This is a genomic window from Haloferax prahovense DSM 18310, assembly GCF_000336815.1.
In the GTDB taxonomy this organism is placed as follows: domain Archaea; phylum Halobacteriota; class Halobacteria; order Halobacteriales; family Haloferacaceae; genus Haloferax; species Haloferax prahovense.
In genome coordinates, this window is record NZ_AOLG01000056.1 from 173,014 (window position 1) to 220,916 (window position 47,903).

The 47,903-nt window shown below is 64.5% G+C and carries 42 protein-coding genes (1 of these 42 running past the window's edge); 22 read left to right on the top strand and 20 right to left on the bottom strand.

Annotated elements, in window-relative coordinates; genetic code table 11:
- Window positions 1-452: the 3' portion of a creatininase family protein gene (locus tag C457_RS18075; protein ID WP_008096931.1), read on the top strand. Its footprint begins 253 nt before the window's first position; the window shows 452 of its 705 coding nt (coding positions 254-705); its start codon lies beyond the left edge, outside the window; it ends in the stop codon at window positions 450-452.
- An 84-nt stretch (window positions 453-536) separates the two neighbouring features.
- Here the strand turns inward: C457_RS18075 and C457_RS18080 are convergent, their stop codons facing one another.
- A complete protein-coding gene (locus C457_RS18080; protein WP_008096932.1) occupies window positions 537-1,949 on the bottom strand; it encodes an amidohydrolase in 1,413 nt (470 codons plus the stop codon).
- Between the two features lie 362 nt (window positions 1,950-2,311).
- Here C457_RS18080 and C457_RS18085 point away from each other — a divergent pair, with 362 nt between their 5' ends.
- Window positions 2,312-3,076, top strand: a complete 765-nt coding sequence (locus C457_RS18085; protein WP_008096933.1) for an IclR family transcriptional regulator — start codon at window positions 2,312-2,314, stop codon at window positions 3,074-3,076.
- A 130-nt stretch (window positions 3,077-3,206) separates the two neighbouring features.
- Here C457_RS18085 and C457_RS18090 read toward each other — a convergent pair whose 3' ends face one another.
- The 9 genes from C457_RS18090 to rhcC all read right to left on the bottom strand — a co-directional run bounded on the left by C457_RS18090 (window position 3,207) and on the right by rhcC (window position 13,936).
- Window positions 3,207-5,156 carry an archaea-specific SMC-related protein gene (locus C457_RS18090; RefSeq protein WP_008096934.1) on the bottom strand — a complete coding sequence of 650 codons (1,950 nt, stop codon included), beginning with the start codon at window positions 5,154-5,156 and terminating at the stop codon, window positions 3,207-3,209.
- Between the two features lie 79 nt (window positions 5,157-5,235).
- The gene (gene rdfA / locus C457_RS18095; RefSeq protein ID WP_008096935.1) at window positions 5,236-5,859 is read right to left on the bottom strand and encodes a rod-determining factor RdfA; all 624 of its coding nucleotides are present in this window, start codon (window positions 5,857-5,859) and stop codon (window positions 5,236-5,238) included.
- 865 nt (window positions 5,860-6,724) lie between these two features.
- Window positions 6,725-7,522, bottom strand: coding sequence for an L-rhamnose 1-dehydrogenase (gene rhcB / locus C457_RS18100; protein ID WP_008096936.1), 798 nt, complete (start codon window positions 7,520-7,522; stop codon window positions 6,725-6,727).
- A gap of 51 nt (window positions 7,523-7,573) precedes the next feature.
- Entirely contained in the window at window positions 7,574-8,425 is an 852-nt protein-coding gene (gene rhcF, locus C457_RS18105) for a 2,4-diketo-3-deoxy-L-rhamnonate hydrolase (protein WP_008096937.1), read from the bottom strand.
- A 40-nt stretch (window positions 8,426-8,465) separates the two neighbouring features.
- Window positions 8,466-9,209, bottom strand: a complete 744-nt coding sequence (locus tag C457_RS18110) for an IclR family transcriptional regulator (protein ID WP_008096938.1) — start codon at window positions 9,207-9,209, stop codon at window positions 8,466-8,468.
- Window positions 9,210-9,424: 215 nt separating this feature from the next.
- On the bottom strand, window positions 9,425-10,453 hold the full coding sequence (locus tag C457_RS18115) for a TIGR03560 family F420-dependent LLM class oxidoreductase (RefSeq protein ID WP_008096939.1): 1,029 nt from the start codon (window positions 10,451-10,453) through the stop codon (window positions 9,425-9,427).
- Window positions 10,454-10,455: 2 nt separating this feature from the next.
- Window positions 10,456-11,661, bottom strand: coding sequence for an L-rhamnonate dehydratase (gene rhcD, locus C457_RS18120; protein ID WP_004972028.1), 1,206 nt, complete (start codon window positions 11,659-11,661; stop codon window positions 10,456-10,458).
- A 187-nt stretch (window positions 11,662-11,848) separates the two neighbouring features.
- Window positions 11,849-12,883 (bottom strand): 2-keto-3-deoxy-L-rhamnonate dehydrogenase, encoded by a 1,035-nt coding sequence (gene rhcE / locus C457_RS18125; RefSeq protein WP_008096940.1) that lies wholly within the window; start codon window positions 12,881-12,883, stop codon window positions 11,849-11,851.
- Window positions 12,884-13,066: 183 nt separating this feature from the next.
- Window positions 13,067-13,936, bottom strand: coding sequence for an L-rhamnono-1,4-lactonase (gene rhcC, locus C457_RS18130; RefSeq protein ID WP_008096941.1), 870 nt, complete (start codon window positions 13,934-13,936; stop codon window positions 13,067-13,069).
- Between the two features lie 79 nt (window positions 13,937-14,015).
- On the opposite strand from rhcC, the gene C457_RS18135 reads away from it, so the two are divergent.
- Window positions 14,016-14,318, top strand: a complete 303-nt coding sequence (locus C457_RS18135) for an L-rhamnose mutarotase (protein ID WP_004041051.1) — start codon at window positions 14,016-14,018, stop codon at window positions 14,316-14,318.
- A 541-nt stretch (window positions 14,319-14,859) separates the two neighbouring features.
- Here C457_RS18135 and C457_RS18140 read toward each other — a convergent pair.
- Window positions 14,860-15,957, bottom strand: coding sequence for a Gfo/Idh/MocA family protein (locus C457_RS18140; protein WP_008096943.1), 1,098 nt, complete (start codon window positions 15,955-15,957; stop codon window positions 14,860-14,862).
- 109 nt (window positions 15,958-16,066) lie between these two features.
- Window positions 16,067-17,134 (bottom strand): glycoside hydrolase family 88/105 protein, encoded by a 1,068-nt coding sequence (locus C457_RS18145; RefSeq protein ID WP_049913712.1) that lies wholly within the window; start codon window positions 17,132-17,134, stop codon window positions 16,067-16,069.
- A 188-nt stretch (window positions 17,135-17,322) separates the two neighbouring features.
- Here C457_RS18145 and C457_RS18150 point away from each other — a divergent pair, with 188 nt between their 5' ends.
- Window positions 17,323-18,096, top strand: coding sequence for an IclR family transcriptional regulator (locus C457_RS18150; protein ID WP_008096945.1), 774 nt, complete (start codon window positions 17,323-17,325; stop codon window positions 18,094-18,096).
- A 19-nt stretch (window positions 18,097-18,115) separates the two neighbouring features.
- On the opposite strand, the gene xacF is transcribed toward C457_RS18150, so the two are convergent.
- From xacF to C457_RS18170, 4 genes are all read right to left on the bottom strand, one after another.
- Entirely contained in the window at window positions 18,116-19,567 is a 1,452-nt protein-coding gene (gene xacF, locus C457_RS18155; RefSeq protein ID WP_008096947.1) for a 2,5-dioxovalerate dehydrogenase, read from the bottom strand.
- 136 nt (window positions 19,568-19,703) lie between these two features.
- Entirely contained in the window at window positions 19,704-20,612 is a 909-nt protein-coding gene (locus C457_RS18160; protein ID WP_004972049.1) for an AEC family transporter, read from the bottom strand.
- A gap of 98 nt (window positions 20,613-20,710) precedes the next feature.
- Window positions 20,711-21,745, bottom strand: a complete 1,035-nt coding sequence (locus C457_RS18165; protein ID WP_008096949.1) for an SGNH/GDSL hydrolase family protein — start codon at window positions 21,743-21,745, stop codon at window positions 20,711-20,713.
- 643 nt (window positions 21,746-22,388) lie between these two features.
- Window positions 22,389-23,327: a dihydrodipicolinate synthase family protein gene (locus C457_RS18170; RefSeq protein ID WP_081909243.1), complete on the bottom strand. Its 939-nt coding sequence runs from the start codon at window positions 23,325-23,327 to the stop codon at window positions 22,389-22,391.
- A gap of 225 nt (window positions 23,328-23,552) precedes the next feature.
- On the opposite strand from C457_RS18170, the gene C457_RS18175 reads away from it, so the two are divergent.
- Both C457_RS18175 and C457_RS18180 read left to right on the top strand, forming a co-directional pair.
- A complete protein-coding gene (locus C457_RS18175) occupies window positions 23,553-24,392 on the top strand; it encodes an NAD-dependent epimerase/dehydratase family protein (RefSeq protein WP_004972056.1) in 840 nt (279 codons plus the stop codon).
- 141 nt (window positions 24,393-24,533) lie between these two features.
- Window positions 24,534-26,186: a right-handed parallel beta-helix repeat-containing protein gene (locus C457_RS18180; protein WP_049913722.1), complete on the top strand. Its 1,653-nt coding sequence runs from the start codon at window positions 24,534-24,536 to the stop codon at window positions 26,184-26,186.
- Between the two features lie 123 nt (window positions 26,187-26,309).
- Here C457_RS18180 and C457_RS18185 read toward each other — a convergent pair whose 3' ends face one another.
- Entirely contained in the window at window positions 26,310-26,771 is a 462-nt protein-coding gene (locus tag C457_RS18185) for a universal stress protein (protein ID WP_008096952.1), read from the bottom strand.
- 171 nt (window positions 26,772-26,942) lie between these two features.
- On the opposite strand from C457_RS18185, the gene C457_RS18190 reads away from it, so the two are divergent.
- The 7 genes from C457_RS18190 (at window position 26,943) to C457_RS18220 (ending at window position 33,770) form a co-directional block, all read left to right on the top strand.
- The gene (locus C457_RS18190; protein WP_004041061.1) at window positions 26,943-27,164 is read left to right on the top strand and encodes a hypothetical protein; all 222 of its coding nucleotides are present in this window, start codon (window positions 26,943-26,945) and stop codon (window positions 27,162-27,164) included.
- 123 nt (window positions 27,165-27,287) lie between these two features.
- Window positions 27,288-29,144: an ABC transporter substrate-binding protein gene (locus tag C457_RS18195; RefSeq protein ID WP_008096953.1), complete on the top strand. Its 1,857-nt coding sequence runs from the start codon at window positions 27,288-27,290 to the stop codon at window positions 29,142-29,144.
- 68 nt (window positions 29,145-29,212) lie between these two features.
- Window positions 29,213-30,217: an ABC transporter permease gene (locus C457_RS18200; protein ID WP_222114939.1), complete on the top strand. Its 1,005-nt coding sequence runs from the start codon at window positions 29,213-29,215 to the stop codon at window positions 30,215-30,217.
- Window positions 30,218-30,219: 2 nt separating this feature from the next.
- A complete protein-coding gene (locus C457_RS18205) occupies window positions 30,220-31,245 on the top strand; it encodes an ABC transporter permease (protein ID WP_008096955.1) in 1,026 nt (341 codons plus the stop codon).
- 45 nt (window positions 31,246-31,290) lie between these two features.
- Window positions 31,291-32,361: an ABC transporter ATP-binding protein gene (locus C457_RS18210; RefSeq protein WP_008096956.1), complete on the top strand. Its 1,071-nt coding sequence runs from the start codon at window positions 31,291-31,293 to the stop codon at window positions 32,359-32,361.
- On the top strand, window positions 32,358-33,419 hold the full coding sequence (locus C457_RS18215) for an ABC transporter ATP-binding protein (RefSeq protein ID WP_008096957.1): 1,062 nt from the start codon (window positions 32,358-32,360) through the stop codon (window positions 33,417-33,419). The genes C457_RS18210 and C457_RS18215 overlap by 4 nt, the downstream gene beginning before the upstream one ends.
- Before the next feature lie 132 nt (window positions 33,420-33,551).
- On the top strand, window positions 33,552-33,770 hold the full coding sequence (locus C457_RS18220; RefSeq protein ID WP_008096958.1) for a hypothetical protein: 219 nt from the start codon (window positions 33,552-33,554) through the stop codon (window positions 33,768-33,770).
- A 148-nt stretch (window positions 33,771-33,918) separates the two neighbouring features.
- Here C457_RS18220 and C457_RS18225 read toward each other — a convergent pair whose 3' ends face one another.
- Complete coding sequence (locus tag C457_RS18225) at window positions 33,919-35,049, bottom strand: enolase C-terminal domain-like protein (RefSeq protein WP_008096959.1); 1,131 nt, start codon at window positions 35,047-35,049, stop codon at window positions 33,919-33,921.
- A 108-nt stretch (window positions 35,050-35,157) separates the two neighbouring features.
- Window positions 35,158-36,585, bottom strand: a complete 1,428-nt coding sequence (locus C457_RS18230; protein WP_083864321.1) for a sulfatase family protein — start codon at window positions 36,583-36,585, stop codon at window positions 35,158-35,160.
- Between the two features lie 56 nt (window positions 36,586-36,641).
- Between C457_RS18230 and C457_RS18235 the strand changes: the two genes are divergently transcribed.
- The gene (locus C457_RS18235; protein WP_338036224.1) at window positions 36,642-38,258 is read left to right on the top strand and encodes a glycosyl hydrolase family 28 protein; all 1,617 of its coding nucleotides are present in this window, start codon (window positions 36,642-36,644) and stop codon (window positions 38,256-38,258) included.
- A gap of 169 nt (window positions 38,259-38,427) precedes the next feature.
- Entirely contained in the window at window positions 38,428-38,844 is a 417-nt protein-coding gene (locus C457_RS18240) for a GlcG/HbpS family heme-binding protein (protein ID WP_004972082.1), read from the top strand.
- A gap of 84 nt (window positions 38,845-38,928) precedes the next feature.
- Here C457_RS18240 and C457_RS18245 read toward each other — a convergent pair whose 3' ends face one another.
- A complete protein-coding gene (locus C457_RS18245) occupies window positions 38,929-39,792 on the bottom strand; it encodes an SMP-30/gluconolactonase/LRE family protein (RefSeq protein WP_049913723.1) in 864 nt (287 codons plus the stop codon).
- 747 nt (window positions 39,793-40,539) lie between these two features.
- Between C457_RS18245 and C457_RS18250 the strand changes: the two genes are divergently transcribed.
- The 7 genes from C457_RS18250 to C457_RS18280 form a co-directional block, all read left to right on the top strand.
- Complete coding sequence (locus C457_RS18250; protein ID WP_008096973.1) at window positions 40,540-42,285, top strand: ABC transporter substrate-binding protein; 1,746 nt, start codon at window positions 40,540-40,542, stop codon at window positions 42,283-42,285.
- Window positions 42,282-43,313, top strand: coding sequence for an ABC transporter permease (locus C457_RS18255; RefSeq protein ID WP_008096974.1), 1,032 nt, complete (start codon window positions 42,282-42,284; stop codon window positions 43,311-43,313). The genes C457_RS18250 and C457_RS18255 overlap by 4 nt, the downstream gene beginning before the upstream one ends.
- The gene (locus tag C457_RS18260; protein WP_008096975.1) at window positions 43,310-44,209 is read left to right on the top strand and encodes an ABC transporter permease; all 900 of its coding nucleotides are present in this window, start codon (window positions 43,310-43,312) and stop codon (window positions 44,207-44,209) included. The genes C457_RS18255 and C457_RS18260 overlap by 4 nt, the downstream gene beginning before the upstream one ends.
- Entirely contained in the window at window positions 44,206-45,318 is a 1,113-nt protein-coding gene (locus tag C457_RS18265; RefSeq protein ID WP_008096976.1) for an ABC transporter ATP-binding protein, read from the top strand. The genes C457_RS18260 and C457_RS18265 overlap by 4 nt, the downstream gene beginning before the upstream one ends.
- On the top strand, window positions 45,311-46,384 hold the full coding sequence (locus C457_RS18270) for an ABC transporter ATP-binding protein (RefSeq protein WP_008096977.1): 1,074 nt from the start codon (window positions 45,311-45,313) through the stop codon (window positions 46,382-46,384). Before C457_RS18265 ends, C457_RS18270 begins: the two co-directional genes overlap by 8 nt.
- Complete coding sequence (locus tag C457_RS18275) at window positions 46,381-47,472, top strand: DUF917 domain-containing protein (protein ID WP_008096978.1); 1,092 nt, start codon at window positions 46,381-46,383, stop codon at window positions 47,470-47,472. The genes C457_RS18270 and C457_RS18275 overlap by 4 nt, the downstream gene beginning before the upstream one ends.
- A partial coding sequence (locus C457_RS18280) for a hydantoinase/oxoprolinase N-terminal domain-containing protein (protein ID WP_008096984.1) occupies window positions 47,465-47,903 on the top strand: 439 nt, incomplete at its 3' end. The genes C457_RS18275 and C457_RS18280, both read left to right, overlap by 8 nt.

Consider the following 47,903-nt stretch of genomic DNA (forward strand, 5'->3'; position numbering starts at 1 on the left):
ACCAGGAGATAATCATCGACGTGGGCCGGTCGGTCCAGCGCCACGGCGCGACCCGGTTTCTCGTCGCCAACTTCCACGGTGGCAACATCGAGCCGCACAAGCTCGCGCTCGACCGACTCCAGCGCGACCACGGACTCGACTCGTACTACGCCCACTGGACCGACTTCGCCCGCGACCAGTTAGAAGAGCGGTTCGGCACCGAGTGGGGTCACGCCGGCGAGTACGAGACGAGCGTCATCGAACACTACCGCCCCGAACTCGTCCACGGCGACCGCAAGACGCCGCAGACGAAGAAGAACCGCTACGAGGTCCGCCAGTACGTCCACTTCGACGACCTGACCGTCGAGGGTGGCCTCGGCGACCCGACACAGTCCGACCCCGAGTTCCTCGAAGAGGTCATCGAGGCGACGACCGAGCGCATCCTGACGCATCTCCAGTCGGAATTGAAGTGACGCGAACCTCGGCGGCGAGGAGACGGACTGTAGCGAGCGAAAATGCGAACCGAAACGAGAGCTGATTTTCCCGGCGACTACCGCTTACAGCGTGAGGTGGAACGGCGGTTCCGTCCCCTCCGGAAGCGCCGACTCGTACTCACCGGGCACCGACGCCTCGAACTCCTCGCGGGCCGACGCCACCAACGCCTCGTCCGAAAAGAGGTCGAGCGTCGTCGCCGCGAGGACTTTCGCGGCGTACACGGCCGCCTTCGACCCGAAGCTCCCGTTTGCGGCGACCGCCTGCCACGTGTGCGACGGCGTCCCAACCGGCCACGACGCCGCCCAGAACTGCGCGGTCGGCGTAATCCAGCTCACGTCGCCGACGTCCGTGGAGCCGTTGAGCACTGTCCCCACGTCGTAGGAGGCTTGGGCGTCGGGATACAGCACCGACGAGCGCGCCGCCTCGCGTCGGTCCTCCGGAAGTTGCGCCGTCCGCGCCTCGATGGTCTCGGCCGAGAGCGTCTCCTGAAGCTCCGCCGCGAACTCGCGGTCCTCGTCGGTGTACGGGATGGGACCGGCAAGTCGCATATTCTCCAGCAGTGTATCCGACAGCGCGTGATTCGCCACGTAGTCGTAACAGCCGGTGTGGAACCGCCGCGACACCGTCGTCTGGGTCATGAGCGCCGCGCCCTCGGCCACGTCGTCGAGCCAGTCGGTGATGCGGTCCACCTCGCCGCGGGTCGGCGCGCGAACGTAGAACCACGCCGTCGCCTCCGCGGGGACGACGTTCGGCGCGCCGCCGCCGTCGGGGATGGTGTAGTGGATGCGGGCGTCGTCGGAGACGTGCTCGCGCATGAACTCTGACCCGGTGTTCAGCAGTTCGACCGCGTCGAGCGCGCTCCGACCCGACTGGGGGCTGTCGGCGGCGTGGGCCGACTCGCCGTGAAACGTGTACTCGACGGAGTTCATCGCGAGCGTCTGAGCCATGAACGGGGCGCTGAGGTGGCTCGGGTGCCACGTGAGCGCGGCGTCGAGGTCGTCGAACGCCCCGTCGCGGGCCATGAACACCTTGCCGACGAGTATCTCCTCGGCAGGACAGCCGAAGAACGTGACCGTCCCCTCGGCCCGGCCATCGTCGATGGCGCGCTTCGCGGCGAGGGCAGCACCGACGCCGGCGACTCCGAAGAGGTTGTGTCCGCAGCCGTGGCCCGGCGCGCCGGCCTCGACAGGTTCCCTGCTCGACGACACCGTCTGCGACAGTCCGGGGAGGGCGTCGTACTCGCCGAGGATGCCGACGTGCGGTTCGCCCTCGCCGTAGGTCGCGCTGAACGCCGTCGGCATCCCACCGAGACCCTCGGTGACGTCGAACCCGGCGTCGCGGAGAACCGACGAGAGCAACTCGGCTGACTCGGTCTCGTGAAGCCCGAGTTCGGGCGTCTCCCAGAGCGACTCGGTGAGCGAGACGAGTTCCGCCTCCAGCGACTCGACCGTCTCGAACGTCTCGTTGTGATTCATTGCGTCTCGTGTGCTTCGACTGGAGAAACCATAATAACACTTCCGGAGCGGTGGACGTTCAGGCGCCATATTCGGGTTTGAGATTGTGATTCACGAGGGACGAATGTAAACGGTGGGAGACGCCGAAACCGAGAAAGCGGCGTAGCACCGGATATCCGGAACGTTCGAGCCGCTGTCCCCCGGTTTCGATTGTCTCGCTCGCCGAACCAAGGACGGGGTGATATCCGCCGAATCGAGCACATCTCGTGCGTATCGTTCACAAACGACTCGTTCCGGCGTCGGTACGCCCCAGATTCGTCATCTAGAAAATATCATTCGGGAGAGCCGAAAATACTATGTGTCGTGGTGACGACCCGCAGGTAATGACCACAAACGCGAACGACCGCTCGCTCAAAACGACGGTTACAACCCTCAGAATCGTCGAATTACTCCGGGAACGCGACGGTGCCGGCGTGACCGAAATCGCCCGTGAACTCGACATCGCTCCGAGTACCGCACACACCCACGTGACGACCCTCGAAGCACAGGAATACGTGGTCAAAGAGGGCGATACCTACCATCTCGGGCTTCGCTTCCTCGGTCTCGGGAACTTCGTCCGGACGCGGAAACGCCGTTTCGGGAAAGCCGAACACTACACCAACGTGCTCGCCGAGGAGTCCGAGCGGCGCTCCATCTTCACCGTCGAAGAGCACGGCCGAGGAGTGTACGTCCACACCTCGCCCGGAAAACACGGCGTCTGGACGCAGTCGACCGTGGGAAAGCGCGTCTACCTCCACTCGACGGCGAGCGGGAAGGCTATCCTCGCCAACATGCCGACAGAGCGGGTCCGCGAAATCGTCGAGCGAGTCGGACTTCCGAAGGAAACCGACCAAACGATTCACGACGAGGAGGCGCTGTTCGACGAACTCGCCGAAATCAGAGAGCGTGGCTACGCGCTGAACGTCGAAGAACAGATTGACGGCGTCCGCGCGGTCGGAGCCCCGGTCATGGGGCCGGACGGCGACGTGTTCGGCGCGCTGAGCGTCGCCGGCCCGTCCAATCGGATGAAAGGCGAGCAGTTCGACCGTCTCACCGAAGTCCTCCTCGGCATCGCCGAGGAACTCGAACTGAGCATCGCGCTCTCTTGAGCGCGGTCCGCGGCCTTCGGATTCACCCGACTCGTGACACACCTAATAGTGTAAATCGAAACAGGGCGCTCCGCTCGGAGTGCGTCTCGACGCGGGTGCGAAAAAACGAGAGATAAACCCGGCGGCGACGTTACGCCGGTGAGTAGCGCGGGTAGTCGCTGTCGACGGCCTGCGCGTCCTCTTCGAGGAGGGCGACGGCGAGGTAGTCGGCGTAGTCCGCGAAGTAGTCGACGAGCCGCGAGATGCGGTTCGAGTCGATGGCCTCCAGCGAGTCGAGGACCATGAACGGAACCGTCTCGTAGACGTCGTGGATGAGGTAGCCCGCGAGCGCGAACACGAGGCCGGTCACCTCGCGCTCGGACTCGGAGAGGTGGGCGACGGAGTCCTCGTAGCTCACGCCGTCTTCGTTCGTCCGGATGACGTGGAGGTCGAACACCGACTTCTTGACCTTCTTTCGGCCCTCCCGAACCCGCTTTTCGGTGCGCTCGATCCAGATGCGGTCGAGGTTGTCGTACTCGAGCACGTCGAGCACGTCGTCCATGTGGGTGTTGAACTCCTCGACGGCCTCGGATTCGAGGCGCTTGATGCGCGTCCGAAGCTCCGCGAGTTCGTCTTCGATGTCCTCGCGGGCCGCTTCGAGTTCGTCGCGCTCGTCGAGTTTGCGCTCGATGTCAGCGATTTCGTCTTCGACGTCCTCGAGGTCGCTGCGGAGGCGACCGAGGTCGTATTCGAGCTGGTTCGCCTCGCGGTGGAGGTCGAGCAGGTCGCCGTGTTCCTCGCTTTCGAGTTCGTCGACGGTCTGTTCGAGCGAGTCGATTTCGTCTTCGAGGTCCGAGCGATCGGATTTGAGCTCCTCGATGCGCTCTTGGCGCGTCTCGCGCTCGCTTTCGATTTCGGACAGGCGGCGCTCGATGCGGTCGCGCTCGCGCTGGCGACGCTCGTAGGTGGACTTCTCGTCTTCGAGTTCGGAGAGCTGTTCCCGGTGTTCGCGGTTGTCCTCGAGTTTGTCCTCGCGGAGCGTTCGGAGGCGTTCGAGCGTGCCCTCGATTTCGGACTTATCGACCTCGGAACCGCACGTCCAGCAGACGACCTGGTCGTCGCCGAGCAGTTGGTCGGTGACGCTGCCGCCGGAGTCGTCGGCGTCGCGGAGCGCGTCCACGACGTCCGAGGAGGTGCCAGAGAGCATCTCCTCGTTGAACTGAATCACGGACTGGAGCTCGTTGACGGTCGACTGAATCTGCTGGCGACGCGTCCGGAGGCGGCTGATTTCGGACTCGATTTCGTCGATTCTGCCGCCCGCGACTTCGGGGAGGTCCTCGGCGTCGTCCTCGAGTTCGTCCTCTTCCGATTCGAGCGCGTCGAGACTCTGTTTTTCCGTCTCGATGCGGCGGTCCACGTCGTTGATGTCGCGGCGCTTGCTCCGGAGGTCGCCGAGCTTAGATTCGAGCTCGCTCTCGACTTCCTGCCGCTCGCTCACGCTGGCGTCGTACTCTTCGACTTCCTGTTCTTTCTCGGCGAGCTCGTCTTCCTTCTCCTCGATTTGGTCTTCGAGTTTCGTCCGCCGGCGTTCGAGCTGCGGCAGGCGGTCCGAGAGGTTGCTGAGCGTCGAGAGTTCGTCGGCGATGTCGCGTTTCTCCTGCTGGAGCGACTCGATCTGCTCGTTGATGGACTCGACGTCCACCGGACGCATGATGAGGTCGCGGAGGTCGTCACCGCGTGCGACCGCCTGTCGGGCGTCGTTCGTCTCGAGCAGGAACGCGAAGAGGTCCGCGAGGTCCGGGTCGTCGAGGACGGGGTTTCCGCCGGAGATGACCGTGTCGCCCTGTCGCTCGAACGTCCGGGTGTACGTCTCGTCGCCGATAGTGAGCTCGACCGAACCCTCGTCGGCGTCGCCCTTGAGCGCCACGTCGTCGCTCCCGTGGGCGGCCATGATGGACCGCAAAAGCGACGTTCGGTTCGTGGCGTTCCGTCCCGCCAAAACCGTCACACCCGGCTCGAACGACGTTGACAGGTTGTCGATGCCACCGATGTTCTCGACCGAAAGGTGGACTTTGGATTTCGACACTTGTTCTGAACTCATACCTTGACCCAATAGGTGCTCCAATATAAAATCATCCGTTGAATCGAACAGAATGTGACAGAACTAATTATGTAAGCCGCTAGTTCGACACGTCCTCGTCGCAGTCGCACCCGCCGCGACGGAGCAGTTCGATAACCTCGTACTGCGTCCCGCAGTCCCGGCAGTACACCTGCGTGTCCACGAGGACGTCAAAGTCGCCGAGCCGGAGCTTGCTCGTGTTACGGAGCGAACTCAGGCTCTGTTCGATGACCGCGACCAGTCGACCGCGGAGCCGCTGGATGGACTCGACGACGTTGTCGATTCTGTTCCCGGACGAGGACTCTTTCGAGACGCCGCGAATCTCCGTCAGATAGGTGTAGACCGCCTGGTGAGAGACGAAATCGGAGAGCAGTTGGTCGACGTCGACGCCGCGAGATTGGAGTGTGTTCTTCGCCTGAACGCGCATCCCTTCAGTAGTCTCGTCCCCGGTGAGGAGCGTGTAGAGGTTCTCTACCTCACCTTCGAGAACGTCCTCGCCCGCCTCGCGGAGCGCGGCGTCGAGCACCTTCTCGTTCATCAGGTCCGCGAGGTCACGGAGGCTGTCGCTGTCCTCGGGAGCCGTCCAGCGGTCGGCGAGGCGCTCGCCGAATCCGTCCAAGTCGTACGTCTCGATGACCCGTTCTACCTTGCTTAGGCGACGGTTCGTGCTTTGGTCGGTACCCATTACCCGTGATTCACACGGTAACGTAAAATATCTTCAGGTTTGGAGAGCGATTCGCCACACTCGGTGAGGCGCGTTCGTCAGAATTGAGCCGGACATGTCCGGTAATGTCGGATGAGATGGGATCGGATTGGGCGACTCACGCGAGACCGAGCAGTAGCGTGAAACGTGAGTCGAGAATGCAGATGCTACGTAACCGACGGGAAACAGCCGAAAAATGGAGCATCAATGGGACGTTGTGCTCGATGAGGTAGCCACCCCACGCGTTCATGAGTACCAGTTGGGCAGGCGTACTCGGTGGGGGCTACCGCGCGTACAGTATGACTGACGTACTGATGGCTATCGTGCTGGTTGCACGGGATGCTGATCACACATGGGTCAGATTGCTCCGACCATGTGCTACTATGAATCACACCTATATAATAATTATGTACTTGGCAACCGTTGTGAATCGGGTGTGAATCCCCGCCCGAATCCGCCGGTTCGACGCCGATGCTCGAAGGCGACCGGGAGACACCGCGGCGTCGGCGACGTTCCGCGGGCGGGTCGATACTGCTCGGCACGGATATTTCGAGCACCCCGGCTCCGCGCCGTCGCGTCAGTTCGCGTCGGGCCTCCGGAGCGACTGACTGCCGGGGGGTACTACGCAAAAGACGTCCGACGATGCCGGATGAGAATCGCCCGTAGTGACCGCCGATGTGAAACCGACGTGTTGAAAGCTAAAGCACCGATCTCGGCCGTACCAGTGTCCCGGACAGCAGTCGACGAAGGGGACGTATCGAAGCGGGTGAAACGGGACGCGGGCGGTGATGGTGGTGGTGGTGGTGGTGGTGGCGGTGAAACGCCTCGAAACCCGTCGAAATGCGCGCTATTGCTTGAGGTAGCCGCCGTCGATGGCGATTGACTCGCCGGTTATCCAGTCACCCTCCTCGGAGAGGAGCAAGACCGCGACGTGACCGACTTCTTCAGGCTGGCCGATTCGGTCGAGGATGTGCACGTCGAGCGTCTCCGCGAGGATTTCGTCCGGCGACTTGCCCGACTGCTCGGCGTGTTCGTCGAGCCACGCCTCGACCATCGGCGTCTCGACGGTGCCGGGCTTGAGCGCGTTGACGGTGATGCCGTGGTCGCTCAGTTCCTTCGCCAGCACGGTCGTGAAGGCGAGAACGGCCGCCTTGGACGCGCCGTACGCGCCCTGTCCGGCGAAGGGCCGCTCCGCGCCGACCGACGAGATGTTGACGATGCTCCCCTCGATTTCGCGGTCGACCATCCGGGCGGCGACGGCCTTGGAGACGAGGAACGTCCCCTTGGCGTTCACCTCGAAGTGGAGGTCCCAGTCGTCTTCGGTCGTTTCGAGAAGCGGGATGGCCTGCTGAACGCCCGCGTTGTTCACGAGGCCGTGGATGTCGCCGAGCGACTCGACCGCGGCGTCGACGGCGGTTTCGACGCCCTCGGCGTCGGTCACGTCGACCTCGTACACCTCGGCCTCACCGCCCGCCTCGCGGACGAGTTCGGCCGTCTCCGCGGCCACCTCGGGCTTCGTGTCGAAAATCGATACGTCGGCTCCCGCGCGGGCGCAGCGGACCGCGATACCGCGGCCGATGCCACGCGCGCCGCCGGTGACGACGATATGCCTATCTCTCAATCGGGTGTCTGTGTGCGTGCTCATAGTCGGTAGTACCGGGATATCGTATAAATAATTGCGCTGTACGGCGGCCGGTTACTCGTCGCGCTCGGCGACGACCGGGTTGGTAAGCGTGCCGATGCCCTCGATTTCCACGTCGACGCTGTCGCCCGGCGCGAGCAGTTCCGGCGGGTCGCGGAAGATGCCGACGCCGCCGGGCGTGCCGGTAGAGATCACGTCGCCGGGTCGGAGCGTGGTGATGTTACTGATGTACTCGACGACCTCGTCGACGCCGAAGATGAACTCGGAGGTGTTTGACTCCTGTTTCGTCTCGCCGTTGACGCGGCAGGCGACGTCGAGGTTGTGCGGGTCGAGGTCGGCCTCGGGAACGAACGTCGGCCCCATCGGGGCGAACGTGTCGTAGCTCTTGCCGCGGAAGAACTGTCCGTCGTCGAACTGGGCGTCGCGGCCGCTCACGTCGTTGATGGCGGTGTAGCCCGCGACGTAGTCGAAGGCGTTCTCGGCGTCCACGTTCTTGGCCGTCTGGCCGATGACGACGCCGAGTTCGACCTCGTAGTCGACCTCGTCGATGGCCGCCGGGTGGACGATGGGGTCGCCGGGGTTCGTGACGGACGTGCCGGCCTTACCGAACAGAAGCGGACGTTCGGGCACCTCTTCGTCCTGTTCTTCGGCGTGGTCGTGATAGTTGAGCCCGACGCAGACGATTTTTCCGGGGCGCGGGACGGGCGCGAGGAGCTTTACGTCCTCGACGGGGACCGACTGGTCCTCGGCGGCGTCCGCGGCGTCCTCGACGACGGTGAGGAAGCCGGGGCTGTTCAGGTTCTGGACGGTGACGTCTTCGCGGAGGCCGGAAAGCGGGACGACGTCGTCGTCGCGGTGGACGCCCCATTCGGGGGCACCGCCCGCGGTGTATCGAACAAGTTGCATCGTTACACTCTGCCACACCGTGATACGTAACTGTTGCGCTCTACGCAGCATTGCGACGGCGAGGATGGGTCCGCGGCCCGCCGACTACGAGTACGTCAGGTTCACCTCGATGACGTTCGCGCCTGTCTCTTATACACATCTCTGANNAGAGATGTGTATAAGAGACAGGTATCGGCGCGGCCACACAGCGCATGCCCTTGACGCGCTCTTCGTCGTCGTACGAGTAGCCGCGCTCGCGGACCTGCTCCAGCACGTCGAACAGCTCCTCGCGGTCCGTGATAGAGCGGTCCGTCACCGCCTCTAACCCGTGGCGGTCGAGGATTCGCTCGACTTCCTCCCGCGGCCGGTTCGCCATGATAGACTTTCCGAGGGCCGTCGTCTGCAGGGGGACACGCATCCCCGAATGGGTGTCTAGCCGGACGGCGTCGGGGCCCCGCGACCGGTACAGGAAGACGCCGACACCGTGTTCCTCTATCATCAGGTTCGCGTGCTCGCCGGTCACCTGCGCGAGTTCGTTTATTTCGGGACGGGCGATTTTGAACACCTTCTGGCGGGACCGCGCGTGAGCGCCCAACTGGAGGAACCGCGTGCTGACGTAGTACGTGTCGCCCTCCTTGACGAGGTACTCCTGTTGCTCCAGGGTCCGCAGGTGGTCGTGAATCGTGCTGGTCGGCTTATCGAGCCGCTTGGCTACCTCCGAGACGCCCGCCCCGTCGAGTTCCCGCAGGAGGTCGACGAGTTCGAGCGAGATTTTGACCGCGTTGACCGGAACGTCCTTCGCCATAGTTGGTTATGAATCCTCATCCCTGAAATGTCTTTCCGCTATGGCCGGAAATAGCGTAGCCGTTACGAGCGACGAGCCGATGTGAGGAATATCTGAATTATCTGAATCATTTAGATAATTCAGATATTGTGGGTAGTCAGGTAGACGTATGACGCGAGGGTGGCAAAAAGAAAACGAGTGCCCGAGGGAGACGCGAGCGCGACCCGCGGGGCGTCTCAGCTGAACTGCGGGATGACTTCGTCCGCGAACAGCTCCATCCCGTCGGTGTCGGGGAAGTCGATGAACCAGCCTTGGAACTTCGTCACGCCCGCGTCGATGCGGCGCTCGATGGCCTCCGCGCACTCCTCTGGCGTTCCCATGATGAAGTACTCCCGAGCGTCTTCCTCGGTCACGATGGGCGCTTGGTCCTGATACTCCGCTTCGAACTGGATGGGCGTCATCAGGTCGAGCAGGCGGTCGAACTTCTCCTCGTCGCGGGTGCAGATGACGTGGCCGTCCCACGAGTACTCGATTTCGTCGGGGTCGCGGCCGACGGTCTCGCAGTGGTCTTCGATGACGCCGATTTTGTGTTCGAGCGTCTCCACGTCGCCGTTGAACACGTCGGTGTTCCACACGTCGGCGTGCTTGGCGACGAGTTTGAGCGTGACCTCCTCACCCTGCCCGCCGACGAGGATGGGCGGGTGGGGGTCCTGTACGGGCCCGGGGACACAGTAGGCGTCCTCGATCTGGTAGTGCTTCCCGTCGAAGCTCGCGCCGTCGGTCCCGGCGGCCCACATGCGCTTCATGAGGCGGATGGACTCGTCGAGCCGCATCAGGCGCTCGAAGCCGTCGCGGTACTCCCAACCGTAGGCGTCGTACTCCGGCTCGTGCCAGCCCGCGCCGAGGCCAAGTTCCAGCCGCCCGTCGGAAATCACGTCGAGCGTGGCCGCCATCTTGGCGACGAGCGCCGGGTTGCGGTAGTCGTTACAGAGGACGAGCGAGCCGAGGTTGATGTCCTCGGTGAAACCGGCGATGGCCGACAGCAGCGTCCAGCACTCGTACTCGGCGTGGTCGCGGCCCAACAGCAGGTGGTCGGGTGCCCACACCGCGTCGAAGCCGAGTTCCTCCGCCTTCTGGACGCCCATCTTGGTCGTCTCCCAGTCGAGCGCCTCGTACTCCGGGGTGTCGCGGTGCGTCGGCTCGGTCCCCTCGTCGGGCGCGCCGGCGAAGACGGGGACGTTGTACTCGAAGCTGATGTCAGACATCGTTACTCGATGGCGAAGTGTTCGAGCGCTTCGCGGTTCAGTTGGGTGCTGACACCGGGTTCGTCAGGGAGCGGAATCGACCCGTTTTCGGGCGACGGCGGGTTCTGGAAGATGGCGTCGGCGTAGGTCGACTCGCGTTTCTCCTGACGCTCCTCGAACCACTCGGGGGTCGGGAAGTACTCCGCCATCGGCATGTTCGTGTGCCCGGCGATGGCGTGGAGCGTCGGGTTCGTACCGGCGTGCGGGATGACGGGCACGTCGTGGACTTCGGCCATGTCGGCGACTTTCTGCAGTTCCGTGATGCCGCCGACGCGACCCACGTCGGGCTGGAGGATGTCGACCGCGCCCTCCTCGAGGAGGTCCTCGTGGCCCCAGCGGGTGAACTCGTGCTCGCCGCCGGAAATCGGCATCGGCGCGGCCTCGCGGACCTCGGCGTAGCCGGAGATGTCGTCGGCGATGACCGGCTCCTCGACCCACGCCATATCGTACTTACCGAGACGCTGGGTCATCTCCTTAGCGTACTTGACCGACCAGCCCATGTAGGCGTCGCCCGCGATTTCGATTTCGTCGCCGACGGCGTCGCGGACGGTCGCGACGATTTCCTCGTTCTTCTTCATGCCCGCGCGGCCGTCCTCGGGGCCGTGGAGGAAGCGGAGCTTCATCGCGTCGAATCCTTCCTCGACGTACTGGATTGCCTCGCGCTCGAGTTTCTCCATGTCGACGGGGTGGAGGTTCGACGCGTAGGCGGGAATCTCGTCTTTGGTGGGGCCGCCGAGCAGTTCGTACACCGGCTTGCCGGCGTCCTTCCCGGCGATGTCCCACAGCGCCTGGTCGACCGCGCTGATGGCCATGACCGCGACCCCCTTCCGGCCGAACGGGAGCGTGGCGCGGTACATCTGTTCCCAGAGCAGTTCGCGCTGCATCGGGTCCTCGCCGACGACGATTTTCGAGAGCGTCTCCTCGACGACGGTGGCGATGGCACCGGTTCCCCAGTTGCCGACGCCGACGCCGGTGATGCCCGCGTCCGTCTCGACCTCGACGACCACGTCACCCACGGGGCCCATCCACTTGCGGCGGGCCTGCGGGTTCTCGCCGTCGACGTTGCGGTACTCGTCGTACTTGGACATGATGGTGACGAGCGGGAATTCGATGAACTCGCCCCACGACTCGTTACTGATTTTCGTCGCTGAGATGTCTGTAATCTCCATGATTTGTTTGGTACGACTTCACATCCAATCGGCACGGGTAAAATAGTTTCTGTCGTTGGGCGACCTGTGGCCCGGAGAGGCCGCTGGTTCGTCGGTCGGTCGGCCCGCCGTCAGTCGGTCGGTGAGACTCGAATCGGTCGGTGACGCGGCGGCGCCGCCTCGGTGGGGTGCCTGCTGTCGTGTCGCTTCAGCCGTCGAACTGGAAGACCGGCTTGCAGGTCTCCGAGTCGAGGAACGCCTCGAACGCCTCGGCCGGGTCGTCGACGCTGTAGGAGGTGTCGATAATCTTGTCGACCGCGATTTCACCGCGCTCCATCAGGCGAAGCGCCTGCTCGAAGTTGGTCCACGTCGAGCCGTAGGAGGTGTTGATGTCGACTTCGCCGCGGACGGTCGACGTGAGGCTGAGTTCGCTCGGGGAGTTCGGGATGCCGACGACGACGATTTGGCCGCCCTTACGGACCACGTCGTTCCCGGAGACGACGCCGCTGTGGTGGCCCGTCGCGTCGAAGACCACGTCGAAGCCGATGCCGTCGGTCTGGCTCTCGACCCGCTCGTCGAGGCCGCCTTCCTCCTGGAGGTTCACCGTGTCGATGCCGAGGTCTTCGAGCAGCGGGAGGCGATACGCCGCGTCCTGTCCGAGCCCGGAGACGACGACGTTCGCGCCGAGGGAGTCGGCGACGGCGGCGACGAGCATGCCGATGGGGCCCGGCCCCTCGACGAGGACGTTGTCGCCGGGCGTCGTCACCGACTGGTCGAGGACCGCGCGCGTGGCGATGCTCGTCGGCTCGGTGATGGCGGCGTGCCGGAGGGGAACGCCCTCGGGCACCGCGTGGACGTGCTCGGGCGTGACGGTGACGTACTCCGTGTACGCGCCGTCGCGGTGCATGCCCGTAATAGAGAAATTCTGGCAGACGTTGGGCTGGCCGTTCTGACACTGGAAACAGTGGCCGCAGTCGTGAATCGGCTCCTCGACGACCTTGTCGCCGACCTCGAACGTCTCGACGTTCTCACCGACTTCCGTGACCGTCCCGGAGTACTCGTGGCCCATGATACGCGGGATGGGAATCCACTCGTAGCCGCCGTCGTACTTGTAGGCGTGGGCGTCACTGCCGCAGAGGCCCGCCGTGTGGACCTTGATGAGCAGTTCGTCTGCACTGGGGGTGGGGACCTCTCGCTCCTGTGTCTCTACCGAGCGCGGCCCGGTCTGAATAATGGCTTTCATAGTTGCGAATAACCGTGTGGGTTCGTCTCGTTTACACCATGTGAACACACCGATTAATATGTTTGGGTGCGGGCGGAGAATTTCGGTGATAGCGCGGCTGAAGCCGCGGCTACACGGGGCGAGCTGTCGGCTATATCCGGCGACACGCCCCGTGTCCGCCAGCACGAACCATAAGACGGCGGCTCACCCGAGGTCGACGTGCCGCCGGAACGACTTCCCGGTCAGCCACGACCGGTCGGCCTCCGACAGCGAGTCGACCTGCTTGAGCCAGTTACACGCCTCGGCGTAGCTGGCAACGTCGCTGACGTTGGGGTAGTCCGAGCCCCAGACGACCCGCTCGCGCCCGAAGGTGTCGAGGAGCCATCGGACGTGGTCATGCATGTCGGCGTAGGGGAACGCCGAGTCCGACATGTGGACGATTTCCGAGACCTTCACCGCGACCGAGTCGTGTTCCGCGAGGTCGGCGAACCGGCTGAACGTGCCCTCGTCGGTGGGCGTCTCGGGACCGGCGTGAGCGAAGTGGTCGAACAGGTAAGTGAGTTCGGGATACGCCTCGACGAGTTCGAGCGCCTGGTCGAGTTGGCCGTGGTCGCAGAGAATCTGGACGGCGGCGTCGTGTTCGACCGCGGCCTCCCAAAAGGCGGTCTCCTCGATGCTCTCTCGGAGCCACGTTACGCTCGGGTCGAACGTCTCCCACATCCGGTCGTACGGGCAGGCCGCGCCGAGTCGGAAGCCGAGGACGCCGTCGGTCTCCATGCAGCGGTCGAGGCGCTCGACGGCGTCGTCGGCGAACGGGTCGAGCATCACGATGCCGTGGAGTCGCTCGTACTCGGCGGCGACCCGTCGGGTGTACCAGTTGTCCGTCCAGTCGCAGATAGGGTAGCCCACGACGACCGCCTCGTCCACGCCGTTTCGGTCCATGTCGGCGAGCAGGCGCTCGGCGGGGTAGACGGTGTGCACGTCGAAGCTGTCCACGAGGTCCAAGATGGGGCCGTTGGTCCACGGGTGCTCCGGGCTCGCGGCTCCCCACGCGTGGGTGTGGGTATCTATCATTACAGTCGATGACGGGCGACCCCGTACTAAATCTTACCCGCCGAAGAGCTAAGACGGGTGCCGTCGAATCGGGGGTCGTATGGCGCGAATCGCGTTCCACCTTGAGATAAAGGACGGCAAGCGAGAGGAGTACCGAACGAAACACGAGAACGTCCCCGAGGCGCTCGAATCCGCCTATCTGGACTCCGACGCCGGGCTACAGACCTACAGCGTCTTCGAGAAGGACGGCCACGTCTTCGGCTTCATGGAGGTCGACGACCCAGAGGCCATCCAAGAGGTAATGGACAACAGCGAGGCGCAAGCCGACTGGGCAGAGGTCATGAGCGGCATCACTGTCGAGACCGACGACAGTTGGATGGACGAAGTCTACCGGATGATCTGACGCTCGAAGAAGACAGTTGTCCGGCCATGGCGGAGCGCCCGCCATCCGCAACGAATTTCTCACCGAGAATAGTACTGGACGAATTACCCCAAAGTCGAATTTACCCCGGAGTAGCGGCGCACAAATGGCCGTCTCCCGGAATAACCGTTCGCTCCGGTCCTTCCGGATACGTATCCGCCACTGGCGGAAACCCGGTGAGGCTCGAATCGACCGTGGAGCGTCACCCGCTAACCGAGTGGTACGACGGCTCGATGTACGCGATTGCCGTCCAAACGGGTTGCACGCCCCTAATCATTACTACCATAGAATTGTAATTTGGAATTATTTCTATGCGGAGTGTCACGGATATATCCTGGAGTACAGATTCGACCGGCCAGACGAGAAGACCACTGCGGGAGAGAGCAATAGAAAACCCGATACTGCACTATTTGGGCCTCTATCCTCGATATACGTCCGATTCAGCTCGATCCCCGGCGCCAGAAACTCTTCCGGCCATGCCGGAAGACTGTCCGGCGTGAGCGACTGACCGACCGACCGCGGCTCACCACGACGTGATAGGGACCTCCCGGAGCGGCCCCGGAAGCGGGATATCGACCGTCGAATCGGTGTAGTGCGAGAGGTAGAACCCGACGATGATTTCGAGCGAGCGGGTCGCCGCGACGCCGGGCGAGTAGTTCTCCGCCGTCCCGTCGAGGAGGTCCTGCACGTGGGCCGCCGCGTTGGCGAACGACCCCTTGTAGTCCGATTCCCACGTCCACGCGCCCTCGATGCCGGGGAGCGGTCGCTCGACGTGTTCGCCGTCTTCGAGCGACCAGTAGCGCCACTCGCCGTCGTCGTTGTTCATGTAGAGTTTGCCCTCGGTGCCGATGAAACTCAGCGTCATCGAGGAGATGTCCCGCGGAATCGTGCAGTCCACGGTGACGAACGTGCCGTCGTCCATGACGACGTGTCCGCCGCCGCCGGCGTCGACGACCGACTCCGTGGCGTCCAGCGCGTCGAGTGCCTCGTTCTCGCCGGTGATGTGGCCGCTCACCCGCGACGCCCGCGCGTCGAGGAGGTAGACGAGCGTGTCGAGGACGTGCGTGGAGTTCCGCATGAGTTCCATGCGGTACTGCGCGCTCACGGACTTCACGTCGCCGAGGATACCCTCATCGCGGACGAGGTCGCGGAGTCGGCGAAGCTTGTCCGTGAACCGGAAGGAGTGGTTGATGACGAGTTCCGTGTCGGTCTCCTCGCAGACGGCGACCATCTCCTCGGCGTCGCTGACGGACGACGCGATGGGTTTCTCGCACCAGATGACCGAGGGGTCGGCCACGGAGCGCGCGGCGTCGACGACGTGGTCGCGGTGGAGGAACGACGGCGTGCAGACCGACACCGCGTCGAGGTCCTCGGCTTCGAGCATCGCCTCGTGGCCGACGTACCGGCGGTCCGCGGGGATGTCCCACGCCTCGCCGAAGGTGTCCAGCTTCGACTCGTCCACGTCGGCGACGGCGACGAGTTCGATGTCGTCGGTCGCGGCGTACCCGCCCGCGTGGCTCGCGTCGATTTTCTCTCTGCCGATGGCCTCCTCGTCGTGCATGCCGAGGATGCCCATCCCTGCGATGCCGCCCGTGCCGATGATGCCTGCGTGGTAGGTCATGTGTCTTCTGTCGCTCGCGTTCGTTCGTCAATGTTCGCCGGAGCGCATAACTGTGGTGCCGGCTCCGAAAGCGCCGAGAAGGATACCGGGGGTCGAGGTCAGCCCGAGGTCAGTCGAGCGCGGCCGCGGCCATCAGGAACCAGCCCTGCCCGTAAGGCGTGTCCGTCAGGGGTGCTTCGGGACCGCCCGGCGGCCCTGCGACGCGGTTGACCGCGCCCTCTTCGCCGACGACGCGGGAGACGGCCGCGAGCCCGTCTTCGGCGGGTTGGCGGTAGGTCTCCTCGTCGAGGATGCCGAGGTCGATGCCGCGGGCGAAGGCGTAGGCGAACATGAGCGTCCCCGACGACTCCAGCGGCGTGTGGGGGTCGTCGACGAGGTTGTGCCAGAAGCCGCTGCCGTCCTGCAACGGGAGGAGCGCCTCGCAGTGCGACCGGAACAGGTCGAGGAGGTCGTCGCGCTTCGGGTGGTCTTCGGGGAGCCGTTCGAGCACGTCAGCCGACGCGGCGGCGGCCCAGCCGTTGCCGCGGGCCCAGAACGCGCCCTGCGGGTAGTGGTTCGGCTGTTCGACCCAGATGTGTCGGAACAGGCCCGTGTGACTGTCGCGGAGGTGCGCCGCGTGAATCAGAATCTGCTCGACCGCCTCGTCGAAGGCGTCGTCGTCGCCCGCGGCCGCGCCGTAGCGCGCGAGGAACGGGCACATCATGTAGACGGAGTCGATCCACAGCGACTTGATGCCCGCGAGTTCGGGGTCGTGGTGAGGGATGCCGCCGTCTTCGGTCCGCTCGAAGGAGAGAAGCGATTCGTAGGCGCGCTCGGCCGCGTCGAGGTAGCGGTCCTCGCCCGTACGGTCGTAGAAGTCGAGGACGCCGTGACCGATGGCGGTGCTGTTGTTCGTGTTCATGCACTTCTTGACGGTCAGCTCCCAGCTCGCCTCGTACTCGCGGCCGTGGCTGAAAACCTCAATCGGGTAGCTCGGGCCGTAGCTCAACTGCCCGGCGTCGTTCTGGGTCGCCACCGCGGTGTCGACGAAGTGCTTCGCGCGCTCGACCGACTCGTCTCCGCCCTCGGCGAGCAGGCCGTTGATGGCGACGCCGGTAATCCACGATTGACCGTCGATGTCCAACGACCGGAGATACGACGCGGCGCGCTGGACTGGTGTAAGCTCGTCTGCTGGCATGGGTACAGTACCCACACGAATACGTGCGAGGATGAAAAATGTATCCCATGGCATCGCGCCACCACCGGACGGCGGCCGTGCGCGCCAGTCGGTCAGCCGGTCGGAAACCGAGGAGCGCTCGTTCGTCGCAGCAGACTCGTTCCCCAGGCGGGAACAAATATATACGGCTCGGGTTCGACTGTCACACCATGAGCCCCCAACCGAACAAACGCCCCGGCCGAACAATCCGCTCGGTCCAGATAGCGTTCAATATCATCGACCTCCTCCAGGAGGAGGCTGGCATCGGGGTGACGCGAATCGCCGACGAACTCGGCCACTCGAAGAGCACGGTCCACAGCCACCTCCGAACGCTCGAAGAGCGGCGCGTCATCGTCCGAGAGGGCGACGGTTACCGCCTCGGCCTGCGCTTCCTCGACGTCGCCTCACACGTCCGCGACCAGATAGGCAACTTCGACATCGTCCAAAAGGAGGTCGACTCGCTGGCCGAGGAGACGGGTGAAATCGTCCAGTTCGGCGTCGAGGAGTACGGGATGGTCTCGTACCTCCACAAGGCGCAGGGCGAACACGCCGTCGAGACGCTGTCGCGGGTGGGAACCCAACAGCCGATGTACTCCACGTCGCTCGGCAAGACGATTCTCGCGTACCTCCCACCCGAGCGCATCGAGGAAATCGCGGCGGCGATGGAGTACGAACCCAAGACGGCGAACACCATCACCGGGCCCGAGGAGCTGTTCGAGGAACTCGAAACCATCCGCGAGCAGGGGTACGGTATCGACGACGAGGAGAATATCAACGGCCTGCGCTGCGTCTCCGCGCCGGTCAAGAACGACGAGACAATCCTCGGCGCGATTAGCATCACCGGCCCGTCGAGCCGGTTCACCGAGGACCGCCTGCACGGCGAACTCGCGGACTACGTCCGAAGCGCCGCGAACGTCATCGAACTGAACACGAAGTTCTCCTGAGCGCGCGGGGGCCCGCGGCTCAGTAGTTCTCGTAGATGGTCTTCACCGACGAGAAGAAGTCGAGGCCGGCGTCGCCCTGCTCGCGGTACGTGTTAGTGGACGAGTCCTTGTAGCCGCCGAAGGGGACGTGGAGTTCGAGACCGGTCGTCTTCTCGTTGATTTTCGCGACGCCCGCTTCGACCTCGTTGACGAAGCGCTTGCCCTCGCTGAGGTCCTGCGTGACGATGCTGGCCGACAGCCCGTAGTCAACGTCGTTGGCGAGGTCGAGCGCGTCCTCGAAGGAGTCGGCCTTGACGACCGCGAGGACGGGACCGAAAATCTCCTCTTGAGCGATACGAGCGTCGTTTTCGACGCCGGAGAACACGGTCGGCTCGACGAAGTAGCCGTCGTCGTAGTCGTCGCCGGAGAGTCGGCTGCCACCGGCTTCGAGCGTCGCGCCCTCCGAGGAGCCGATGTCGATGTATTCGAGCGTCGAGGACAGTTCGTTCTCGGAGACGTGCGGGCCCATGTCGGGGTCGTCGAGTCCGTCGCCGACGACGAGCGACTCGGCGTAGTCGGAGACGGCCGCGACGAACTCGTCGTACACGTCCTCGTGGACGATGGCGCGCGAGGTGGCCGTACACGACTGGCCGGTCGTGCCGAACGCGCCGACGCCGACGGTCTCGGCGGCCGCCTCGATGTCCGCGCTGGGCATCACGACGGTCGGGTTCTTGCCGCCCATCTCACACTGGACGCGCTTGAGGTCGACCGCGGCCGTCTCGGCGACCATCGTCCCCACGGCGGTGCTGCCGGTAAACGAGACGCCGTCGATGCGCTCGCTCTCGATGAGCGGACCGCCGACCTCGCTGCCGGAGCCGGTGATGGTGTTCGCCACGCCGGCCGGGAGTCCCGCGTCGTCGAGACATTCGAGGACGATGGAGACGACGCCCGGAGCTTCGGACGCCGGCTTGAGGACGACGGTGTTACCGGCCGCGAGCGCCGGGGCGAGCTTCCAGACCGGGATGGCGATGGGGTAGTTCCACGGCGTGATGAGCGCGACCGTCCCGAGGGGTTCGTGCTTCGTGTAGAGGTCCTTGCCGGGGGCGCTCGCGGACTTGACGGTGCCGCCGAAGTCCCGCGCCTTCGCGCCGTAGTAGTGGAAGATGTCGATGGCGCGCTGTACCTCGCCGCCCGCCTCGGAGCGCGTCTTGCCCTCCTCGCGGACGAGCACCTCGGTCGCCTCTTCCTTGCGCGCTTCGAGGTTGTTGCCGGCCTCGCGGAGAATCGCGCCGCGGGACGGGCCGGGCGTCGACGCCCACTCGTCCTGTGCGGCGACGGCCGCGTCGAGCGCCGCCTCGACGTCCGCTTCGGAGGACGCCGGGTGGACGCTGACGACTTCGCCGGCCGCCGCGGGGTTCGTGACTTCGAACGTCTCTCCCGACTGGGAGTCTGTCCATTCGCCGTCGATGAAGTTACCGTAGGTTCTCGACATTCGACCTAGCCATGCACACCCATCACTAAGTAAGCTTCTCATGCCGGCGGCGGTGGCCGCCACGCGTTCGTGACCGTCACAAGGCGCGAGAGAATCGAATTCGGGCGTTCGGAAGAGCTACCGACGAGCCGCCACCTCAGAGAAGGAACTGGAGGACGACGAAGAGCGTCACGACCGAGACGGCGGTGGTGGCGAACACGTTTATCGACGCGAGGTCGGCGTCGCCGCCGAGTTCGTTCGCGTAGATGAACGACGAGACGGCGGTCGGCGTCGCGAGCATCGTCACGCCGGCTTGGACCGTCGTCCAACTCGACGCGAGCGTCGAGAACACCGCGAAGGCGACGAGCGGCATCAAGATGACCTTGCTACCGACGACAGCCCCGACGGTGCGGAGGTCGAGCGACTCGGCGGAGACGGTGAGCGACGCGCCGATGGAGAGCAGCGCCACGGGGAGCGCGAGCGAGGCGAGCGCGTCGAGGCCCGTCACGAGAACCCCGGGGACGCCGAGACCGAGCCCGGAAAAGGAGAGCCCCAACACGAGCGCCGGGATGACCGGCGTCTTGAGCACGCCGATAAACTCCTCTTTGAACGACACGTCAGCGCCGTTGACGAGGACGAGAACGGTGATGGTGAGCGGGACGTGGGTGAGCGCGCCGACGCCGAGGATGACGCTCGCCTTCGCCGTCGTCAGCGAGCCGAACGTCGAAGCGACGAGCGGGAGGCCGAGGAAGCCGAGGTTAGAGTAGTACGACTGGACGATGGCGACGCTCCGAACCGAGTCCGGCGACACCCGGCGGTGGACGACCCAGCCGACGGCGAGCATGGTGAAGAGGACGAGCCAGAAGCCCAGAAGGAGCGTCGGCTCGATGACCTCGCGAATCGGCTGGTCGTACGTCGAGGTGAACACGAGCGCGGGGAGCGCGAAGGCGAACGCGAAGAACGTGAGCTTGTCGCGGCGGCTACTGTCGAGGAGGCCGAGACGCTTCGCTAGCGCCCCGAGGCAGAGCACCCCGAGCATGTAGCCCAGATTTGCGGCGACGGTCATACCCTCCCATCGAACAGGGGGGTCCTTCCGTGTTACGCTCGCGGAGATTTCGTTCGGAAAATTCGACTACGAGAGCGTCTGAGTCGCGCATATCCCGGTCAATCGTCCATGAGAGATTCGAGCTCGCGCGCGAGGCGCTCACCGATGCGAACCATCGCGTCGTCGCCGGGGTGAACGAGGTCGGTCGTCATCCCGCTGGCGGTCGGCAGGAGGTCGGGACCCTCCACGAGGTGGACGTTGTCGTAGCCGCACTCGGCGACCACGTCGCGAAGGTGCTGGCGGAACGTCTCGGAGAGCGTCGCTTCCTCGTGGTTCCGTTTGTATTCGCGCACGTGCGGGAACAGCGTGATGCAGGCGACGGGTTTCGTCGGGTTCGCCGCGGCGACGGTCTCGACCATATCCGCGGCCCGGTCGCGGAACTCGTCGGGCGAGAACCGACCGACCATGTTCACCGAAAGCGAGAGCGTCGCCACGTCCCAGTCGTCGCGGGCGGCGATGTGCTCGGCCATCGCGGGGTCGCAGTAGGCGGTCCCGCAGGAGCCGAGGTTTATCGGGTCCGCGCCGAGTCGCCGCGCCGTCTGATTGACGTACGTGAGCATCTCCGCAGAGGGGGCTTCGCCCTCGGTAATCGACGTGCCGTACGCGAGGTATCGGAGGCTCGGCACCTCGTCGGCGGTCGGCGGCCGCCGCGTGCCCTCGACGTCGTGGTAGTAGATGTGGCCGCCGCGGTGGTCGCCGGGGAAGACGAGTCGACACACGTCGGGCGCGTAGCGCATCTCGCCGGTCGCTTCGGGGTCGAGGTCGGAAAGCGACTCCGGGGGAGACAGTTCGACCGTCTTCGGTTCCGGCCCGAGCGTGAACTCCTCGCCTGTCGCCTGAAAATCCCCCCAGAACGGACGAACGAGGCTGTTTCGCTCCTCGGAGGAGAGCGTGATACGGACCGTCTCCTCCGGGACGAACCGAATCTCGGTCCCCGCCGGATGAGACATCCGCGTCTGCGCGCCGGTGTTCAGGCCGCTCCTGACCGCCTCCGGAACGCGGAGCAATCGAAGTCCCTCCCGGGGTCGAACCCGTTGGAGCGCCCTGACGTTGTGGAACTGAATGTCGTCGTGCTGGATATCGTCGTGCTGCATACCGTGTGAGTCTCGCACACGCCGCACCTACTTATCGCTACCTCCAGCGACCGACACGCGGCGGCGATCGCGGCGAGATTCGGCGCGAGACGAGCCCTCGTCCGGCAGTCGGGTTCCCGAGGCGGGAAAATTACAAACGTATGTTTGTAATTCATAGGCGACTATAGCGCCGAATTCGCGCGTTCGTCGTTCGGAGCGGCGAGCCAAAAAGAACCGCAAACCAGCTAAACCACCGATTCAACGCATTTAGAGGCCCGAAACACCTCGTTCGTAAGCAGGGAACGAGAAACCCCTCAGAAGTGAATAATAAGGCACGATTCGGCGATTGTTCGTTCGCCAGTGGCGAACAAAATCGGGTGGGACGCGGACCGCGCGGCTCTCAGTCTCCGGAGGGCTGTCCGCTCGGCTGTCCGAAGTGAGGAGGTAACGCAGTTGTCACGGGTCGAGAGCCGGTGGTTACAAACGGACCGGTGAGCCGTGAAAACGGCTCGGCAGCGGAGTGATGACGGCGAGACGACGAAAAGTGGTGGTGGGGTGCGTCCGACCGATGCGGCCGGGTGCGTCAGACAGGTGTGGTGAGCGTGGTCAGTCGGTGTCGGTGCGGTCGGAGCCGTCGGTTCGCGCTCCGGTCGCAGTCGTCGGTTCAGTCGATGACGCGGGCGATACCGTCGTCGAGTTCCTCGTACAGTTCCTCGGCGCGGCGCTCGTCGGCGGCCGACAGCGACCGAATCGGCTCGCGGACGTTCCCGCCGTGCAGGCCGGCCAGTTCGAGGCCTTTCTTCACCGCGGAGACGCTGATCGCGCCGGGGAGGTCGTTGTCCTCGCCCGTCTCGCCGCGGAAGTCCTGGAACGGAAGCGTCAGGTCGCGAATCTCGCGGGCGTGCTCCCAGTTCTCCTCGGTGAGTGCCTCGAACAGCGCGAGGCCGATTTCCGGCCGGAAGTTACTGACGCCCGCGGAGAATCCCTCGATACCCTCGTTCCAGAACGAGACGGCGTACGGTTCCGCGAGGCCGTCCACCCAGACCACGTCGTCGTCCGCGGCGGCGACGGCGGAGCCGAGTTTGACCGGGTCCTCGATGGCGTACTTGACGCCGACGACGCCCTCGATGCGCGAGAGGTCGCGGAGGAAAGAGACCGAGGGGTCGAAGCCGCGGACGTAGGGAACGAGCGGCGTGTCGGTCGCGGCGTCGAGCTTCTCGTAGTAGCGGAGCAGTCCGCGCTCGTGGACGTAGGTGTGGTCCGGCGGCATGACCATCATCGCGTCCACGCCGATGCGGTCGTAGGCTTCCATCAGGTCGGTCGCGGCCTTCGTCGACCCGCCGACGCCGGCGAGGACGCAGGCGCTGTCGGGGAGCGCTTCGACGCTCGTCTCCGTCACGTCGACGCGCTCCTGTTGGGACAGCGAGTGGTATTCGCTGATGTTCGCGGCCGCGAGGAACGACGAGATACCGTCGCCGGAAAGCGACTTCGCGTTAGCTTCGAGTTTGTCGTGTTCGATCTCCAGGTCGTCGTCGAACGGCGTGAGCAAGCCGACGGCGACGCCACGGAGACGACTACGTACACGGTCGTCTGCGAGTGGCATGGTACAGTCAATCTGAGTCAACCGTGATAAAGGCATCGTCAACCCCTGAATCCGGTGTTCGCGCGCGAGAGCGCCCGCGAGTGGTCCATCCGCGAGTCAACAGTCAGGCGTTGTGAACTATCGAAACGGTCGGGGGTCGATTCCCGGTGGGCGAGAGACGCCGGCTCGAAGTCGGATTTCGCGGTCACCCATCAATTTATTACGATTTGGTCAGAGTGGATTCGTATGGACGTCTTGATGACCGGCGTCTATGGCCGGTGCGGCACCGCAGTCATAGACCACCTGCACGACGACGACGACTACGACTTCACGTACTTCAACCGCTCCGACCGTCCCGACGACCACCCCTACGGTGGCTACGACACCGTCGTCGGCGACGTGTCCGACTACGACGCCCTCAACGACGCCGCGGAGGGACAGGACGCCATGATCCACATGGCGGCGTACCCCTACACCGACGGCACGTGGGAAGACATCTTCGAGCCCAACATCATCGGGATGTACAACGCGCTCGAAGTCGCCCGCGAGAACGAAATCGAGTCGTTCGTCTTCCTCTCGACCAACCACGTCATGGGCGGCTACGAGGACGAGTTCTCCCCCGAGATTTACGAGCCGGGTCACGGCCTCGTCGTCGGCCACGACGACCCCGTCCGCCCCGACTCGTTCTACGGCGCGTCGAAGGCCTACGGCGAGGACATGGGCCGATACTACGTCGAGAACTACGAATACCCCAAGCAGTTCTACGCCCTCCGGGTGTGCAGCGTCCGGATGCCGGAGTACGACCACCCCTACGGCGACGCCGAGCAGGCCGTCGAGAACGGCGAGTTCGAGCGCGGGAGCGCCGAGTACGAAGAGACCGTCGGGCGCATGAAGGCGATGTGGCAATCCCGCCGCGACTTCGCCCACGAAATCGACTGCTGTCTGCAGGACGACAACGTCGAGTTCGGCATCTTCAGCGGCGTGAGCGACAACCAGCGCCGGTGGTACGACCTCGAACACGCCCGCTCGCAGATCGGGTACCACCCGCAGGACGACGGCGAGGAGTGGGATAGCCCGCCGGAGTAGTCCCGAACGTCCGAGCCACGCCCCGCTGTCTGTCCCGTCTGTCCCATTTTCGATTCTTCTGCCGACGCGTCGACGCTGACGCAAGCGAATCTGATTCTGCAATTAACTTTATGTGTATTTGTTAAAAACAGAGTCATGGGTATGAAAGACACACCCACAGCCAGCGATTCGAACCGAGCCTCGCTCACCAGACGAACCGCACTCGCGCTCCTCGGGGGCACGGGTGTCGCGGCGCTGTCCGGCACCGCGGCCGCCCAGTCCGACGACGAACGCGAGGGCGACGAGAGTCACGGGAACGGTCGCGGAAACGACGGAAAGCCGTGGAATCGAGACGTCGACGCGAACGGGAACGGCCTGTATAACCTCGCGTCGCTCGACGTGGACCACCTCTACACCTCGGCGCGCGACGCCGACGTCATCGTCTGGAAGGACGACGACGGGACGTTCCACGCGGACGGCGCGGACGGCGAAGTCGCGTCGGGAGACGGCGTCGTACCGGTCGCGCAGGCGGCCGTCGACAGCCTCACCGAGGGGCGGACGTGGAACGAGAAAGTGCTCATCGCCTCGCCCGGCGAGATTACTGGCGCGGACGGCAACCTCGAACTCCCGAGTTACACGACCCTCGACGCGCCGGCCACGCTCTCGATTCCGGACGGGGAGTCGGTGCCGCCGGTCGTCAGGGCCGTCGGCGCGGAACACGTCGAGGTAGAATCCCTCGTCGTCGACGGGCCCGCGGCGATGGGTATCCGACTCACCAGTTGTTCGAACGTCCGACTCGGCGACATCCGCATCACGGGCGTGACGAGCGACGGCATCCGTATCGACGGGCGGGGCGACGCGCCCCGGTCGACCGACATCCAGATGGGACAGATATACATCGAAGGGAACGGCCACCACGGCGTCGAGACCTACGGCGTCGACCGCATCCAAATCGAGCAGGTCGTCGGCAACGACCCCGCGAGCTGCGTCGTCCTCCTCAATGACACCGTCGACGCGACGGTGAACAGCGTCGTCGGCCTCGAACCCGGCGGGCCCGCGGGCTACGCGACGTTCCGCGTCGCCAACGGCGCGCACGACGTGACGGTCGGCGAGGTCGTCAGCCGCGGCGGAAATCGGGGCGTCTTCGGCGTCTCCGAGTGTTACGACATCACCATCGGCCACGTCAACATCGAGGGCGCGGAGGACCAGGGTATTCTCATCCAGAACTGCCGGGACTTCACCGTGCAGGGCGGCGTCGTCAAGAACACGAACGGCGACGGCGTCCGCATCGACTCGCGGAACGACGGCGAACAGCTTCCCGCGGAGGGTATCTCCATCAGCAATCTCCGGGTCTACGACGACCGCGACGAGCCGAAACAGACGTGGGGCATCCTCGAAACCGGCCCGGCGTGCAACCACAACCGCATCGTCAACAACGACGTTCGGGGCGGCGGGACGACCCGGAACATCGGGATTTTCTCGAACACGACGGTCGTTCGGGACAACGTCGGCGGCGGCTTCACCGACGGCGAGGTGACGCTCTCGGCGGGCGAGTCGCCCGCGGCCCGCGTCGAGGGAATCAGCGAGTTCCCCGACGTGACCATCCCGGGGAGCGTCGACGAACCGGAGGACTTCGAGGCGTCGGCGCTCTCGGTCCGCGCGAAGCCCGCGACGACGGGGTCGTCGGAGACGTACGCGTGGGAGAGCTACGTGGAGTGGAACGGTTCGGCCGGGAGTTGGGACCTCGTCTTCGAGTGGCGCACCGACCCCGGCGTCGACGTGACGCTCGACTACGTCGTGGACAAGACGCGCTGAAGCGGCCGTCGCACTCGGCGGCTGACGGCCGACGTAGACGACTGCCGACGGCTGATGACGAACGACTGCGCGGGTCGATGAATCCGAAAAAACAGGTGACGGGTCAGGCCGCCTCGACGACGCTCACTCGGTGTGAAGCGTCACGTAGCCGTCGAAGTTGAGAATCACGAACTGCGCGAGGTCGCCGAACAGCGCCTTCCCGGTCGGCGAGCGGTTCCGACCGAGGATGAACACGTGGTCTGCGCCCTCCTCTTCTGCGACTTCGATGACCGTCTCGGCGCGCTCTTTCTCACTAGCGATTCGCGGGACGATTTCGTAGGACACCTCGTCGTCGGCCCCGAAGACCTCTCGGGCGACTTCCTCGGCGTCGTTCATCGCGCCCTTGAACGCGTCCTGTTCCGTGTACGACGTGTGCTCGACGTCGCCGATGGTGTCGAGGACCTCCTGGGTCTCCTCGAACTCGTCTTCGGTGAGCGTGACGAGGAGGACGAGGTCGGCGTCCGCGCCGAGCGCGTGTTCTCTGGCCTCCCGGAGGAGGTCCGCGTGTAAGTCAGTGTTCTCGATGAGTACTAATCCTCTGTCCATGCACCTGCATTTCGTCTCGTCTTATCTAAGTCTACCGCAGGAACGGACGGCGCGGGCGGGGGTGGCGGGAGTGCGCGCCACCGGACCGCGCTCCTCTCCCCCGCGTGCGACGCGCGACTCGTCACCTGGCGGGGCAGTATACTGAAATACACCGCGGTACTCTACGTAGGCATGCCCGAAACGAGTCTCGCCGACGTGCTCCGCGACTACGAGACCCGGATGAAGTTCGTCCTCGTCATCTCGCTGGCCTCTATCGTCCTGCTACTCATCTCGCTCCCGTCTATCGAACCGGGAACGACGACCCACGCGCTCGTCTACCTCCAGCTGACGACGTTCGGCGGGTTGGCGGTCCTGATGCTCGGACTCCTCCTGTGGACGGCCAGAAGCGCGTGAGGGACGTTCATCGAACCCTGAAAGTCAGGAATCACAACTATGATAGTTATTTTCTCTGGCACGGCCAGTATGGACAAATCCAGTATCTATATTAACCGGGAGTATCATGATAGATGATACCGCATGGCTGGAAAGCGTTCAACCAACTGGAGTAGACGAGACCTTATCAAATACGGGGCAGTCGCTGGCACAGCGGGTCTGGCAGGCTGTTTCGATAGCTCAGGGCAGACGACGACCGAGGAGAGCACCGAAGGCGGCACGGACGGCGGAACGAGCACCGAGGGCGGGGCGACCCTCGCCGACGACACGCTCGACTACCCCGCGGGCCGACCCGCGACGGACGTGCAGTTCAACCGCTACAGCCTCGGCAACTACGCGCACACCCTGCAGGACCAACTGTTCGAGGAAGTCGCGCGCGGCTACGCCGACGGGACGGTCCGACCCGACCTGCTCGAAGACATGACCGTCGACGGGCGGACGCTCACGCTGACGTTCCCCGAGGGGTTCAAGTGGTGGAACGGCGACGACCTGACGGCCGAGGACTACTACATCGGCCTCGAAATCGACCGCCTGCAGTCGCCCGAGCAGTCGCCCATCGAGAGCAACACGCTGGTGGACGACTACACCATCGAGCGGACGTTCAAGACGGCCGTCTCGCCCAACCTCATGAAGGCGAACGTCGCCGAGACGTTCGTCAACACCCCGCGGTCGATCTACCGCGAATACCTCACGCGCTACGAGGAGGCATCGAGTGACAGCGAACGTGAGAGCGTGACGAGCGACCTCCTCGACATGAGCATCACGACCCAACAGCTCATCGACGAGGGACTCGGCAACGCGCTGTACCGCGTCACCGGCTTCAACTCCTCGGAGACCATCCTCGAGAAGTTCGAAGACCACCCGTACGCGAGCCGCACGGACATCCCGAACGTCCGCATCATCCCCGAGACGACCTCCGACGTGGAGTCGCTGTCGGTGAACGACCAACTCGACATGAACCCCGACGTGCTCATGTCGGAGTCCCAGCAGTCCCGGTACCCGGACAACATCGAGAACGTCTACCGGCTCAACTGGTTCCGCACCCAGAAGTTCACGTTCAACTTCAAGAACGAGCACATCGCGAGGCTTCCCGTCCGACGCGCCATCGTCAACGCGGTGGACTTCGAATCGATGGTCGCCGCGATGCGGCAGGCCGGAACCGTCGGCGCGCCCGCCGAGAACCAGACGGCGCTGCGCTCGACGATTCACGAGGAGTACCTCGGCTCGGACTTCGTCGACCAGCTCATCGACTACCCGGTCGGCAAGGACCTCGAAACCGCGACGCAGCTGCTCGAAGACGCCGGCTACACCAAGGAGAACGGGACGTGGGTCGACCCTGACGGCGAGTCCTTCACGTTCACCGTCCTCACGCAGAACAACAACACCCAGGTGCAGGCGACGAAGGTCTTCAACGACCAGCTCAACGCGTTCGGCATCCAGACGAAGATTAGCACGGTCAGCTCGACCGACTACTACCAGCGCCTCCAAACGTACGAGGCGGACATCTTCTGGATATGGCACGTCGCGAAGGCGCTGTGGCACCCGACGGCGTACTTCTCGAACAACTTCTACGGCATCGAGGTCGGCGACCCGTCCAGCGGGAACGAGACCGGCCCGACGGGCAAGCCGTTCACGACGACCATCCCGAGCGAGGTCGGCGCGACCGAGATTTCGGGCAGCGGCAAGGAGATCCAGCCCGCGAAGCTGATGAACGACCTGCCGAACTCCGAGTCGGCAGAACAGGTCAAAGAGCGGACCCGCGACCTCGTCCAGTGGTTCAACTACGCGCTTCCGGACTTCGTCTTCGTCGAGGAAGACTCCGGCTACTGGGGCGACACGCAGGACTTCTCCATGCCGACGGGCGACGACTACGAACTCAACACCAACCGGCCGGGCGAGTTCTCGTTCAAGAACGGATGGATTAGCTCGAACTCGGAGTAAGACGGCACCCCCAACGGGCTTAACCACCACAATTAAGCCCTCTCACGCTAGAAGCCAAACTATTAATAATGACACCAAAGTATTTGTTGAAACGTCTCGGGCAAGCGATACTGACGTTTCTCGTCACGATGACGGTCTCGTTTCTGCTGTACCAAGCCATGCCGGGTGGTCCGACGGAGGCGATGCGGAGCGTGATTCTCTCGCAGAGCGGCGGGAGCGTCGACATCGACCGACTGAACAGGATGATACAGCTCTACACGAACGTGAATCCGGACCAGCCGATGCACGTACAGTACTTCAACTACGCGTCTGACGTGATTCTCCGGCAGGACCTGGGCACTTCGTTCTTCAAGAACGAGAAGGTCACGACGCTCATCATGCAGCGCATCCCGTGGTCGATGTTCATCAGCGTCTACGCGCTCGCACTGGGCTACTCGCTGAGTATCTTCCTCGGCGTGATGACGGCCTACCGAGAGAAGTCGCGGTTCGACTCCACGGTGTCATCTCTCATCATCGGACTCAACTCGATTCCGTACTACATCGTCGGCGTCGTGCTCATCTACTTCCTCGCCATCCAGAACAACTACTTCCCGACGGGCGGCCGAATCGGCTCGGGAATCGCGGCGGGGTACAACCCCGAGTTCATGCTTAGCCTCGTGAAGCACGCGGCGCTCCCGGCGATTTCGATGGGCGCGCTCGCGACCTCCGGGGCGCTCGCCATGCGCGGCAACGCGATTCGCGTCCTCGGCGAGGACTACATCCGCGTGGCGCAGCTCCGCGGGCTCCGCGAGACCCGCATCGCCACGCAGTACCTCGGGCACAACTCCATCCTCCCGATGTACACGCAGTTTATGATCGGCATCGCCGGCGTCTTCAGCAGCGCCGTCATCGTCGAGGAGGTCTTCGCGTACCCGGGCATGGGTCTCCTGATGTTCGAGGCGGTCAAGACGCAAGACTACCCGCTGTTGATGGGCACGCTCCTCGTGTTCACGGCGATTTCGCTGACCGCCATCTTCATCGCCGACCTCACGTACACGCTCATCGACCCGCGCATCTCGGTGGGTGAGGAGTAACTATGAGCGAAACACATTCCGACTCGTTCGACCTGAAGGACCTCTACGACGAGGACATCGACCCGGACCCCGAATCGCGGGCCGACCGCGCAAAGCGGTTCCTCGAGATGAACGTCGTCGCCCCCGCGCGCATCGCAGTCGCCGACTGGCGCGCGCTCGTCGGCGGCGCGATTCTCGCGTTCTTCCTCCTCATGGGAAGCGTCGGCGTCTGGCTCGTCGAGCGGCCGACAAGCGGTGACGCTCCTGTTCTCGCCGCGCCGTTCGAATCGCTCGCGTACCCGCTCGGTACCGACGTGTTCGGCCAGCCGATTCACGCCCAGCTCATCCACGCGACGCCGGGCATGTTCAAGATGATCTTCGCGGGCGCGGTCGTGAGCGTCGGCTTCGCCGCCCTCGTGGGCGTCGTCGCCGGCTTCGAACACGGCACGCGCATCGACTCGTTCCTGATGACCGTCACCGACGTTGTCATCACGATTCCGGGCCTGCCGCTCATCATCGTCATCACGGCCATCTTCCAGCCCGAGAACCCCTACATCGTCGGGGTGTTCCTCGGCATCGACAACTGGCCGGGACTGGCGCGGACCGTCCGCTCGCAGGTGCTGAGCATCCGCGAAGAGTCCTACGTCGAGGCGTCCGAAATCATGGGCATCCCGCTGTCGTCGATTCTCCGGCGGGACATCCTCTCGCAGCTCATGCCGTACGTGATGATTAACGGGGCGCTCACCTCTCGACGCATCATCTTCGAGTCCGTGGGCCTGTACTTCCTCGGCATCCTGCCCTTCACCACGTTCAACTGGGGCGTGATGATGAACCTCGCGTACGAGGGCAACGCGCTCACCCGACCGGATATGCTCCCGTGGATGGTCGCGCCCATGGTCTGTATCTTCCTGCTGTCGTTCGGGCTCGTCCTGCTATCGCAAGGGCTCGACAGCCTGTTCAACGTCCGCCTCCGGGCACGCCACGCGAAAACCTCGAAGAAGAAAGGCACCTCGAAGAACAACCAATCGCAGGCGACCGGCGGGGACTGACCCCGTGCCAACACCTATTACCAGACGATGACTACCAATCAAACAATGCGAACGTCGAATCAGAACGACTCGGACCCGGACCAAGACGTCGTGTTCGAAGTCCGCGACCTGGAGGTCACCTTCGGGACCAACCGAGGCGAATCGAGAGTCGTCCGCAACGTCGACTTCGACATCTACCGCAACGAGACGCTCGGCATGGTCGGCGAAAGCGGCAGCGGGAAGTCGATGACGTCCTCCGCGTTGATGAACGCGGTCGTCAGCCCGGGCGAGACCTCCGGTGAGGTCACCTACTACCCGCCGGACGGCGGCGAGCCGATTTCCGTGCTCGACCTCGACGAAGAGGAGCTTCGGAAGTTCCGCTGGGGCGAAGTCGCCATGGTGTTCCAGGGCGCGATGAGTTCGTTCAACCCCGTCAAGAAGGTCCGCGGCCACTTCAAGGAGACCCTCGAAGACCACAACCGCGACGTTGAGGCTGGGCTCGAACGCGCTCGCCAGATTCTGGGCGACCTCTACTTAGACCCCGACCGCGTCCTCGACTCGTACCCCTACGAGCTGTCCGGCGGGATGAAACAGCGCGCGCTCGTCGCGCTCGCGCTCATCCTCGAACCGGAGGTGCTCGTGATGGACGAGCCGACCGCCGCGCTCGACCTCCTGATGCAGCGCTCTATCGTTTCGCTGCTCAAGGACCTCAAAGAGGAGTACGACCTGACCATCATCTTCATCACGCACGACCTGCCGCTTCTCACTAAGCTCGCGGACCGGCTCGTCGTGATGTACGCGTTCGACATCGTCGAGGTCGGCTCGACCGAAGAGATTCTCTACGACGCGGCGCACCCGTACACCCGGTCGCTCCTCAACGCGACGCCGGACTTGAACGCCCCCATCGAGGAGATGCAGTCGATTTCGGGCTCGAAGCCCGACCCGGTGACTAACATCCCGGGCTGTTCGTACCGGCCGCGGTGCCCGATGGCCGACGAGTCCTGCGCGGAGGCGGAACCGCCGATGGCGGACCGCGGCAACGGCCACCGAACCGCGTGTTTCTACCACGACGACGTGTCCGACGAAATTCCGATTCCCGCGATGGAAGCGGCCGAAGAGGGCGGTGAGGGCGAATGAGCGTCGATAACTCCATCCTCTCGGTGGACGACGTGTCGGTCCACTTCACCGATAGCGGCGGCTTCCTCGGCCTGTTCGGCGAGCGGCAGACGGTCCGCGCCGTCGACGGCATCTCGCTCGACATCGGCGAGAACGACGTGGTCACGCTCATCGGAGAGTCCGGCTGCGGCAAGTCGACGCTCGGAAAGGCCATCATCGGCGCGCAGGAGCCGACCCACGGCTCGATTACCTACCGCGGACAGGACATCTGGGAGGCCAAGAACAGCCGCAACCCGGACATCCCGTTCTCGGAGATTCGGCGGTCCCTCCAGATTATCCACCAGGACCCCGGCAGCGCGCTGAACCCGAACCAGCGCATCCTCACCTCGCTGATGCTCCCGCTGAAGAAGTGGAATCCGAACCTCGGCGAGGAAGAGCGCAGAAAGCGCGTCTACGCGCTCCTCGAACGCGTCGGGCTCACGCCCGCCGAGGACTTCGTCGAGCGGTTCCCCCACCAGCTCTCGGGCGGCGAGAAACAGCGCGTCGTACTCGTTCGGTCGCTGCTCTTGAACCCGGACGTTATCCTCGCCGACGAGGCCATCAGCGCCCTCGACGTGAGCCTCCGGGTGGAGATGATGGACCTGATGCTCGAACTGCAGGACCTGTTCAACACCTCCTACGTCTTCATCAGCCACGACCTCTCGAACGCCCGGTACATCGCCGAGAAGTCCGGCGGCCGCATCGCCGTCATGTACCTCGGCCGCATCGTCGAAGTCGGACCGATAGAGCAGGTCATCGGCAATCCCCAACACCCCTACACGCAGGCGCTGAAGTGGGCGACGCCGAACCTCTACGAGGGAGAAGGCGACGACGACCTCCCGATTCGGAAGATCGACATCCCCGATCCGACGAACCGACCGAGCGGCTGTCACTTCCATCCGCGCTGTCCGAAGGCGCGTGAGGTCTGTGAGACCAACGACCCGGGCGCGTTCGAAGACGAGGACGGCCACGCCGCGCGGTGCTTCCGCGCCGACGACACCCACGAGTACTGGGACAGTCCGAGCATCGTCGACGACTGAGCCATCCGCTCGGGACGCCGCGACCCAGTTTTCAACTATCCGTTTTCGACCCGCAGAGCCGTTCGAGCCGGGCGAACGACGCCCGCACGAACAGTATCTATTTGTGTGCGGAGAGCTACCGTGTGAGTACGTATGTCAGTCAACGCATCGCGCGTGCCTTCGCTCCGGAAGGCCGCGTCGTCGAACCGGAGTTTCATCATGACCGTGCTCGCTGGCGTCTTCATGATTGCCCTCGCGCGCTTCGTCCTCGACGGGACGCTCGCGGGGATGTTCGGCGTCTGGGGAATCTCGCTCATCGGCGTCGGTATCGGCGCCTTCCTACTGCTCCGACTCTGGGGTTCGTACAATTGACCGCGGAGGTCCGCCACCCGCACCGAGCGTCGAACTAACACACCGAAAAACAGCGCGCAACGCCGCGCCAGCGACCGCCGTCGATTCTGTTTCGTAGCGGCCCTCGTCAGTTGTTCCGTACTCCGTTTCGCCGCGCGTTCTCGCGCGGTTACTCGACGCGGTTGGCGTCGATGTAGTCCCAGTCGAACGCGTAGCCGAGCCCCGGCGTCTGCGGGAGTTCGACCACGCCGTTCTCGTCGATTTCGTCCGGCGGGTGTTCGAGGCCGGGGAAGTACGTCTCGTAGTCGTGTTTCGGGTGCAGGAGGCCGCGCTCGTAGTACCGACCGGGGAACGCCATCGTCCCGAGCAGTTGGAGATTGGGCGCGTCGCGGCCGTGAATCTCGCACTCGATGTTGAACGACTCGCAGAGGCCGACCGCCTTCAGCGCCGGCGTGATGCCGCCCACGTCGTAGACGCCGACGCGGATGATGTCGGCGATATCCCGCTTTATCCACTCGGCGCGGGTGTGCATCCGACCCTCGGCGGTCTCGGGGCCGACGACGGCGATATCGAGTTCGTTCGAGAGCCACTCGTAGGAGGACATCGAGTGTTCGTCCATCGGCTCCTCGATCCAGCGGAAGTCGAGGTCTTCGAGCGCCTTCCCGATCTTCTTGGCCTCGCTTCGGCTGTAGAAGTGGTGGGCGTCGAGCATGAGGTCGATATCGTCGCCGACGCGCTCGCGGACCGTCCGGCAGGCGGCGATGTCCTGTTCGGGGTCGTCGCCGAACGGCGGCATCCACGTGTGGAGCTTGACGGCCTGATAGCCCTCCTCGACGAGTTCCTCGGCGAAGTCGGCGTACGCCTCGGGCGAGCCGAGTCCGTCGGGGTCGTCGTCACCGACCATCGTACTGCCGTAGGCCGGGACCGAGTCCCGCGCCGCGCCGATGAGTTGATAGACCGGGAGACCGGCGTCCTTGCCGGCGATGTCCCAGAGCGCGCAGTCGATGGGCGCGACGCGCTTGTCGGTGAGCGTTCCCTTGTTCAGTCGCTCGGCCCGGCAGAGCAGTTGCCAGAGCTTCTCGCGGTACAGCGGGTTCTCGCCGACGAGATGCTTCTTGGCGAACTCGTTGGCCGCCTCGTGGCCGCCGCGGCAGTAGCCGTCGGGGCCGCCGTCGACGACGACGTGCGTGATGGTCCGCGTCGACTCCCTCGGCTCGCCGGGGTGGCCGTGGCCCTTCTCGTCGGGGTCGATGTGGGACTCACAGCTGAACCGGATGGTACGGATGTCGCTGATCTCCATTCGTGATAGTCGGTTACGCGGAACGCTCATAAAAGTACGGCGGGACCGGCGATTTCGGGGACTGGACGGCGCGGAGAGCGAGGGAGAGAACCCAGTGACGCCGGTCGGTCAGTCCAGCACGTCGGCCGGCTCCTCGGGGTACGGCTCGCGGACGAGCCGACCCATGTCGATTTCCTGGTACGGCGCGCGCCGGAGCGTCCCGTTCTCGACGAACTCGTTCGCGCCCGCGTCGGTCAGCTTCTCCGCCAGCGCGGCGCGGAGTTCGGCGACGACCTCGGGGTTGTCGGCGGCGCACTCGTCGAGTTCGTTCGGGTCGGCCGCGAGGTCGAACAGCTGTTCGCGGCCGCCGTTGCGCATGAACACGTACTTCCAGCGATCCTCGCGGACCATCCCGGTGAAGTTCGGGGGGAGCCGCGGCGTCCGGTGGTAACCGAACAGCCGCTCGCGGGGCTCGGCGTCGCCCCGAATCGTCCCGAGCACGTCGACGCCGTCGCGGAGTTCCTGGTCGCCCGCGGCGGTCGTCGCGATGCCGAACAGGTCGGTCAGCGCCACGAGGTCGTCACGGCGGTCGCCCTCCGGAAGCTCCGCGGGCCAGCTCACGAGGAACGGGACGCGACACGACGACTCGAAGAACGACGACTTCTCCCAGCCGCGGTGGTCGCCGAGGAGTTCGCCGTGGTCCGAGAAGAAACAGATGAGGGTGTTGTCGGCGTCGTCGCGGGCCTCGACCGCGTTGAGCAGGCGGCCGATGCGGCGGTCGACCTCCGATATCATCCCGTAGTAGTACGCCTTGATGACCCGGACGGTGGTGTCGTCGATACCGCCTTCGCGGGTCGTCCAGAAGTGGTGGTTCTGGGTGGGAATCTTCTCGTCCATGTGGTCGGTTTCGAGGTCGCCTTTCACCGGGTTTTCGAGCCGCTCGGGGTCGTACATCCGGTCGAAGGGCGGCGACGGCGCGAACGGCGGGTGCGGGGGTTCGTACGAGACGAGGCCGAAGAACGGTTCGTCGGTGTCGCGGCCGATGAGGTCGACCGCGCGGTCGGTCATCCACGCCTCGTAGTTGTCGTCCGGCGGGAGCCGGTTCTGTTGGGGAAGGTGGACCATCGCGCCCTGTCGGGCGGTCGTCTTGACCTCGTGGCCGGTCTCCTCGCGGAACGCCTCGAAGCTCAGGCGGTGGTCGTAGCCGAGGTCGATGTCGCGGGGGTGGGCGTGATACTTTCCGACGAGGAACGTCCGGTAACCCCGCTCGCGCATGCTCCGGGCGAGGAAGGGGCCGCACCGGTCTTCGAGATGTCGCGCGTCGCGCTTTTCGTTCCCGAGGTAGCCCGTCGAGACGGCCTCGCAGCCGGTTCGGATGGTGTGTCGCGCCGGGATACAGATTGGGTCGGGCGAGTAGGCGTTGGTAAAGGAGACGCCGCGGTCGACGAGTCGGTCGATGTTCGGGGTGTGGATTCGACTGTTTCCGAGCGCCTGAATCGTGTCCGACCGTTGCTGGTCAGTCATCACGAACAGGACGTTTGGGCGAGCATCACTCACGGCCGAACTCCGACCACCAGTAGTATAAAGATAGGCCACCGCGACGGTACGGGTACATGCCACCCGCAGCGAGTGCCTTCGACGTGACAGCCTACGCCGACTCGACCGACGACCTCCAGACCGAGGCGTTCCAGACGGCCATCGACGACTGCTCGGAGTCCGGCGGCGGAACCGTCACCGTCCCCAGCGGGACGTACACCGTCGGAACCGTCCATCTCCGAAGCAACGTGACGCTCTATCTGGAGGCCGGCGCGGTCGTCAGCCCCGCGAAGGACGAAGCCGAGTACACGGACAAGTTCATCGGCCCCGACAACGAGCGCATCTTCTTCCTCGCCGAGGACGTGGAGAACGTCACCATCGCCGGCGAGGGCGAGTTCGACGGCCTCGGAACCGAGTTCATGCGGATGGACACGCCGATTCAGGGCCACTCCAACGAGAGCGCGTCGCACCCGCTCATCTCGAACGGTCCCCACGAGGCGCGACAGGGCGACGCCTACCTCTCGCGGACGAAGGGGACGGACGGCTGGCCCGTCGCGAAGCCCGACTTCCGCCCCGGCCCGATGTTCCGGTTCAACAACTGTACGAACGTCCGCATCCGCGACGTGACCATCCGCGACATGCCCGCGTGGACGCTGTCGTTCCACGGGACCGAGGAGGTCGACATCCGCGGCGTCGACATCCTCAACCACCTGCTCATCCCGAACTGCGACGGCATCGCGCTCGGCGACACGAAGAACGTCCACATCTCCGACTGCACCATCCAGTCGTGCGACGACAGCATCACCTTCGGCGCGCGACCCGACGAGCCGGTGACCTGCGAGGGCATCGTCGTGACGAACTGCACGCTCCGGTCGAGCGCCTGCGCCATCAAGTTCGGGTCGGGCACCGACGACACGATTCGCGACTGCCTGTTCCAGAACATCGTCGTCCAGGAGTCGAACCGCGGCCTCGGCATCCAGCACCGCGACTCGGGCGTCGTCGAGAACGTGCTTTTCACCGACATCGTCGTCAACTCCAACATGCTCCCCGGCCCGTGGTGGGGCAAGGGCGAACCAATCTACGTCACGTCGGTTCCGCGCGACGACGACACCGACCTCGGCGGGATTCGGAACGTGCGCTTTTCGAACATCGTCGCGCGCAGCGAGAACGGGGCGCTCGTCTACGGCTCCGAGGGCTCCGACATCGAGACCGTCGAGTTCGACAACGTCCGTATCGAACTCACCGGGAGCGAGCACGCCGACGAGGTGGGCGGTAACTTCGACCTCCAGCCGAGTTCTGTCGTCACGCCAATCTTCGCCAACGACATCGCCGGCGTCCACGTCGAGAACGCCCGCGACGTGACGATGCGCGACGTGACCGTCGAGTGGGACGACAGCGGCGACCTGCCCGACTACTACCGGAGCGGGCTTGCCTGCGAGGACGTTGACGGCCTGCTCGTCGACGGCTTCGTCGGCCGACAGGCCCACCGCGACGACGACGCGGCGGCGATTTCGCTCGTCGACACGACGGACATCACGGTTCGGAACTCCCGGGCGACAGAGGGGACGGAGACGTTCCTCTCGCTTTCGAACACGGACGGCGAACGCCTGTTCGTGAACAACGACCTCATCGACGCCGCCGACGCCGGCGACGTGGAGTCGTTCGAGCGGTCGGGGAACGCCCTCCCGCGGTAACCCGTACGTTCAAGCCGACGCGACAACGATAGACGAACGCGAAAACGCGTAGGCGAGTCCGCGGCGTTCGATTCGGTTCGGATAGCCGTATCACCGGCTGTGTCCGCTAAGACGGCTGTTCTCCCCGTGAACGGTGGTTTTTTGCCCCGAGCGGTCGACGGTCGAGTCGATGGTTCAAGAGCTAACGCTAGCCGAAGCCAAGACGATTCTCGACGCGGCGGAGGAGAAAGCCGAAGAACTCGGCGTCCCGCTGAACCTCGCGGTGACGAACAGCGAGGGGAACCTCCTCGGGTTCCGCCGGATGGACGGCGCGAAGCTCGTCGCGAGCAACATCGCACAGAACAAGGCCTACACCGCGGCCGCGGTCAAGAAGCCGACCCACGAACTGAAGGAAGGTGCCGAACCCGGCGGCGACGTGTACGGCCTCCACACCACCGACAACGGTCGCGTCGTCGTCTTCGGCGGCGGGTTCCCCGTCGAACACGACGGCGTCGTCGTCGGCGCGGTCGGTGCGAGCGGCGGAGCGGTGTCCGAAGACATGGAAGCGTCCCAAGCGGGGCTCGAGGCGTTCGAACCGCTCCGCTGAGACGCCCGCGTCGGAGTCGCCGAGTTCGGGTTCGGTTCCGACGACACCCAATCCAGCGTATCTGTCCTCACGGTCCCGTTTCGGTCAGAAGCGAACGTACGCCGAGCGGTCGGTCTCGGCCGCGTAGAGACACCCCGTCATGTCCGCGACGTAGAGCGTCGAACCGTCCGGACCGCCGAGCGTGCAGTTCGTCGGGCGGTTCTCGGGGAACGGGTGGCGTTCCAGCACCTCGCCCGACGGGGAGAAGACGTAAATCGATGGCCCCGGGCCGCTTTTTTCCCATCCGGCGCAGGCGACGATTTCACCCGACGCCGTGAGCGTCATGCCGTCGATACCCCGGTGGTCGCCGAAGTCGTGTAGTATCTCGCGGGGGCCGAGCGACCCGTCGTCCCGAATCGGGTAGGCTCGCAGGTCGGTCTCTTGGTCCGGGCCGTAAGTGCATTCTGCGACGTACAGTCGCGTCTCGTCCGGCGAGAGGAGGATACCGTTCGGACGGTCCATCTCGTCGGTGAGCTGGACGAGTCGCCAGTCGTCACCCGGGTCCGGTCGCTCGGCCCGGAAGACGGAAGTGTGGCCGAGCAACCCCCGGTCCTTGTCGTCGGGGTCGGTGAACCAGACGTCGCCGTCGCGGTCGATTTCGAGGTCGTTCGGCCCGTTGAGCGGCGTTCCTTCGAACTCGTCGACGACGACCGACGCGGGCTCGTCCGGGGCGAGCGCGGCGATGCGGTGGCCCTCGGCCTCACAGGCGTACAGCTCGCCGCCGAGACCCTCGTGAAGCCCGACTGCGCCGGCGGTCGAGTCGATGTAGACGCCGGTCTCCCCCGTCTCGGGGTCGTATTCGAGGACCTGATGCTCCGTTATTTCCGTGAATCGAACCGCGTCGCCGGTCCAAATCGGACCCTCAGTCGCCCGGAACGGACCCGCGACTCGCTCGAACTCCCATGCCATCGAGTGGTCGTTCTTTCCACGGAGACTTAAACGTCGTCCGACGGGCTCGAAGTCGGTCGCTCGGTCGTTGGGTTCCATTTTGTCAATTCTAATTCCAATTTTAGAAACAAGACGGGGAGAACTGTCGCACCAAAATCGACGCAGCACTGTCCGAATTCCGGACCCCGTCACAGAACAGAACCCAAAAAAAATAGTACAAATATCTTGATAGTTTTTGAAAACAATCGTAAATACATCATGTTGATTTTCCGAGTTGAATATATTTTAGAAATATTTTCCCACATATAGGCCTTAATTAAATTATTTTATCCATATTAAGTCAGTTTTGTATTCCAAATATATTGTTTTTGCAAGTATTTATTCTGATTTAGATATGTCTCGCATAGAAATACCAATTAAGATTTTAACATAGTATTTTGATAAGAGTTCGTGAGTCACCAACCGGTAACGATATCCTCGGAAATCGCGACTCGTCGCGGAGGCGAAGGTGAATCGCGGATGCGCGTGTGAGAGAGTAGTCGACGGCGGAGAAACCGACCCCGGTCGTTCCCCGCGACAGGACGTGGTTCCGTAGAGGTGGGCGGTGTCGGTCGATTACCACCGCAAGCCGAGTGGTGTGCTAGAAGACACACAACCACGTTGTTCCATATTGTTCATACAGCATTCCACTTTGAACCTAGAATATTATTTTAGGTTACTATACGGTACCTTTATGTGCCATTGCAACTCTGTGAGAATGAGTAACGTATGTCGAGAAAGGACATCACACAGACGCGGTCGCAGGTGGGGTCGAAATCGGAGTCAATCCGCGCTCGGTTCGGAGACGCGGCGAGTCGTCGGAACTTCCTCAAGGTCCTCGGGACGGCCGGCATCGCCGGCCTCGCCGGCTGTTCCGGGGGCGGTGAGAGCTACAACGGTGAAGAGCAGACGACGGCCTCGGGCGGCGACGGCGAGGGGACGGGGACGGAGACGACATCCGGCGGTGACTCGAGTAGTTCGACGCTCCGCATGAGCGCAACCCAGCGCTTCGGGACCGTCGACCCCGCGAAGGGGACGGACTACACGCAGGTGCTCGCGTTGGTCAACCTCTACGACCCGCTCGTGTTCCCCGACACGGAGGGGAACCTACAGGGACACCTCGCCGAGGACTGGACCGTCTCGGACGACAACCGGACCTACACGTTCACGCTCCGCGAGGGCGCGACGTTCCACAGCGGCAACCCCGTCACGGCGGAGGACGTGCAGTTCTCTGCCGAGCGGTTCCTCGATATCAACCAGGGCTACTCGTCGCTGCTCGGTAACGTGCTCTCGAAGGAGAACGTGACCGTCGAGGACGAGCGGACCGTGTCGTTCACGCTCGACCGCGTCCACTCGCCGTTCCTCGCGACGCTCGTGTTACTGTTCGTCGTCGACAAACAGCAGGTCCTCGACAACGCCGAGGACGGCGACTTCGGCGACCGCGGCGACTACGCCCAGTCGTTCCTCAACGACAACGACGCCGGCTCCGGCCCGTACGAGCTCGCGGGCTTCGAGCGGCAGGCCCAGATCTCGTTCAGCCGCTACGCGGACTACTGGGGCTCGTTCAAAGACGGCGCGTACGACAACGTCGTCGTCCAGATCATCACCAACGACCCGACGGTTCGCTCGCTGATGAAGACGGGCGAACTCGACATGTCGAGCCAGTACCAAAGCGAGGAGACCTACGAGGCCCTCGCGGCCGAAGACGACATCCGCGTCGAGTCGGTCCCGACGGTGACGACGTTCTACTTCAAAATCAACACCCAGAAGGCACCGACCGACGACCCCGCCGTCCGCGAGGCGATGGCCTACGGCTTCGACTACGAGACGGCGCGTAACGAAATCGCGCCGGGGTCGCTCCCCGCGCAGGGGCCGCTCCCGACGTCGTTCGGCGTCCACAACGACGACATCGTCCAGCCGACCTACGACCCCGAGAAGGCGCGGCAGATTCTCGCCGACGCCGGCTACGAGGAGGGCGACATCACCGTCCAGAACACCTACGTGAAGGACTACGGCCTCGAAGAGAAGATGGGCCTGCTCTTCCAGCAGAACATGGACGAAATCGGCATCAACGTCGAGTTGAACCCCCAGACGTGGGGAACGATGACCGAACTCGCGACGAGCGTCGAGGGGACGCCGCACATCAACCAGGTGTTCTACGGTCCGGTGTACCCCTCGCCGGACACGGTGTTCTACAACCAGTACCACTCTGAAGCCGCCTCGACGTGGATGAGCATGGAACACCTCGAAGACGAGGCGGTCGACTCCCTCATCGACGAAGCGCGCTCGACGGTCGACGCCGACGCCCGCGCCGAACTGTACGCCGAGGTGCAAGAGCGCATCGCGAACCAGTTCCCCGCCCTGTTCATCTTCGTCCAGTCGAAGAAGCACGCCTTCGCGGACGACGTGAAGGGCTACACGTTCCGGCCGTCGATGAGTTTCGACTACTGGTTCCCCGACTTCTACCAAGAATGAAGTACTGGCAGTACCTCGTGCGCCGGCTCGCGGGCATCCTCGTGAGTCTCATCGGCCTGTCGATAATCATCTTCACCACGTCACGAGTGCTCCCCGGGAACCCCGCGCGGATGGCCCTCGGCGCGCTCGCATCCGAAGAACAGGTGCAGGCGCTCGCCGCCGAGATGGGACTGAACAAGCCGATTCCCCTGCAGTACCTCGACTACATGCGAGGGCTGCTCGTCGGCGACCTCGGGACGAGCCTCGAGACCAAGCGCGCGGTCAGCACCGACATCGTCTACTACCTGCCGGCGACGCTCGAACTCATCACGGTGTCGATGTTCCTCACCGTCGTCATCGGGATTCCGCTCGGCGTCATCGCCGCGCAGAACAAAGACGGGCTCACCGACAACGCGACGCGGCTCGTCGCGTTCTTCAGCGTGAGCGTACCCGGCTTCTTCATCGCAATCATGTTCCAGTTGCTGTTCGGCTACCTGCTCGAATGGCTCCCCATCACGGGGCGGCTCGGCTCGGAGTTCGGCTCGGGCGTCTCGCGGTTCACGGGCTTCCTGCTCGTGGACACCCTGCTGTCCGGGAACCTCGCGGCCCACGTCGACGCGTGGGCGCACATCATCCTCCCGGCGCTCGCGCTCTCGCTCGCCGGTATCGGACAGGTGATGCGCATCACTCGGTCGAGCATGATAGACGTGAAAGACCAGGACTACGTCGAGGCCGAACGCGGCTTCGGCCTCCCCTCGTGGCTCGTCACGTACAAGTACACGCTCAAGAACGCGTTCATTCCGACGCTCACGATTCTGGGGCTGTTGTACGCCTCGCTTCTGGGGAACGCGTTCCTCATCGAACTCGTCTACTCGTGGCCCGGTCTCGCGTCCTACGGCGTCACCGCGGTGCTGAACAACGACTTCAACGCCGTCGTCGGCGTCACGATGACCATCGGCGTCGCGTTCGTGAGCATCAACTTCCTCGTCGACGTGCTGCTGGGTCGCGTTGACCCGCGCATCAGACTGGCGATGGAGGAGGCGACATGAGCGCCGAGTCCGCGGGCGTCCTCGACCGGTTCGTCTCGGCCGAGCGCCGCGAACTTTGGCAGCGGTCGTGGAAGCGCTTTACGAGCAGGCCGATGAGCGTCATCGGTCTCGGAATCATCATCGCCATCATCTTGCTCGCCGTCTTCGCGCCCGTCGTCGCGCCGTACCCCGAACACGCCGGGAAGTTCACCGACTTCTCGAACACGCTCCAGCCGCCGAGCCTCGACCACCCGCTGGGGACCGACCACGTCGGCCGCGACGTGCTCTCGCGAATCCTCTTCGGCTACCGGCTGTCGCTCATGCTCGTAGGCGTCGTCCTCGGCTTCGGCGTCCCCGTGGGCGTGCTGCTCGGCCTCGTCGCCGGCTACTACGGCGGCTGGGTCGAGACGATTATCATGCGGGCGACCGACACGGCGCTCGCCTTACCGCCGCTCGTGATGGCGTTGGCCATCACCTCGGCCTTAGAGCCGACGCTGACGAACGCGATGATAGCTATCGCGGCGCTGTGGTGGACGTGGCACGCCCGCCTCGTCCAGAGTATCGTCGCCAGCGAGCGCGGCGAGGAGTACGTGCAGGCCGCGAAGCTCGCCGGCGCGAGCACCCCACACATACTCTTCCGGGAGATTCTCCCGAACACGCTGTCACCGATTCTGGTCAAGGTGACCCTCGACGCGGGCTTCGTCATCCTCATCGGCGCGGGCCTGTCGTTCATCGGCGTCGGCGTCCAGCCGCCCCAGCCCGGCCTCGGGACGATGGTCAGCCAAGGAACGTCCTACCTGCCCGACTCGTGGTGGGTGAGCGTCTTCGCCGGGCTCGCCATCTTCGTCCTCGTGATGGGGTTCAACATGCTCGGCGACGGGCTGCGTGACCTCTTCGACGTGGAGGTGAACCGATGAAACTCGACGAGCCGGTCGCCGAGAACCCGCTTTTGACCGTCGAGGACCTCGAAGTCGGCTTCGAGTCGTTCGACGGCTTCGCGGAGGTCATCGACGGCGTCAACCTCTCTATCGGCAAGGGCGAGGTCGTCACCATCGCCGGCGAGACCGGCTGCGGCAAGTCGGTGACGATGAAGTCCATCCTCCGCCTGCTCAACCAGCCGCCCGCCCGCGTCAGCGGCGAAATCACGTTCGACGGGACGGAGCTGCTGTCGCTTTCGGACCGCGAGTTCGAGCGCGTCAAGGGCCAGCGGATGAGCCTCGTCTTCCAGGACCCGATGTCGAGCCTGAACCCGACGTTCACCATCGGGGAACAGCTCACCGACACCGCGCAGTTCGGCGGCGACAGCGACACGGGCGTCGTGGAGTTCTTCCGCCGCCGCTTCAGCGGCGAGCGCGACGAGGCGCGCGAGCGCGTCTTGGAGATGCTCCGCGAGGTTCAGATGCCGGACCCCGAGAACATCATGGACTCGTACCCGTCGCAGCTGTCCGGCGGGATGCGTCAGCGCGCGCTCATCGCGCAGGCCCTGCTGAACGAGCCGGACCTGCTCATCGCCGACGAAATCGGTACCGCGCTGGACGTGACGATTCACGACCAGATTCTCGACCTGCTGAAGGACCTCATCGAGAACCACGACCTGAGCGTCCTGATGATCACCCACAACCTCGGCGTCGCTCGACAGGTGAGCGACCGCGTGTACGTCATGTACGGCGGCCGCATCGTCGAAACCGCGCCGACAGACGAGCTGTTCGAGAACCCGAAACACCCCTACACGCAGGGGCTCATCGCGTCGATTCCGCGCCTGACGGGCGACGAGATGGCGACCGGTATCGACGGCTCGATTCCCGAGTACCTCGACCCGCCGCCGGGCTGTCGGTTCGCGCCGCGGTGTCCCTACGCCACCGCCGAGTGCGAGCAGGCCCGCCCGGAGATGTACGAGCGCGGCCCGCAGACCGGCGTCGAGTGCGTCCTCTACGACGAGGCCGTCCCGGCGTCCGAGCGGCCGACCGTCGAAGAGACCCGGAGCCACATGACCCGGCGACCGGGCAAGCAGAAGGGGGGTGACTGACGTGTCCGAACCCCTGCTCGAAGTCGACGACCTCGAGAAGTACTTCCCCGTCAAAAGCGGCATCATCAAGCGCACGTCCGACTACGTGAAGGCGGTCGACGGCGTCTCGTTCGACATCGAGCGCGGCGAAACCCTCGCGCTCATCGGCGAGTCCGGGTCCGGAAAGAGCACCGTCGCGCGGACGATTATCGGCCTGACCGGCGCGACCGGCGGGACCGTCAGGTTCGACGGCGAGGACATCACGAACGCGACCGACGAGCAACTGGCTCGCCTCCGGTCGCGCGTCCAGATGGTGTTTCAGGACCCCACGTCGAGTCTGAACCCACGGCGGACTATCGGCAAGTCGCTCGCGGTCCCGCTGAAGGCCCGCGGCGTGGCGACGTCCGACCTCCGGGAGCGCGTGGTCGACCTGCTCGAACGCGTCGAGTTGAACGACGAGTACTGGAACAAGTACCCCCACGAACTCTCCGGCGGGCAGAAACAGCGGGTGAACATCGCCCGCGCGCTCGCGGTCGAGCCGGAACTGCTCTTGCTCGACGAGCCGACGAGCGCCCTCGACGTGAGCGTGCAGGCGAAGATTATCGCGCTCCTCGAGGACTTACAGGAGGAGTTCGGACTCACCTACCTGTTCATCACCCACGACCTCTCTCTGGTCCGCAACTTCGCCGACGAGACGGCCGTGATGTACCTCGGCGAGATTCAAGAACGCGGCCCCACGGAGGAGGTCTTCCAGCGGCCGCGACACCCCTACTCGCGGGCGCTCCTCTCCGCGATTCCCGTCACGACCGACGAGGAAGAGGCGTACAAGCCGCGACACGAACCGCTCCGGGGCGAAATCCCGAGCCCGCGGGACGTTCCCACGGGCTGTCGGTTCCACACGCGGTGTCCCTACGCGACGGACGCGTGTTCGACCGACGAACCGCAGTTCGTCGCGGTCGACGCCGGACCCAGCGTCCGGTGTCACATCTACGACGAGGCGTACGCCGACGCGTTCGACGACGTGCCCGAGGTGGCCGTCGCGGCGGTCGCCGACGAGACAGTCGCATCGAACACCCACGAACCATGAAGATAACCACAGACAACATCGACGACTTCGCCACCGGCGCGACCGTCCTCGGGACCGGCGGCGGGGGCGACCCCTACATCGGGAAGCTGATGGCACAGCAGGCAATCGAAGAGCACGGCCCCGTCGACCTCATCGACCCGCGGGACGTGCCCGACGACGCGCTCGTCATCCCGAGCGCGATGCTCGGCGCACCGACCGTGATGGTCGAGAAGATGCCGAAGGGAACCGAGGCGCTGGCCGCCTTCGAGGCGCTCGAAACGCACCTCGGACAGGAGGCCTACGCGACGATGAGCATCGAGGCGGGCGGGCTGAACAGCACCGTCCCCATCGCCGTCGCCGCCGCGCTCGGGCTTCCCCTCGTGGACGCCGACGGCATGGGCCGGGCGTTCCCCGAGGTGCAGATGGTGACGCTCACGATGGGCGGCGTCAGCGCCACCCCGATGAGCATCGCCGACGAGAAGGGCAACTCGCTTCTCGTGAACACCGTCAGCAACGAGTACGCCGAGGCGTTCGCCCGCGTGACGAGCATCGAGATGGGCGGCGCGTGCATGATTGGCACCTACGCGCTCTCCGGCTCGGAGGTCCGCGAGCACGCGATTCTCGACTCGATGTCCCTCGCCCACGACATCGGCGAGGCGATTCGCACCGCCAAGCACCGCTCGCAGGACCCCGTCGAGGCGGTCCTCGACCTCACGGACGGCTACGAACTGTTCGCGGGGAAGATAACTGACGTGGAGCGCCGGACCGAAGGCGGCTTCGCGGTCGGCGAGGCGACCCTCGACGGCATCGACGACTGCGAGGGCCGGACGTTCACCCTCGACTTCCAGAACGAGAACCTCGTCGCCCGCGACTCGGAGCGCGGCGTCGTGGCGAGCACCCCCGACCTGATTACCGTCCTGGACGCCGAGACGGGCGACCCCGTCACCACCGAGCGACTCGCCTACGGCCACCGGGTGCGGGTCATCGGGATGCCGTGTTCGCCGAAGTGGCGGACCGACGAGGGACTCGACCTCGTCGGGCCGGGGTACTTCGACTACAGCATCGACTACGAACCAATCGAAACTCTCCAGCAACCCAAACATGACTGACTACCGAATCGGAATCGACGTCGGCGGCACCAACACGGACGCCGTCGTCATGGACGGCGACGACAACCTCCTCGCGAAGACGAAGACCCCAACCACGGAAGACATCACGTCGGGCATCCTCAACGCCCTCGACGTGGTCCTCGACGACAGCGGTGTCTCCGAGGACGAACTCGACTACGTGATGCTCGGCACCACCCACGCGACGAACGCCATCACGGAGCGCCGCGGCCTCAACGAGGTCGGCGTCATCCGAATCGGCGCGCCCGCGACCCAGAGCATCCGGCCGCTCTTGGAGTGGCCCGACGACCTCGCCGAGGCAATCGGCAACAACGTCGCCATCCTCGACGGCGGCCACGAGTTCGACGGCCGCCTCCTCAACGACCTCGACGAGGAGCAGGTCAGAGCCTGTCTCTTATACACATCTCTGAGCG

Bases quoted from the DNA above. Each gene is read 5' to 3' on its own strand.
- rhcD (WP_004972028.1), bottom strand. From the start codon at position 11,661: ATGGAGATTACAGACATCTCAGCGACGAAAATCAGTAACGAGTCGTGG.
- xacF (WP_008096947.1), bottom strand. From the start codon at position 19,567: ATGTCGAGAACCTACGGTAACTTCATCGACGGCGAATGGACAGACTCC.
- rdfA (WP_008096935.1), bottom strand. From the start codon at position 5,859: ATGGGTACCGACCAAAGCACGAACCGTCGCCTAAGCAAGGTAGAACGG.
- C457_RS18250 (WP_008096973.1), top strand. From the start codon at position 40,540: ATGTCGAGAAAGGACATCACACAGACGCGGTCGCAGGTGGGGTCGAAA.
- C457_RS18185 (WP_008096952.1), bottom strand. From the start codon at position 26,771: ATGGACAGAGGATTAGTACTCATCGAGAACACTGACTTACACGCGGAC.
- C457_RS18175 (WP_004972056.1), top strand. From the start codon at position 23,553: ATGGACGTCTTGATGACCGGCGTCTATGGCCGGTGCGGCACCGCAGTC.
- C457_RS18135 (WP_004041051.1), top strand. From the start codon at position 14,016: ATGGCGCGAATCGCGTTCCACCTTGAGATAAAGGACGGCAAGCGAGAG.
- C457_RS18265 (WP_008096976.1), top strand. From the start codon at position 44,206: ATGAAACTCGACGAGCCGGTCGCCGAGAACCCGCTTTTGACCGTCGAG.
- C457_RS18190 (WP_004041061.1), top strand. From the start codon at position 26,943: ATGCCCGAAACGAGTCTCGCCGACGTGCTCCGCGACTACGAGACCCGG.
- C457_RS18180 (WP_049913722.1), top strand. From the start codon at position 24,534: ATGAAAGACACACCCACAGCCAGCGATTCGAACCGAGCCTCGCTCACC.
- C457_RS18170 (WP_081909243.1), bottom strand. From the start codon at position 23,327: ATGCCACTCGCAGACGACCGTGTACGTAGTCGTCTCCGTGGCGTCGCC.
- C457_RS18225 (WP_008096959.1), bottom strand. From the start codon at position 35,049: ATGGAGATCAGCGACATCCGTACCATCCGGTTCAGCTGTGAGTCCCAC.
- C457_RS18260 (WP_008096975.1), top strand. From the start codon at position 43,310: ATGAGCGCCGAGTCCGCGGGCGTCCTCGACCGGTTCGTCTCGGCCGAG.
- C457_RS18210 (WP_008096956.1), top strand. From the start codon at position 31,291: ATGCGAACGTCGAATCAGAACGACTCGGACCCGGACCAAGACGTCGTG.
- C457_RS18080 (WP_008096932.1), bottom strand. From the start codon at position 1,949: ATGAATCACAACGAGACGTTCGAGACGGTCGAGTCGCTGGAGGCGGAA.
- C457_RS18255 (WP_008096974.1), top strand. From the start codon at position 42,282: ATGAAGTACTGGCAGTACCTCGTGCGCCGGCTCGCGGGCATCCTCGTG.
- C457_RS18215 (WP_008096957.1), top strand. From the start codon at position 32,358: ATGAGCGTCGATAACTCCATCCTCTCGGTGGACGACGTGTCGGTCCAC.
- C457_RS18140 (WP_008096943.1), bottom strand. From the start codon at position 15,957: ATGACCTACCACGCAGGCATCATCGGCACGGGCGGCATCGCAGGGATG.
- C457_RS18240 (WP_004972082.1), top strand. From the start codon at position 38,428: ATGGTTCAAGAGCTAACGCTAGCCGAAGCCAAGACGATTCTCGACGCG.
- C457_RS18275 (WP_008096978.1), top strand. From the start codon at position 46,381: ATGAAGATAACCACAGACAACATCGACGACTTCGCCACCGGCGCGACC.
- rhcB (WP_008096936.1), bottom strand. From the start codon at position 7,522: ATGAGCACGCACACAGACACCCGATTGAGAGATAGGCATATCGTCGTC.
- C457_RS18200 (WP_222114939.1), top strand. From the start codon at position 29,213: ATGACACCAAAGTATTTGTTGAAACGTCTCGGGCAAGCGATACTGACG.
- rhcF (WP_008096937.1), bottom strand. From the start codon at position 8,425: ATGCAACTTGTTCGATACACCGCGGGCGGTGCCCCCGAATGGGGCGTC.
- C457_RS18235 (WP_338036224.1), top strand. From the start codon at position 36,642: ATGCCACCCGCAGCGAGTGCCTTCGACGTGACAGCCTACGCCGACTCG.
- C457_RS18165 (WP_008096949.1), bottom strand. From the start codon at position 21,745: ATGCAGCACGACGATATCCAGCACGACGACATTCAGTTCCACAACGTC.
- rhcE (WP_008096940.1), bottom strand. From the start codon at position 12,883: ATGAAAGCCATTATTCAGACCGGGCCGCGCTCGGTAGAGACACAGGAG.
- C457_RS18160 (WP_004972049.1), bottom strand. From the start codon at position 20,612: ATGACCGTCGCCGCAAATCTGGGCTACATGCTCGGGGTGCTCTGCCTC.
- C457_RS18205 (WP_008096955.1), top strand. From the start codon at position 30,220: ATGAGCGAAACACATTCCGACTCGTTCGACCTGAAGGACCTCTACGAC.
- C457_RS18145 (WP_049913712.1), bottom strand. From the start codon at position 17,134: ATGCCAGCAGACGAGCTTACACCAGTCCAGCGCGCCGCGTCGTATCTC.
- rhcC (WP_008096941.1), bottom strand. From the start codon at position 13,936: ATGATAGATACCCACACCCACGCGTGGGGAGCCGCGAGCCCGGAGCAC.
- C457_RS18115 (WP_008096939.1), bottom strand. From the start codon at position 10,453: ATGTCTGACATCAGCTTCGAGTACAACGTCCCCGTCTTCGCCGGCGCG.
- C457_RS18150 (WP_008096945.1), top strand. From the start codon at position 17,323: ATGAGCCCCCAACCGAACAAACGCCCCGGCCGAACAATCCGCTCGGTC.
- C457_RS18090 (WP_008096934.1), bottom strand. From the start codon at position 5,156: ATGAGTTCAGAACAAGTGTCGAAATCCAAAGTCCACCTTTCGGTCGAG.
- C457_RS18085 (WP_008096933.1), top strand. From the start codon at position 2,312: ATGACCACAAACGCGAACGACCGCTCGCTCAAAACGACGGTTACAACC.
- C457_RS18220 (WP_008096958.1), top strand. From the start codon at position 33,552: ATGTCAGTCAACGCATCGCGCGTGCCTTCGCTCCGGAAGGCCGCGTCG.
- C457_RS18245 (WP_049913723.1), bottom strand. From the start codon at position 39,792: ATGGCATGGGAGTTCGAGCGAGTCGCGGGTCCGTTCCGGGCGACTGAG.
- C457_RS18195 (WP_008096953.1), top strand. From the start codon at position 27,288: ATGGCTGGAAAGCGTTCAACCAACTGGAGTAGACGAGACCTTATCAAA.